The organism is Nocardioides zeae, from assembly GCF_030818655.1.
Lineage (GTDB): Bacteria > Actinomycetota > Actinomycetes > Propionibacteriales > Nocardioidaceae > Nocardioides > Nocardioides zeae_A.
This window is the reverse complement of the sequence record NZ_JAUTAN010000001.1, coordinates 2,855,164-2,912,834: the sequence shown is the minus strand read 5'-3', so window position 1 is coordinate 2,912,834 and position 57,671 is coordinate 2,855,164. Positions and strand designations below refer to the sequence as shown.

The window sequence follows — 57,671 nt, the reverse complement described above, 5'->3', positions numbered from 1 at the left end:
TGGATGACATCGAGGCGTTCGGAAAGGCCGCGATCGTCGGGACCGCCGGCGAGATCGAGCACGCGGGCGCGCTCATCCACACCCCGTACTTCGGCAACCTCATGAGGGAGTTTCTTGAAGGGGAGTCGATCATCTGCTTCGCGGATACACGTGCTGAGGCAGGTGAGGAACTGAGCGTTCCGCTCTGGCACAAGGTGCACGCTGCTACCCGAAGTCACTACCAGACCATCAGTGCGAGGGTGGGCGATGCCCCTCGCTCCGACGAGATCGTGGTCATCGCTGCGGCGTCAACCGGTCCGCGCCCGCACCCGCGCATCGGTGACCGCACGACCGACCCCACCGTTAGCTCCCACACCCTGGAGGAAGCAGTCTCATGAACATCCGCAAAATCGTCACCGTCGTCGAGGAGATCCACGCCGAGGGTGGACGCCCGGTGACGCCGGCGGCGCGGGTTGCCATTGTCGCCGCGGTCATCGAGAACCCGTGGGCGGACCAGGGCTTCGTCGAGGACCTGATGCCCGGCATCGACGCCAACGCGTCCGATCTGGGCGCCCTGCTGGCCCCGGCTGTACTCGAGGCGCTCGGCGAGCCGGCCGAGGCCTACGGCAAGGCCGCGATCGTGGGCCTCGACGGGGAGATCGAGCACGGCTCCGCGCTCATCCACACGCTCAAGTTCGGTGACCACTTCCGCAAGGCCGCTAACGCGACCACCCTGCTTCCTGCCGTGGAGAAGCGCGGTCCGGCTGGCATCGTCTTCGACATCCCGCTCAAGCACATCACCGACGCGACCATCCGCTCGCACCACCAGTCGATCGAGGTCCGGGTCGCCGACGCTCCGCACCCGAACGAGATCGTCATCGGTCTCGCTGCGGCGACGCAGGGTCGCCCCCAGCAGCGCCTCGCATCTCTCTCCACCGAGCAGTGACGTCATGGGCAAGCCGTCCGTCGTCCTTCTCCACGGAGTAGGCCTCGACCACACGGTCTGGCAGCCGGTCGGCGGTCTACTGCGGGACCGCTTCGAGATCATCGCGCTGGACCTGCCGGGTCACGGTGCGAACCCGCCGGTCCCGGCGGGCGCGACGCTAGCCGACCTGGCCGACGGCGTGGCCGGTCGCATCCCGGGCGGCTCCCACCTGGTCGGGTTCTCGCTCGGTGCGCTGATCGCGCAGCACCTAGCCCTGCGCCGGCCGGAGCTGGTCGCCTCGCTGACCCTCGTCAGTTCCGTGTGTCAGCGAACTGTGCGAGAGCGCGATGCCGTCCTCAGTCGGCTCGACGTGGCGGCGGCCGACTTCAAGGCATCCACGGAGGCGTCGCTCGTCCGCTGGTTCGACGGCACCGATGTTGACGCAGACTTCGTGCGGCGTACGAAGGCGACCCTGCTCGCCAACGATGTCGAGTCCTTTCTCAACTGTTACAGGGTCTTCGCGACGGCGGATGCACAGATCGGGACGGAGCTCGGGAGCATTGCCGTCCCCACCGTCGCCGTGACGGGGGAGGAGGATCCCGGGTCCACACCCGACATGACTCACCGCCTCGCGGCCGCCATTCCCGGCTGTGTGCCAATCGTGGTACCAGGTGCCCGGCACATGCTCCCGCTCCAGAGCCCCGACGCGGTCGTCGACTGCATTCTCACCGCAACTGGAGGCATTGCCCATGTCTGAGAAGAAGCTCAACCACGTCATCGGAGGCGAGCACGTCCCGCCCGCGTCCGGCGAGTACTTCGAGAGCACGAACCCCGCCACCCGCGAGGTGCTGTACTCCGCCGCCCGCGGCGAAGCTGCGGACGTCGATCGTGCCGTTCAGTCCGCGCGTGCGACCTTCGAGGACGCGCGGTGGCGCGACCTGAGCCAGACCAAGCGTGGCCATCTGCTTCGACGCTTGGGCGACCTCATCGGGGAGAAGGCCGAGGAGCTCGCCCGCATGGAGACGCTCGACAACGGCAAGCTGCTGCGCGAGATGGCCGGGCAGATGGTCGGGCTGCCGGAGTACTACTACTACTACGCCGGGCTGGCCGACAAGATCCACGGTGACTTCATTCCGACGTCGGACCGCACCGTCCTCAACTACACCATGCGCGAGCCCTTGGGCGTAGTCGGCGCAATCACGCCCTGGAACTCGCCGCTGACGCTGACCACCAGCAAGCTCGCCCCAGCACTCTGCGCCGGCAACACTGTGGTGATTAAGCCGTCGGAGTACACCTCCGCGACCATCCTTCGCCTGGCCGAGCTCGCGCTCGAGGCCGGGCTCCCGCCGGGGGCGGTCAACGTAGTCACCGGCTACGGCGTGGAGGCCGGCCAGCCGCTCGTCGACCACCCGGCCCTGGCCAAGATCTCCTTCACCGGCAGTACGGCGACCGGCGCCCGGATCGCCTCGGCGACGGCAGGCCGGTTCATCGGATCCACGCTCGAGCTGGGCGGCAAGTCACCGAACATCGTGTTCGAGGATGCCAACGTGGCCAACGCGGCCATGGGTGTCGTCGCCGGCATCTTCGCAGCTGCCGGCCAGACCTGCATCGCGGGAAGCCGGGTCTTCGCTCACCGCTCCGTCTACGACGAGCTGCTCGAGCGGGTGACCGAGCGCGCGGCCCGGATCCGGATGGGTGACCCGCTTGACGAGGCCACTGAGATCGGTCCGCTAGCCTTCGCCGACCAGCAGGAGAAGGTCGGTGGGTACGTCGACCTGGGCCGCGCGGAGGGCGCGCGGGTTCTCACCGGCGGCCGGCCTTCCGATGGCGGCGGTCTCGGCGGCTACTTCTACGAGCCCACCGTCCTGGTGGACGTGGACAACTCGATGCGCGTCGTCCGCGAGGAGATCTTCGGCCCCGTCTGCGCGATCATGCCGTTCGACTCCGAGGAGGAGGTCGTCCGCCTTGCGAACGACACCGAGTACGGCCTCGCCGCCGGCGTTTGGACTTCCAACCTGTCTCGTGCGTACCGGATGGCAAGCCGTCTCGAGGCCGGCACGATCTGGTTGAACACCTACCGCGCGATGTCGCCGATGTCGCCGCGTCAGGGCTTCAAGTCCAGCGGCGTCGGCATCGAGCACGGCACCGAGACGATCAAGGAATACACCCGTCTCAAGAGCGTCTGGGTCAACACGAGCGAAGAGCCCGTGGCTGATCCATTCGTGCTGAGGAGCTGAGATGCCCCACGTCGCCATCACTCTTGCCGCAGGCCGGACGTCGGAGCAGGTCCGAGGCCTCCTGCGCGAGGTGCACCAGGCGGTTGCCCGTACAACGGGGGCGCGGGACGAGCACATCCGCGTCGTCGTACACGAAGTTCCCCGCACTCACTGGTCCACGGCGGACACCACGATCGCTGAGATGGACGCCCAGTTATCCGAAAATCTTCCCGTTTCCCCCTCCGCTACGCAGAGCCAGGAGCAGTCATGAGGTTTTCCCTATTCGTCCACATGGAGCGATGGGACGAGTCCGTCACGCACCGGGAGCTCTTCGAGAACCTGACCGAGCTGACCCAGATGGCCGAGGCTGGTGGATTCGGCACGGTGTGGATCGGTGAGCACCACTCGATGGAGTACACCGTCTCCCCGAACCCGATGCCGCTGCTCGCCTACCTGGCGGGTCAGACGTCCACAATCCGCCTCGGTGCAGGCACGATCATCGCGCCGTTCTGGCACCCCCTCCGTGCCGCCGGCGAGTGCGCGCTGCTCGACGTTATCAGCAACGGTCGCGCCGAGATCGGCTTGGCGCGTGGCGCCTACCAGTACGAGTTCGACCGGGTGGCCAGCGGGCTGCCCGCGACCGACGGAGGAAAGCACCTGCGCGAGCTGGTCCCAGCCGTCCGCGAGCTGTGGCGCGGCGATTACGCCCACGACGGCGATACCTGGCAGTTCCCCACCTCCACGAGCGTTCCGAAACCGTTGCAGCAGCCGAACCCGCCGATGTGGATCGCGGCCCGCGACCCCGAGTCCCACAAGTTTGCCGTCGCAGAGGGATGCAACGTCATGGTCACCCCGCTGATGAAGGGCGACGAGGAGGTCGAGGACCTCATGCGCAAATTCAACGATGCCTGCGCCGCGAACCCCCACTCCGATCGCCCCGAGATCATGGTCCTTCGCCACACCCACGTTCACAGCGAGGACGACCCGGACGGATGGCGCCCCGCGGCCGAGGCAATCAACCGCTTCTACCGCACCTTCGACGCGTGGTTTGGCAACAAGACCACCCCGCTCAACGGCTTCCTCGAACCCAGCCCCGAGTCCAAGTTCGCCGAGCGTCCGGAGTTCACGCCGGAGTCGCTCCGCAACACCGCGATGATCGGTACGCCGGACGAGGTCATCGCCCGGATCCGTGGGTACGAGGCGCTCGGCTACGACGAGTACAGCTTCTGGATCGACAACAGCATGAGCCACGAGGAAAAGCGGCGTTCGCTGGAGCTCTTTATCGAGCACGTGTTGCCTGCTTTCCAGTGACCGAGAGTTGCGGGATGGTCGATCACGTCGATGCGGCGCTGGCCTTGCCCGCAGCGTGCTGCCGCACCCCTCGGCCCGTCGGCGAGTGGATGTTCGCAATACCGGCTCGGGAAAGCGCGCTGGGAGAGCGTCGCTGCGGAGTTGCTGCGGACGGCGAGAGGGCAGGCACAGCGCCGGCCGTTGGGGCGGCATCGCGTTGGTCCACGCCACGTCCGACAGCGAGCACCACCTGGCCCTGAACGACGTGTTGGAGGCTCGGTTCGACGCCGAGTGCGGCCTCGCCCCTATGTTGAGGCTGCACGTGTCCGATGACGGGATCGACGACCTACGCAGCGGCGAGGTCACGGCCTCCGAGGCGGCCGCTGCGGCTAGGGCGCGGATGGCTGCGGAGTTCGCGTTTACGGGGAAGCCGCAACCGCGGCCAGGGCGCAGCAGCTACGCCTCTGAGCTCGACGCGAAGCCCGCGGAGCAGGCTGGGGTCGACTTCGAGATGACGTCGATCCAATCAGCTCTAGATGTGCGGCTCGAGTCGCAGACTGGTCGGGCGGGGGAGGGTGAGTGGGTTGTCGCGGCGGTCGAGTCGTTCGTCGATGACCCTGTGTCGTTGAGGCCGGCTGCTGCGGCGCGCTTGCTGTTGGACCTCGACGAGCCGGACATCCGCGATGGTGCTCTGCTGGCCATCACTCGCGCTGACGCTCATCGTCACGTCGCGTTATGGGAGGACCTGTCGCGCCGGGCCCCCGGGGCCCGGCGTGCTGGGCCGCTCGCGCTTCTGGAAATGAGCCACTGGGTGGCCGGAGACGAAGTTGCGGCGTGGACCGCAATCGAGACGGTCGAAGCAATGGGGCGGCGTCATCCACTGGCAGACCTCGCTGGCGATCTCTTGTCATCCGCAACGCCACCGATGAAATGGGATGCCGTCCAGTCAGCGTTGTCATGAGCCGCACCTCACTCGACCAGGACAGCCCCCGCCGACCCGGTCGACCCGCAGGCTATGCGGGGAAGTATCTCGCGACACGTCAGCACGACGGCCCGACACCGTGACATGTATCGGATGCACCCTCGTCGCAAGGTTTCGGAGGAAGAGCACATGAGCACCAGCAGTGGACAGAACAGGCCGCGATTCGGCAGCGGCGGTCTTCCCGGGGGTGGGGCTGCCGGGCAGCTTGAAGCTGAGGGTGGACGTCGTATTCCTAACCCTCGGCGCATGGCCAAATGAGGCGATCGGCGGCCGAGGAGAGGGGTTGTTTCCGTGACTAATTCGTCCCCGGCCGGCGGCACCTCATCGCGGTCGAGGAAGCGGGCGGCCCTCCTCGAAGCGGCTCGTCGACGGCGTCGCGAGCTCGACCCGGAGGCCGTGGCCCGGGAGCAACGCATCGACGAGGCGATTGTCGACCTTGAAGACGCGTGGCATGCCCGGCGTGATGCGCTCGAGCGTGTGGGCCAGGCGGAGGAGTCGGTGTCTGAAGCGCTGCGGCACCTCCAGCAGGAGAAACTGTCCGTCGCCAGCGTCGCGCGCATCACTTCGCTCGACTCAGGTGACCTCCGACGTCTCCGGGGGCCATCTCCGACGGGTGCGCGCGAGCGGACCTAGCGACCCGTTTGTCACCCGCAAGCGGCGGACGAGCCGTTGGCCACTCAGCCGAGCAAGCGAGTCTTCGCCTCGGCGTACTCGGCGGCTGTTAGTGCGTCACTGCGATGTAACGCGGCGAGCCTCTCTAGGTCGGCTACGAGGCCTGGCCCCGAGGAGCCGGGTGAAGGCGACGCCGACGCCTGGGGAGAGGCCGGGCGGTGCTCGCCGAGCCACCGGTTGAGCCTGTCGGCCGCGCCGTAGTTGGTCGAGCACTCGGCGATAACCCCACCCTGACCGAGCACACTGAGCGTCGCCCGCGTGAACGAGCCGCGAGCCTCCGTGAAACCCACGACGGCGTCGAGCGGGACTCGGAACGCGAAACTGAAGCGACCCGGCTCGACCAGGCCGATCGTCCCGTCCGGGTGCACGTGGAGTACTCCTACGAGGCCCAGCTTGTGCTTGGTCATTCACTTCTCCTCGCCGACGTCCGAGTCCAGAGTCCTGAACTTCGTCTATCGATATGCCGGCAGTTGGTCCTTGCTTCGCGCATCCGAGTCGTCGTGCATGGCACCCACAGACGCAACTCCACGCGACACTGCGCTCAGTCAGCCCGCACCGTGCGGGCGCCAGGCAGGCCTGCTGGACGATCTACAGAGCGCGCCGACCGGGTCAGCACCGGCCGTGCTCGCAGGGAACGCGATCAGTCCTGCAAGGTCCAGGTGCCGCAGCGGTTCGTCGAGAAGGCCGCGTCTCCGGGGGAGATCGACACGATGGCGGGTCCAGTGACGTTGTCGTTCGCGATCAGGTCGTCGAACTCTCCCGACAGTCCCGAGAGGCGCTCCCAGTAGCAGTAGTCGCCGCCTTCGGAGCGGTACGTGCCGGGCTGGATATCGTCGCCGACCACGTAGATCCCGTCGCCGTCGAACGTGTTGGCAGCGATCCGATCCTCCACGAGCCCCACCGCGCTCTCCCGCTCGGTGACGGCGTCCTCGGCTGCAGTCAGCGCGGCCTCCCTCTCGACCAGCTCCGCCTCCGCCGCCTCGACGGCGGTCTCGCGTGCCGGTACGTCGCCCGCGATGGTTTCCAGATCCTCCTCGGCATCCGCCAGGTCCTCCTGCGTGCTGGCGAGGTCTTCCTCCGTCTGGTCCAGCTTCTCGGCAAGGGCGGCGTACTCGTCGCTGTCTCGCACGTCCTCAGGTTCGACGGTCGCCGAGCCGCTGCCGGCGGCGGTACCCACGACGAGCATGACGAAGGCGGGGATGCCGGCGACCGCGGCAAGCTGCTTTCCCGACAGCATGAAGCGCGGCCGGACGACCATCCACGGGATCTGGTTCTTGATCGGATGACCCTCGCGCAGCGCTGGCTCAGAGGTTTGTTGTGGCTGCTGGTGGTGGTCCCCCGGAACGGGCGACCACGGCGGCGTCGTCGACATACGGGCAATCTAGGGCTCCGCAGTCCGGTGCGTGGGTGGTTCGCTGTGATCTCACCTCGTCGAACTCGCTGCGTCGCCCCCTTGGCGACCGCGCGCCACCTCCGACAGCGGGAGATCCAGCCAACGTTCATCCAACGTTTTGGGCAGCGATCCAACGCTTACCCAACGATTTCGGGATGACCTCGGGTGACGCGTGACGCGTGACGAGGCACGATGAGCAGCGAGCAGACCGCTGACCTGCAAATACATGCGCTGGAGTGACCGTGCGTGACCCGATGATGGTCTCCGGTGAGTCCTCCGGAAACCACTCCGCTGGTTCACGGTTCGAGTCCCTGGTGGCCTACCGGAAGTGGTCCCGACCTGCGAAGACGCTGCGGCGCCGCCGCACGTCTGAGCGACGACCCCCACCAGCTGTGCGGTCGAGGTCGGCCCGACGGGTTCCAGCCCGGCACGCAGAGAAGGACGACCGGACAGATCAGGAGTAGAAGGCCGCAATGGCCTTCGCGACCCCCTCCGGGTTCTCCAGCGTGGGGAAGTGGGTCTGACCGGGGAGATGGACCGGCGTGAACCACGTGTTCTCGCGGGAGAAGTCCTCCTGGAAGACCCGGTAGTCGTCCGCCAACGGTTGCGAGTAGATGTGCGCGACCTGGAGTCGGTCGGCGAGCACCGACATCCGCTGCAGGGGATCGCCCCAGTGGCCGTAGGCCTTCTCGATCTCGCGACAGGCCCGCATCCACATCTCGACACCGAACCAGGTCATCTCCCGGTCGACGTGGTCGAGGACGTCGACGACGTCGGTCCCCTCGGTCCACTCGGTGAAGAGGCTCTGCCGAGCAGCGACGACGGTCTCGGGCTCGCAGCCCTCGCGGATCTGGGTGTGAAATCCGGGGAAGGGCTGCATCAGCCAGTCGATCACGACGGTCTTGCCCAGGGCGCGGTCGGCCAGACGGTCCTGGACCTCGATGTTGACCCAGCAACCGTGGGAGGTGGAGACGAACCTGACCTGCTCGAGACCGAGCAGGTCGAGGAAGCCGATCACGTCGGATGCCAGGTCGTCGGCGGTGAAGTCGCCGACGTCGGTGAGCTGGGCGTCGTGACCGCGGAAGTTGAGCGCGTACACGTGGAAGTCCCGGGCGAGGATCGGTGCGAGGTGACGAAAGAGCCTGTGGTCCTGGGCCCAGCCGTGCAGCAGCACGAGCGGCGGCTTCCCCGCCGAGCCGTGGTCGACGTACTCGCAGGGGAAACCGTTGACGGTGATGGTGTGGATCATGGCGGTGCCTTCCGGGAAGGCCGCCGGACCGCTGGGGAGCGGGCCGAGCGGCACGGTGGGGTGGCAGACCCTCTCCCGGACGGGAGGTGTGGCATTCCGTGTCGACGGTTGATAGCAGGCTATGTGAATGCGTGCGACGAGTCAACGGTCTCGTCGAGACCCACGACGAGTGGTTCAGCGATCGGCGATCTGGTCCTCGATGATGTCGACGAGCGTCGCGAGCATGCTCACCACCTCGCTCCGCTGCTCCGCCGGGAACCTGAGGAGGGCATCCCTCTGCCAGAAGCGCAGCAGTTCTCGCTTCTGCTGCCACAGCTCCCGCCCCTCGTCCGTCAGCTCCACGAGGACGGCGCGCTCGTCGTGAGGGCTCGGGAGGCGACGAATGATCGCGTCGCGCTGCAGCGTGTTGAGCATCCGGGTGACGGTCGGCTGGGCTAGTCCAGCGTGAGTGGCGATCTCGCCCACCTGGAGCGGGCCACGGTGGGCGACGGACTCCAGCATCGCGACCTGCGCCTCGCTGATCGCCGAGCCGCCAGCGCGACGACCCACGGCTCCCCTCCCGCGCTTGAGAACGCGGTAGATCCCGTTGCAGGCCTCTGCCCAGGCATCCTCCATCTCGGGATCGATCTGATCGTCCACGGGGCGACAGTATCAGCGGCTCGGAGCGGTGGAATTCCGCGTCGGACCGGCATTTCGCAGACGTTTCGGCCCTCGGCCCTGTGTAAATTGCCAATTAGATCGCTTGCTATGCAAACCGCGTTGAACGTACGGTCACGCCCTGTCGATCCGGACCGGTGACGCGTCCGGCGGAGGGGCCACGTGGACGGCAGACCCACGGCTCTTCCTGGTGAGAAATCAAGCCGGTTGCCCAGCGCGAAGCGACGGCACCGGCCCCCGATCCGGCCCGCGAAGGAGCCCCATGTCTGCCACGCCCAGTCCCGCACCACCCATCGGCCGTCACGCCGAAGTCGTCGGCGGCGGCATCGGCGGCCTCACCGCCGCCGCAGCGCTTGCCCGGCGCGGCTGGTCGGTGCGGCTCCATGAGCGCAACGAGGCCGTCCGGGCCCTCGGCTCAGGCATCTACCTGTGGAGCAACGGGCTCGCCGTCCTCGATGAGCTCGGTGTCCTGGACCGGGCGACCAGCGACGCCCACTACGGCCCCTCGATCCAGACACGCACCGGCCGGGGCGACCTCCTCGTCCACGTGCCGGTGAACGGCGAGGGTCAGGTCAAGGTGCTCACGATCATGCGGGAGCGGCTCATCTCGGCGCTGCTCCACGCTGCCACGTCGGCCGGCGTCGAGGTCGTGTGCGACTCGACCGCGACCGGTGTGACCCCGAGCGGCAGGCTCACCTTCGCCGACGGGTCCACGAGCGAGGCGGACCTCGTCGTCATCGCGGACGGCGTCGGCTCGCGCCTGCGCGACTCGCTGGGTCTGCTCCGCAGACGTCGACCGCTCGGGCAGCGCTGCGCCCGGGTCGTGGTCCCCCGCCAGCCCGGCCTCGTCCCGGACGCAGACGCAGACTCCTACATCGAGTGGATGTCCGGGCGACGGTTCCTGCTCTACACCCCGAGCAGCAAGACCGACGCCTACATCGCGCTCGTCTGCCCGCGAGGAGACGACGCAGCGATCGGCGACCCGGTCCCGATCGAGGAGTGGACGAAGACCTTCCCGCAGGCGAGGAACCTGATCGAGCAGCTCGGTCCGGCTCCTCGATGGGACGAGTTCGAGCAGGTCGAGCTCACGTCGTGGTCCGCTGGAAAGGTCGCCGTGCTCGGCGACGCGGCGCACGCCCAGCCGCCCTACCTCGGCCAGGGTGGCGGCTGCGCCATGATGTCCGCGCTCGGACTCGCGGTCGCGGTGTCCGGGGACGAGGACCTGGCCGGCCAGCTGGCGGCGTGGGAGCAGACCGAGCGCCCCCTGATCAGCCACACCCAGCGGTTCTCCTTCCGCGTAGGTCGGCTCAACGACCTCCCCTCGTTCCCCCGAGCCCTGCTCCTGCGGGCGCTCGGTCGCTCCCGCGCCTTCGCCCACGCCCGCCTGCGGGCAGCCAACGCCGTGCCGACCGGAACCCGGGCGGCGGTGAGATCGTGATGCTCGGAGAGCCCGCTGTCGATCCCTATCTCGACGTCCAGTACAACGCCCGAGCCTCGGTGACCGACTTCGAGGCCCGCATGCGGCTCTACCGGCGGCTGAGCGACGAGGCCTACGCCGCGGTGCCGCACGTGGAGGCTTGGTACGGCGAGGGCGACGGCGAGCTGCTCGACGTCTTCGTCCAGCCTGCACGCAGCGCCGCACCGGTCTTCGTCTTCATTCACGGGGGATACTGGCGGGCGCTGTCCAAGGAGGACTCGGCCTTCGTCTCGCCGATGCTCCATGCTGCTGGTGCCGTCGTGGTCACCCTCGACTATGCGCTCGCGCCAGCCGTCAGCCTCTCCCACATCGTCGACCAGGTCCGCCGTGCGATCGCCTGGATCCATCGCAACATCGACCACTTCGGCGGCGACCCCCAGCGGATCGTCGTCAGCGGAAGCTCCGCAGGGGGGCATCTGACTGGCATGGTCCTCGCGGCCGGCTGGCACACGGAGTACGGCGTGCGGGCCGAGGCCATCATCGGGGCACTCCCACTCAGCGGCCTCTTCGACGTCCGGCCGCTGCTGCACACCCACATCAACGGCTGGATGGGTCTCGATCTCGCGGCAGCGACGGAGAACAGCCCCTCCCTCCACCTGCCGGAACGGGCCACCACACCGATCGTGGCCTGCTACGGCGCGCTCGAGACAGCCGAGTTCGCCGCCCAGACGCGTGGCTTCGTCGACGCCTGGGCGGGCCGCGGAGGACCGGCCACCCTCCACGCAGTGAGGGACCGGGACCACTTCTCGGTCGTCATCGAACTCACGGACGCCGACAGCCTGGTCGGTCGAGCCGCACTCCACCTGCTGGGTCTCGGGCCGCACGCGCGTCACTGAACAACCGGCACCGTCGCCGGATCTCGGACACCACCACCCACCTCATCCCACCGGGAGTGTTTCGGATGCTGAAGAAGTCCACCAAGATCAGGGCGCTGACCATCGTCTCGGCAGCCAGCCTCGTCGGCTCGCTCGCCGCGTGCGGTTCGTCGACGACCTCGGGCGGCGGCTCGACCGACGCCGACGTCCTCACGACCGCGGAGGAGCAGGTCGCCGCGCTCTACGAGGGCACCGAGGGCACCCCGCCCACCGACGGTCCGGCGGCTGTGAGCGGCAAGAAGGTCTGGGTCATCTCCTGCGGACAGGCGGCCGTCGGCTGTTCGGTGCCGACCAACGCGGCGGTCGACGCCGCCAACGAGATCGGCTGGGACACCACGCTCTACGACGGTGCGTTCGGCGCCAACGACGGCTACAACAACGGCATCCGCCAAGCGGTCGCTGCGGGCACCGACGGCATCATCCTGATCGACGTGGCCTGCGGCTCGGTCGAGCAGTCGCTCACGGAGGCCCAGACCGCCGGCATCCAGGTGATGTCCTACGAGGGCCACCCGTGCGAGGACGACGCGACCCTGACCAACGAGCTGCAGTACAGCTCCGACATCACCAGCGGCGAGGCGTTCGCCACCTCGATCGGTGAGGCCAACGCGTGGTACCTGATCGACCAGCTCGGCGGTGAGGGCACGGTGCTGGACTTCCAGTTCGTCGACAACCAGTACGCCATGGCCCTCGACGCCGGCTTCCAGCGCGTGATGGAGACGGCCCCCGGCATCAGTGTGGAGACGGCCACGATCAACCTCTCCGACTACAGCAACCCCTCGACGTTCCAGCAGAAGACCTCCGCAGCCCTGCTCGGTGCGCCCACGGCGACCGGCATCAATGCACCCTTCGCCTCCTTCATCCTCGGTGGTGTCGGCCAGGCGGTCACCTCGTCGGGACGCGAGATCGCGACCATCACCGGTGACGGCTACGAGGCCAACATGGCGCAGATCGCCAGCGGCAGGGGCCAGACAGCGGCGATGGCCTACGACTCGACGTGGATCGGTTGGGCTCTCGTCGACAGCCTCAACCGTCTCCTCGCGGGCCAGCAGCCCGTCCCCGCGGGAATCGGCCTGAAGCTCGTCGACAAGGACCACAACCTGCCGTCGAGCGGGGACTACGCGACGTCCGTATACTTCAAGACCGCCTACGAAGCGATCTGGGAGGGCTGACGCTCCCATGAGCGCGACCCACCTCGCCATCGCTGCCGGCGCACAGCTGGCGCTGCAGGTAGAAGGCCTGTCCAAGTCCTACCAGGGCAACCCCGCCCTGTCGGGGTTCGACCTCGCCGTCGGGCGCGCGAGCATCCATGCGCTCCTCGGTGAGAACGGCTCGGGCAAGTCCACCTTGATCAAGCTGCTCTCCGGGACCACGCCTGCCGATTCCGGCCGGATCGCTCTGGCTGACGGCTGGCAGAGCGCTTCGAAGTGGAACCCTCGAAAAGCCCGGGACGCCGGCATCCGAGTCGTCCACCAGGACCCCGGGATCTTCGCCGACATGACGGTGGCCGACAACCTGGCAGCCGGCCACGGGTACCCGACCGGACCGGGATGGAGCGTCAAGGACCGGGCTTGGCGCGCCCACACCGAGAAGGTCCTCGCACGCTTCAGCGTGCAGGCGACCCCGGAGGCGATCGTGGGCCGCCTGCGGCCCTCGACCCAGACACTGGTCGCCATCGCTCGCGCGCTGCAGGACCTCGAGAGCGGCACCTCGGGCGTGCTCATCCTCGACGAGCCCACCGCGTCCTTGCCGGCCGGAGAGGTCGACGTCATCTTCGACAGCCTGCTTCGACTCCGGGAGCAGGGCCAGGCCGTCCTCTTCGTCAGTCATCGCCTGGGCGAGGTCCGTGCACTCTGTGACGAGGTCACCGTGCTCCGCGACGGCCGCCACGTCCAGACCTGCCCGACCGAGGGGCGCAGCGAGGTCGACCTGGCCGAGATGATGATCGGGCACCCTCTCGCCACCGTCGTGCACGCGGCGCCACCGCCGTCGAGCGGCACGCCGCTCCTCGAGGTGTCCGGTCTGAGTTCAGGCCCCGTGAACGGGCTCGACCTCCGCGTCCGAGAGAGCGAGATCGTCGGTGTCGCTGGCCTGCTCGCCTCCGGCCGCACCAGCCTGCTGCGCACGCTCTTCGGCGACATGCAGCCGAGCGCCGGCTCCATCCGTCTCCGTGGAACCGAGCTCCGACTCCGGCACCCGTCCGACGCGGTCGCCGCCAAGATCGCCTACGTCCCGGAGGAACGCAGGCGCGATGCTCTCTTCGGTGACCTCACCCTGGCGTCGAACATGTCGGCCCCCATGGTGCGGCACTACTCCCGGAACGGTGTCCTTCGCACCAGAGCCGAGAACGTCGACGCCCGTGACCTGCTGTCCCGGTTCCGGGTCAAGGCCGCCGGGGAGCTGGTGACGCCCTCGACCCTGTCCGGCGGCAACGCCCAGAAGACCGTCCTCGCCCGCTGGCTGCGGTCGGACCCGACCTTGCTCCTGCTCGACAACCCCTCGCAAGGCGTCGACATCGGTGCGCGTGAGGACATCCACGAGCTGATCAGGGCCGCCGTTCGCCCAGCGAGCGCAGCCGCGGTCGTCGTCAGCGACGACTTCGAGGAGCTCGCCGTGCTGTGCGACCGCGTGGTCGTGATGCACAACGGCACCATCACCCAAGAGATCGACACCTCCGCCATGACCACTGAGGGGATCACCCGCGCGGTGTACGGGCAGCGAAAGGCAACGGCGTGACATCGACCACGAACCTCGAGACATCTACTCCTGCTGAGGTCACCGACGTGCCACCGGTCGCGCCGCAGCGCCGCGGCGGTCGTGCGCGGGTGCGCCGTCTGGCCGAGCGCTACGGCCTCCTGGGCGTCCTCGCGCTCGTCGTCGTCGTCTTCAGCGTGCTGCCGGCGACCGGAACGATCTTCGCCAGCTCAGCGAACATCCAGAACCTCCTGGGTGGCCAGGTGGTGCTGGTCCTCGTCGCAACGGCCTTCACCCTGCCGCTGGTGGTCGGCAAGCTCGACCTGAGCACGGCGTCGATCGCGGGCATCGCGTCGGTGGCAACGGCCGCGTCGATGAGCAGGGCCGACGCGCCGGTCGTTCTCGCGGTCGCCATCGGGCTCGTCGTCGGCCTCGCCCTCGGTGCTGTCAACGGCTACCTGATCGCCGTGCAGAAGCTCGACTCGATCGTCGTCACCCTCGCGATGATGACGATCATCGCTGGCGTCGTCTCCTGGTACACGGGCGGCATCGCGATCAACACCGGGATCCCGGAGGGCTTCTCGGGTTTCGGCACGCAGCGCTGGCTCGGCGTCCCGGTGATCTTCTACCTGATGACCGTGGTCGTGCTCGCCGTGCTCTTCGTCGTCGAGAAGACACCGTGGGGCCGGTTCGTCCGGATGATCGGCAGCAACGAGTCTGCCGCGCGCCTGGTGGGGCTGCCGACCGAGCGGCTGACGTTCTCGGCGTTCCTCTTCTCCGGTCTCATCGCCGGGATCGCCGGCGTCCTGCTGACTGTCCGCACCGGTGGCGCCAACCCCGGCGACGGCCCCGGCTACCTGCTGTCCGGCCTTGCCGCGGTCTACATCGGTGCGACGACGATCCAGCCGGGACGGTTCAACATCCTGGGCACCGTGCTCGGCGTCTTCCTCGTCGCCACGACGGTGACCGGTCTGACGCTGGCCGGGGTCGCGCCGTTCGTGCAGCAGCTCTTCAACGGTGGCGCCCTCCTCGTCGCGGTGATCCTGTCCCAGACCCTGGCGCGAGCCAGGCCCCGACCCCGTCCACGACGCCAGCGCAGACGCGGACCTGTTCGTCTCGCTCGGGCCTCCTTGCCCGAGGGCGCGCGCCGGTGACGGCCTCCGGAGGTCGACGATCGGACCGAGCTGCGTATCGCGCTCTGCACGAGCCCAGGCCTGGCTGAGCCCGCCCTCGACACCCGCCGCCCGGCGCGCCGTACTCGCTTATCGGGGGACCCGTGCTGCCGAACCCGCACATGCCGGGCTCGCGGCGCACGAGCACCACCACCCACCCGCGGTCGTGACGATCCCCATGGTGGGACACCGACGGGGCGAGAGGGTGAGGTGCATCGACGAGCTGGCGTGCGTGGCTCGGTGCTCGGGCGGTCGGCGGCGGTCCGTCAGCCGCGCAGCGTCGCCGAGGGTGCGACGCCGTAGCGCGCTCGGTAGGCGGCCGCGAACCTCCCGAGGTGCGTGAAGCCCCACCGGTGGGCCGCATCCGCGACGGTGGCGGAGTGTCCCGCGAGGAGGTCGGCGTGCACGCGCGCCAACCGGATCCTGCTCAGCGCCTGGGTGGGCGTCATGCCCAGGTAGGTGCGGAAACCGTCCTGCAGGCGGCGGATCCCGACCCCCGCGACGGCGGCGAGCTCGGCCGCGCTCCAGTCGGCTGCTGGGTCGGCTTCCATGGCATCGAGGACCTGCGTCACGATCCGTGGTCTCACCGGCCCTCGCCCGGAGTCGGGGAAACATGCCAGGACGAAAGCCGCGGTCAGTGCCGAACCGAGCCGTCGGTTCACCACCGAGTCGGCGAGGAGCGTCGGTTGGCGCAGCATCTCTCCGCCGATCGAGGTCAGCAGGGCCACCCAGGCTCGGCCGGCGTCGCGCCGGAGATCGACCTGCGCCGGCATCTGGGTCACGGACAGGCCCACGAGGCTGGGGATCTCCTGCGCCAGGTGGTCGGCATCGACACGCATGCCGACGATGGCGCAGTCCGCGGACCAGCGGGTCATCGAGGTGGTGACGTCAGGCGGACAGACGGTGGCCTGACCGTCGAGCGACAGCACGTGCCGCCCTCCGACGGACGCCTCGAGGACGCCGCTGCGGGGCACGTTCACCGCCCAGGCACCGGGGTGGTCGGACTCGACGCTGACCTCCGACCCCCAGCCGATCCGCGCGAGGCGCACGGGCCCGAGGTCGACGGAGCGGAGGGTGCCACCCACGGGCGGGCGGTCGGACCTGACCGTCAGGTGATGGGGGAAGTAGGCGTGCTCCACCGCCGCGGAGAACTCGTCCCAGGTCGGGGTCGGACGCTCACGCGCAGCGGCTGCGTCCTCGCACATCGGCGCCTCCTCCGGTCCTGCGTTCCTCGTGATGACGGTCACAGTACGGCGACAGCGGGCGCAGCGACACGGGGTGGGAGGGGTCGCGTCGTCGTCCGGCCAACTCGATGCGCAATCAGGACAGGCGCTGCGTGCAGGGGATCGCCTCTGCCGGCAGGCGTTCCTAGTGTCCCCGGTCACGCGGCGTCGCGCCGCGTCCACCCCGACCGATCGGAGGGACTGATGGAGCCTTCAGCCTTGCGCGCTGTCTTCGGACGATTCGCCACCGGCGTCACCGTGATCACGTGCACCAGTGTCGACGGGCGCCCCCACGGAGCCACCGTCACCGCGTTCACCCCCATCTCGCTGGCGCCACCCCTCGTGCAGGTCGCGCTGACCCGCACGTCGAAGGCCTGCCTCTACCTGCAGGACGCATCCTTCGCGGTCAACGTGCTCGCCGCCGACCAGGTCGACGTGGCCATGCAGTTCGCCGGCCGCCCCGGCCAGGATCCGGTGCGCTGGCAGGACGGCCCGGTCGCACCCGTCCTGGCCCACACCGCCGCGACGATCTCCTGCCGCCCCTGGCGTGTCGACGACGGAGGCGACCACCTGTTGTTCCTCGGTGAGGTCGTCGACGTCGCCGTCACCGACGCGCGCCCGCTGCTGTTCCACGGCAGCGCCTTCCACGAGCTCGGTCGGCGCAGCGCCGACGCCGCCTGGACCGGCTGCGCCGACGACCCGCACCGCGGGTGGTTCGACGCCACGAGCTCTTTCAGCCCGCTTCCTGCGTCCGCTTATCGCACCACGACGTGCGCCCCTGCGTGACCCCTGAGACACCCCACCGATACGCACGAGGAGACCAGATGACCGCGACCCTGCCCGAGCAGAACCCCACCGCCGAGACCGACGGTCCGCCCACGGCGAACCCCGCCGCCGACGCGCCTGCCAACAACCGGGCGAACTTCGCCTCGCGGCCGATGACGGGCGACGAGTACATCGAGTCGCTCCGGGACGGCCGCGAGATCTACCTGCACGGCGAGCGGGTGGACGACGTCACGACGCACCCGGCCTTCCGCAACCCGATCCGGATGACGGCGCGGTTGTACGACGCGCTGCACACGGGGCCGCACGTCGACGAGCTGACCGTCCCCACCGACACCGGCAACGGCGGCGTCACCATGCCCTTCTTCCGCACGCCGACGTCGTCGGCGGACCTGCTCAAGGAGCGCAACGCCATCGCCAGGTGGGCACGGATGAGCTATGGGTGGATGGGACGTTCGCCCGACTACAAGGCCAGCTTCCTCGGCACGCTGCACGCGAACAATGAGCTGTACGCGCCGTTCCAGGCGAACGCGGAGCGCTGGTACCGCGAGTCGCAGGAGAAGGTCCTCTACTGGAACCACGCCATCATCAACCCGCCGGTCGACCGCAACCTGCCGCCCGACGAGGTCGGCGACGTCTACATGAAGGTGGAGAAGGAGACCGACGCGGGACTCGTGGTCTCCGGTGCGAAGGTGGTCGCGACCGGCTCGGCCATCACGAACTACAACTTCATCGCGCACTACGGCCTGCCGATCCGCAAGAAGCAGTTCGCGCTCATCTGCACGGTCCCGATGGACGCCCCCGGGATCAAGCTGATCTGTCGCTCGTCGTACACCGAGCAGGCAGCCAGGAACGGCTCCCCGTTCGACTACCCGCTCTCCAGCCGCATGGACGAGAACGACACCATCTTCATCTTCGACAAGGTGCTGGTGCCGTGGGAGAACGTCTTCATGTACGGCGACGTGGACCGCATCAACGCCTTCTTCCCGCAGTCCGGCTTCCTGCCCCGGTTCACGTTCCAGGGCTGCACCCGTCTGGCGGTCAAGCTCGACTTCATCGCCGGGCTGCTGCTCAAGGCGCTGGACGCGACGGGGTCCGGCGGCTTCCGCGGCGTGCAGACCCGGGTCGGTGAGGTCATCGGGTGGCGCAACCTGTTCTGGTCGCTGACGGAGTCCATGGCGCGTGATCCCGAGCCGTGGGTGGGGGACGCGGTGATCCCCAAGCTGGAGTACGGACTGACCTACCGCATGTTCATGATCCACGGCTACCCGCGGGTCAAGGAGATCATCGAGCAGGACGTCGCCTCGGGCCTGATCTACCTGCCCTCCGGTGCCGCGGACTTCAAGAGCCCGGAGGTGCGGCCCTACCTCGACAAGTACGTCCGGGGTTCCGACGGCATCACCGCCGTCGACCGCGTCAAGGTCATGAAGGCCCTGTGGGACTCCATCGGCTCCGAGTTCGGCGGTCGCCACGAGCTGTACGAGCGCAACTACTCGGGCAACCACGAGAACGTGAAGGCCGAGCTGCTCTTCGCGGCCCAGAACCGCGGGGGGACCGATGCGATGCGGGGGTTGGCCGACGAGTTCCTCGCCGAGTACGACCTGGACGGTTGGACCGTCCCCGACCTGTTCTGACCGACGGGCGGGGGCGGTGCTGCGCCGCCCCCGCCCGGTGCTCGTGGCCACGGGAGAGTGCGGAGGCGCTGTCGGTCCCGCCAGCGCCGACCGGCTCGACCGCCTTTGCAAATGAGGATCGTTATCATTTAATGTGCGGGCGTCGTCTCGGATCGGTCCGTCCCAGGGAGCCCCATGCCTCGCACTCGACGCCTCGGCGTCTCCGCCCTCGCCCTCCTCGCCGTGACGGCCACCGGCTGCAGCGCCGGGTCGGACGGGGAGAGGTCCGGGCCCGAGGACCCCACCCGCTTGCGGGTCGGCGCGCTCGGCAACACCACCGACAACCTGAACCCGCTGACGACCAACGGCTTCGCCGACTACATCGGGGTCTCGCACCTGTACGAGTCGCTCGTGGAGCTGCGCGACGGCGAGCCCGTGCTGCGTCTCGCCGAGTCGATCGTCCCGGACGCCACGGCCGAGAGCTGGACCATCACGCTGCGCGACGACGTCACCTTCAGCGACGGCAGTGCCATCGAGGCGACCGACGTGGCCTACAGCCTTCGGCTCACCGCGGACCCGACGCAGAGCCCGAACTACGCCTCCTTCTTCGGTGATGTCGACGTCGACGGCATCGAGGTGGTCGACGAGCGCACGCTCGTCGTGCCGTTCACCCGGCCCCGCGGCGACTTCGTCTCGACGATCCTGTCCTTCGTGTCGTACGTCTACCCCGACGGCGCGACGCAGTGGGAGGACGCCCCGGTGACGTCGGGGCCCTACACGCTCGTGAGCTACGACGCGGGCGAGCGGATCGTGATGGAGGCACGGGAGGACTACTTCGACGGGACGCCCGAGGTGACGACGCTCGAGGTGGTCGTGATCGACGATCCCCAGGCACGCTTGAACGCGCTGAAGAGCGGGGAGATCGACGTTGCCACCCGCGTGGACCCCGTCGCCGCCCAGGCCGAGGCCGACAACGACGCGATCGAGATCCAGCAGGGCGGCGAGGCCGACTCGCTCGCGCTCGGGTTCGAGATGAACGTGAACGAGGCTCCGTTCGACGACCCGGACGTGCGCACGGCGATGAAGCTGGCGATCGATCGGCAGGAGCTGGTCGACGTCGTCTTCCTCGGAGAGGGATTCGTCGGCAACGACCTGGTCGGTCTCGGCCTGCCGGGCTACGACGCGTCCCTGCCGCAGCGCGAGCACGATCCCCAGCGCGCCGAGGAGCTGTTCGCCGCTGCCGGCGTCGACGCCGTCGACGTCCGGGTCGCGGAGACGACCCCGGGGCTCCAGCGGGCCACCGAGCTGCTCGCCGAGCAGCTGGCGGACGTCGGGGTGGAGCTCCGGGTGGAGACCACCGACCCCGCGTCGTTCTACGCCGACTACGAGGTGCTCCTCTCGACGCCGTTCCAGACGGCGTACTACGTCAACCGCGACGCGGGCGCCTACCTCGGATCGTTCACCGGGTCGAACGGCTTCTTCAACGTCAGCGGGTTCGCGCCGGAGGGCTACGACGAGTCCCTCCGCAACGCTCAGGCGCTCGTGGACGACGACGAGCGCGACGCCGCGTTCGCCGCGGTCCAGCAGCTCGTGTGGAACGACGGCGGCACGATCATCTGGGGCTACCAGGCGGTGCTCAACGCCCAGGCGGCCGGCCTCGAGGGCGTCTACCTGACCCAGGCCGTCCCGCAGTTCGACGCCGCGTCGTTCTGAGCACCCGTCGGCGCGGTCAGCACACGAGAGGGGACGGGCCCGCATGAGCGACTCCCGCGCACCCACCGCCAGCTCCGTCGCGCTCGTCACCGCGGACGTACGGCGCGCAGCTCGACCGCACGTCCACGTCCTGGCCCCGGCGTGCTCGGTCACCTCGGCGACGACGGTGGGTCCGACCGTCGGGGGTCTCGCCGACGAGGTGCAGGGATCGGCGGAGCAGGAGGGTGGCCCGCCGTACCAGCGGGTGCTGGACGAGCTGGCCGCCGCAGCCGGTCTGCGGGGTGACCTCGTTGACGGCACGTCGATCGACGTCGCCCGCGCTGCCTGACCCCGCCCGCGCGCGCGGACGACCAGCGTCCCGTGCGACCGCGGTGGTGCGAGGGTGCGGGGCGCGAGCTGCCCGCCGGATCCTCGGTTCGCTGGGCACGGCCCTCGGTGCCGCCGCCCTCGTGTGGGTGCTCGCCGACCTGCTCCCGGGTGATCCCGCGACAGCTGTGCTCGGTCCGCAGGCATCGCCCGAGCGCGTCGCCCAGCTGCGGGCGGACCGGGGCCTGGACCGCCCCGTGCTGGTCCAGCTCGGGGACTGGCTCGCGGGACTGCCGCGCGGCGACCTGGGCAACAGCCTGATCTCGGGCGACCCGGTCACGCCCCTGGTCGTGGACCGCGCCGTCAACTCGGCTGCGCTGCTCACGGCCACCATCGCGCTGGTCGTGCTCGTGGCCGTGCCGCTCGGGGTCCTCGCCGGGCTGCGTGCGGACCGCCCGGCAGGAGCGCTGCTCTCGGCCGGGGCGGTCGTCGCGGTCGCCCTGCCGGACTTCGTCGTCGCCACGCTCCTCGTCCTCTGGCTCGCCGTCGACCAGGGGTTGCTCCCGGCGGTCGCGCTCCTGCCTCCTGGCACCTCGGCGTGGCAACGGCCGGAGGCTCTGGTCGTGCCCACCCTCGCCCTCTCGCTGGGGGTCGGTGGCTGGGTCGTGCGCCACCTGCGCGCCGTGGTCGCCGAGCAGGACGCGGCGCCGCACGTGGCCGCCGCTCGTCTCGCCGGGCTGCCCGAGCGGCTCGTCCTGCTGCGTCACCTGCTCCCCGGCGCCGTCGCTCCGGTCCTCCAGCTGCTGGGCTGGACGGCGGCGCTCCTGCTCGGAGGCGCGGTCGTCGTCGAGCGCGTCGTGGGTCTGCCAGGACTCGGCAGCCTGCTCGTGGAGGCGACGGTCAACCGGGACCTGGTCGTGGTGACCGCCGTCGCGGGTGTGATGGCACTCGCCGCAGCTCTGGCGCTCCTCGCGGCGGACCTCCTCGCGGACGCGCTGGACCCGCGCCGACGTCGTACCCCGTCGGGCGGCGACGAGGCAGCGGCACGGGAGCGTGCGTCGTGACGTCCCGTCGAGTCCGTCGCTGGGCCGGGGCCGGGCTCCTGACCATGGCCCTGGCCCTGCTGCTGGCCCCCCGCCTCGCCTCCCGGCCCGCCGGTGAACGCGTGGGTGCTCCGTTCCAAGCCCCCGGGCCCGGGCTGCCCCTCGGCACCGACCACCTCGGCCGCGACGTCTGGTCGCAGGTGCTGCACGACGCCGGCGCCACGATCGGCGTGCCGCTCCTGGCCACGGCGGTGCTGGTCGGGGTCGCGACCGTCGCCGGCCTGCTCCTCGGATCGGTGCCGGACCGGGTGGCTCGACCGGTGGCGGCACTGCTGGACGTCCTCGTGGTCGTGCCGCCGCTGGTGCTCGTCCTCGTCGTGGTGGCGGGCGCCGGCGGGGGGGCCGTGGGTGTCGTGCTCGCCGTCGTGGTCTCCGGGGTGGGGATCCTGACGCGGGTCGTCGCGGCCGCGACGCGGCAGGTCTCGGTCGCCGGCCACGTGGAGGTCGCGCGAGGGTACGGTGCGTCCGCCGCGCGGGTGCTGGTCGACGAGGTGCTGCCGCGCATCGCGCGCACGGTGATCGCCGAGTCGGGCCTGCGGCTCGTCGCGGCCGTCCAGGTCGTCGCCGCCCTGGGCTTCCTCGGTGTCGCGTCGGGGACGGGACGCTCGTGGGCCACCGCCATCCGTGACGGAGCGGTCGGCATGTCCCTCAACGGATGGGCCGTGGCCGGTCCGTGCCTCGCGCTCGCCGTCGTCCTCGTCGCGCTCACCGTGCTGGTCGACCTGCTCCGGGACGGTGCGGGGTGATCGGTCTGACCGGCGTCAGCGTCCGCGCCGGCGACGGGCGTCTGCTCCTGCACGAGGTCGACCTGGTCGTGCGGGCCGGCGAGCGCCACGCGCTCGTCGGCCCCTCGGGAGCCGGCAAGACCACGCTCGTGCTCGCCGCGATCGGGGCGCTCCCGCCGGGCCTGACGGCGACGGGCCGCCGCACGCTCGACGGGACCGATCTCGCGGGGCTCGGCGACAGCGCCCGTCGACGGTTGCGACGACGCGCGGTCGCGGTCTTGGACCAGGACCCCGGAGCAGCGCTCACCCCGACCCGCAGCGTGGCGGCGTCGGTGCGCGAGCTCGCCGAGCGGCCGGGGGACGTCGACGTCGAGGCTGCCCTGGGCGAGGTCGGCCTGCCCGCGGCGCTGGCGCACCGACGACGGCTGACGTCCCACCTGTCCGGAGGGCAGCAGCGCCGGGTCGCGCTGGCACGCGCTCTCGCCGCGTCGCCTCGGCTGCTCGTCGTCGACGAGCCGACCGCGGGCCTCGACCCGACGACGCGTGCCACGGTCGTCGACCTCCTCGACGAGGTGGCCGCCCGGCGCGGCACGACGCTGCTCGTGGTGAGCCACGACGAGGCCGCCGTGCGGCGGCTCGGCTGTCGCGTGCACCGGTTGGAGCACGGTCGCCTGTCGACCGCGCCCGTCCTCCGCGTGCAGCGCACACCCCCGGTCTCGGTCTCGGTCTCGCGGCCGGTCGTTGGCCCCGCCGCGGCGGAGCGGGTGCGGCTGCGGGCGCGCGGCCTGGTCGTCGCACGGCCCGGTCGCGCTCCCGTCCTCGACGGCGTCGACCTCGACGTGCCCGGGGGTGCCCTCTGTGCCGTGGTGGGGAGCAGCGGTGCCGGCAAGTCGAGCCTCGCTCGCGCCATCGTGGGCCTGGACCCCGTGCGTGCCGGCTCCCTGGAGCTGGACGGCGCGCGCCTCGCGCCGGGCGTCCGGAACCGTCCACCGTCGGTGCGCCGAGCCCTCCAGCTGGTGCACCAGGACGGCGTCGGTGCCCTGCCGCCCCACCTGGAGGTCGGTACGGCGATCGCACGCGCGATCGTGCGGGGAGGACCGCGGACGGGACCGCGGCGACGCATCGGATCGGCGGCCGTGAAGCAGGAGGTCGCGGGACTGCTGGCCCGTCTCGGACTACCGGCTGACTGCGCGTCGCGCCGCCCCGACCAGCTCTCGGGCGGTCAGCGGCAGCGGGTCGGGCTGGCGCGGGCGCTGGCGTGCGACCCCCACGTGCTGCTGTGCGACGAGACGACCGCCAACCTCGACCCGGACAGCCGCGAGCTCGTGCTCGCGCTCCTGCGGCGCCTCGTCGCTTCCGGTGTGGCCGTGGTGCTGCTCACCCACGAGCCGGACGTGGTCTCGGCGTGCAGCCTGGTCTGGTCGGTCGAGGCCGGTCAGCTGGTGCGCACGCGGTGACCGCGACGCCGGTGGGCAGCGGGGCCGGAGGGTGCGGCCCTGACGACGACGCTCGTGGGGACGCGCCCGTCGCGCCAACGCCACGGCACGGGGACCGTGGTGGGTCCTCCGCGCCCTGGAGTGCGGGCTCCTCGCCCACCAGCACCCCGACGGACAGGTCGTGCTCGGAGGACGCCACCGCGACGGTCGGCGGCAGGCCGGGGAACAGCATGTGTAATGATAACCATTCTCAATGAGGGGGGGTGTCGAGTGAGGTACGACGAGGTGGCCGCCGCGGCGCTCGCGGCGTGGGAGAAGGGCGTCCGCGCCGATGTCGATCTGGACCGGGCCCGCGACGAGGCGGCGCTCGGATCGCTCGCTCGCGCCGTCGCCGCCCTCGCGACCGACGGCAGGTTCGACCCCCGGGTGCTGCTCGACGAGGGCGCGGTGGCCGAGCGGCACCTCCCCGTGCTGGTGCGCTGGCGGGGCGAGCTCGTCGATCGCGGATGGCTCGGGGAAGCGCCCGAGGACGACAGCCGTGCGCTGCGCTGGCTCCGGCCGGTGCCGACGGGCGCGGAGGTCGAGGCTGCCTGGGACCGTGCCGAGTCCGCCGCTCCCCGGATCGGCGAGGGACGTGCGCTCACCGGTTTCTTCCGTGCCTGCGCCCGTCACTGGCGAGCACTGCTGGCCGACGAGGTGCAGGTGCAGGCACTGCTCTTCGAGGACGAGTCCGTCACCGACGAGATCTACGCGACCAACGAGGCCAGCCGCTACACCAATGCCGCCGCCGCGAGGGCCGCGCTCGACCTGACGACCGCCGCGGCCACGGACGGTCGCCGTCCGGCCGTCTGGGAGATCGGAGGCGGCACCGGAGCCACCACGGAGCCGGTCCTGGACGCGGTGCGCGAGGTCGACCTGACCTATCACTTCACCGACGTGGGCCCGTGGTTCCTCGACGAGGCGCTGGTGCGCTGGGGCGGTCGGGCCGGGCTCAGCGTCGGCGTCGCCGACATCAACGATCCTGGCATGGCCGCCGCGCTCCCGCGCCCGCCGGGCGGCTACGACGTCGTGCTGGCGGGGAACGTCCTGCACAACGCCGTCGACCCGGTGGCGACCCTGACGGCGGTCCGAGCCCTGACCGCCGTCGACGGGACGCTGCTCATGATCGAGACGGTGCGCGAGCACGCCCCGTTGCTGCTGTCGATGCGCTTCCTCATGTCCCCTGCCCCCGGTCGTCCCGGGCCGCAGGACGACCGAGCCCGCACGGGTCGCATCTTCCTCGACCTCCCGGGCTGGGAGACGGCGCTCGTCACCACCGGGTGGCGGCTCGAGGCCACGATCCCCATGCCGGATGTCGTGGAGTCGAACGCGGTGGCGCGCTACGGACAGCACCTCCTCGTGGCCCGTGCCGCCGTCGACGGGGCGGTGGCGGCGTGATCGGCCCCGAGCAGCAGGTCGCCGTCGTCGCGATGTCCTGCCGCTACCCGGGTGCCCCCGATCCGGAGGGGTTCTGGCGGCTGCTCCGCGCCGGCCGCGACGGGCTGACGCACCTGGACGACGACCGGCTGGCGGCGGCCGGGGTGCCGCTGGCCGAGCGTCGACGGAGCGGGTACGTGCCCGTGGCGGGGTTGCTCGACGACCCCACCGGCGTCGATGCCCGGGCCCTCGGGCTGTCCGAGTCCGAGGCCGAGCTCATGGACCCCCAGCAACGGCTGTTCCTGGAGTGCGCGGTCGAGGCGCTGGAGGAGTGCGGCCATGCCGGCGGCTCCCGTCGCGGGACGGTGGGCGTCTTCGCCGGCCAGTCGTTCCCGGCCTACCTCGTCGACAACCTGGGTGACCGCTTCCACCCTCGCGGCGGCGCTGATCCCGTGCGCAGCCTGCACCTGCACGGACTCAACGTCGCCGACTACCTCCCCCAGCGGGTCGCGTGGCTCCTGGGTCTGACCGGTCCCACCCTGGCCGTCGGTGCGACCTGCGCGACCTCGCTCGTCGCCGTCCACCACGCCGTCGCCTCGCTGCTCGCGCAGGAGTGCGACACGGCGCTCGCGGGGGGCGTCACCCTCCGGCTGCCGCAGGAGCAGGGGTACGTCGCCGTGCCCGACGGTCCCTTCTCCCCGCACGGCCAGACCCGCGCGTACGCAGCCGGCGCCGCCGGCACGGTGTTCACCCAGGGCGCGGGCGTCGTGGTGCTGCGACGGCTCGAGGACGCCCTCGCGGACGGTGACCGCGTGCTGGCGGTCGTCCTGGGCAGCGCGACCGGCAACGACGGACACGACCGGGTGGGCTTCACGGCCCCCTCGGTCGCCGGCCAGGTCCGCGTGCTGCGCGAGGCCCTGGCTGTCGCGGACGTGGACCCGGGCCAGGTGGGCCTGCTGGAGGGACACGGGACGGGCACGGCCCTCGGCGACCCGATCGAGGTGGCTGCGTTGCGCGAGGTCTTCGGCGACGCGGACGGGCCGTGGTGCGCCCTGCGCTCTGTCAAGGCGTCGATCGGCCACACCGACGCGGCCGCCGGCGTGGCCGGGTTCATCGCTGCGGTGCTCGCCCTGGTCCACGACGAGATCCCCCCGGCCCGGTACGCCGACGAGCCCGCCCCGGCGGTGGGCCTCGACGGATCTGCGTTCCACCTCCCGGCCCAGGTGCAACCGTGGCCGGAGGGCCGCCGCGTCGCCGGAGTCAGCGCGTTCGGCGTCGGCGGCGTGAACGCCCACGTCGTGCTGGCACGCGCTCCGCAGCCGCCCGCCACCGCGCACGCGGAGACCGGCCCACGCGGCGAGCCGGTGCTCCTGGTCCAGGCCGCCGACCCGGTCGCACTGGACCTGCGCGTCGCCCAGGTCCGCGATCGTGCCGCGGCGGCGGACCTCGCCGGACGACGCGACCTCGCCGGCACGCTGGCCCACGGCGTCCGCCCGCATCCGTTCCGGGCCGCCCTGGTCGGCGAGCGCCTCGTCGCGCCGCCCGTCGCAGCGGCCGTGACGGCAGGCGCGCCCCGACTCGTCGTCGGCTTCCCCGGCGGCGGCGCCCAGTTCGCCGGGATGGCCTCGGGCCTCCACGCGGAGCACCCCGTGTTCGCGGAGGCCCTCGACCGGGTCTCGGATCGGCTGCGTGGCCTGACGGGAGACGACCCACGGGCGATCGCGCTGGACGCGAGCGCGACCGCGGACCGTCCGGGCACCGGGCTGCCCGCCCTCTTCGCGGTCGAGATCGCGCTGGCACGTGCCCTGCACTGGCACGGGGTCCGCGCCGACGTCGTGCTCGGCCACAGCGTCGGCGAGTACGCGGCCGCCGTCGTGGCCGGCCTGCTGGACGAGGCGGAGGCCTGTGCGCTCGTCGCGGAGAGGTCGCGCCTGATGGCGTCCCTGCCGCCCGGAGGCATGGTGTCGGTGGCCTGCGCGCCGCGTGACCTCGACGCGGTGCTCCGGACCCACCCGGACGTCGACGTGGCGGCGGTCAACGGGCCGCGCCTGTGCGTCCTCGCCGGCGCTCGCCGCGCCGTCGACGAGATCGCCGACACCCTGCGGACGGCCGGCCTCGACGTACGGCGGGTGGGGGTCGAGGTCGCCGCTCACTCGCGGCAGGTGGAGCCGGTGGTGGAGGACCTCGCACGAGCCGTGCGCGGCTTCCCCGCTCGGACGCCGACGGTGCCGTTCGTGACCACCACCACCGCCCGCCGGGTCGAGGGTCCGCTCGAGCCCGAGCACTGGCCGCGCCACCTGCGCGCGAGCGTGCGCTTCGCCGACGCACTCGTCGAGGCCTCCTCGCCCGGCGCCCGTGACTGCGTGCTGCTGCAGCTCGGGCCGGGTGGCAGCGTCCTCGCCGCGGGGGCGGCACTCCCGTTCCGCGACCGGATCGGGCTCGTCGCCGGCGCCGACGAGCTCGGCGTCGCCAGCGCAGGCGGGGAGGCGTGGCGGGCCGGTCTCGCGCGGCTCTGGGCACGCGGTGTGTCCCTCGACCTCGATCGTCTCGCGCCCCGCCGCCGTGCGCATCCCGTCCCCGCCTACCCGTGGCAGCGGCGCCCGCTCGCGGCTCCGCACCGGCTCGCAGCCGACGGTGTCGTCGGGACCGGCACGCCTCCCACGGGCGAGGTGCCGTCGGCCGAGCGACCTCTGCAGCGACCCGCCTGGACCACCCACCCACCGCTCGCGCCGGTCGCGGCCCCGCAGTCGGGGACGACGGCACAGGTGCTCGTGCTGGGCGACCCCCGCCGTGCCGCACGGATCCTGGAGGTCCTCCAGCACGCGGGGCTCCCGGCGTACGGCGGGGGACCCGAGCCCAACGGCCATCGTGCCCACCTGGTGGTGGTCGTGCAGGGCGGGACGGTGACCGAGGAGCTCGGCCGCTGGCAGGGCCTCGCTGCGGGCCTGCGGGGCACGGAGGGAGACGCGCCCCTCGTGCTGCAGGTGACGCGTGGTGCCGAGCCGGTCCTCGGGCACGAGGTGGTCGACCCGTCCGCGACGGCCGCGACCGGGCTGCCCCGAGTGCTGGCCCAGGAGGTGGAGGGGCTGCGGTGGCGCACCCTGGACCTCGCCCCCGGGGGTGAGGACAGGGCCCCGGGCGCGGACCCGCACGAGGACTCCGCGGTGGCCGCCGAGGTGCGTGCGCTGCTCGGTCCCGTGTCGCAGCAGCCGCCGCTCGCGCGGCACGTCGCACTGCGGGGGCGCCGGCGGTGGCTGCGCAGCTGGGTGGCGTGGTCTCCCCCGTCGGGGACCCGGGGTCCGGTGGGAGACGAGCAGACAGCGGACGGGTCGCGTCGATGGCTCGTGACCGGCGGCTTCGGCAGCCTCGGGCTCGCCCTCGCCGAGCGCCTCGTCTCCGAGGGCACGCCCGGCTGCCGGATCGCGCTGCTCGGGCGCAGCCTCCCCGCGGGCACCGGTCCGCGTGCCGCGCGGTGGCGGCGGCTGGTCGCAACGGGTGTGCGCGGGTACGCCGTCGACGTCGCGGACGCCGAGGCCCTGGCGCGGGTGGTGCGCGACGAGACGGCCAGGTCGGCGCCGGACGTCGTCGTGCACGCTCCGGTGGTCGTCGACCTCGCTCCTCTCGCCGACCTCGACGGGACCGCCGTGTCGGCGGCCCTCGACCCGAAGGTCCGAGGAGCCGAGAACCTGCGCGTCGCTCTCGCGCAGGCTGCCGACGCGCGCCCCGCCGACCGCCCGGCTCCGACGGTGCTGCTGATGTCCTCGGCGGCCGGGACGGTCGGTGGCTTCGGCCTGGGGGCGTACGTCGCCGCGGGCCGCTACCTCGACGGCCTCGCCGCCCGCGAGGGGTGGCTGGCCGTCGACTGGGACCGGCTCCGTCTCGGCACCGAGGCGGAGGCGGGGTCGGCGTCCGAGATCAGCATGCGCAACGCCCTCGACCTCGACGACGCCGTCAGCCAGCTGCTCCTGCTCGCGGGCGCCCGCTCCCACGGGCTGGAGGGCTACCTGGCCGCGTCCCCGTCGGAGCTGGACAGCCGCTCGCGCCACCTCGCACGGCGGACGGCACGACACCTGGCGACCGCCGGGACACCGGCGGCGGGCCCCGACGTCCTCGGGGCCGACGAGCACGTGGTGGCCCAGGTGTGGAGCTCGGTGCTCGGTCGCCCCGTCGAGCACCCCGACGACGACTTCTTCGCGCTCGGTGGGCACTCGCTGCTCGCCACCCGCGTGCTGGCCGTGCTGCGGGACGAGCACGGCGTCGAGCTGCGGCTGCGTGACCTGCTGACGTCCCCGACCGTGCGCCGGTGCGCGGAGCTCCTCGCCGCGGCCCGGTCGACGTCGGCCGGGCCGGCCGCGCCGTCCGGTCCCCGGGCGACCGAGCACGTGCTCACCGGCTTCGGGCTGACCAGGGTGCAGCACGCCTACTGGCTGGGCCGCCACCAGGGCGTGGACCCGTCGGCCCACGCCCCGGGCAGCAAGGGCGTCGGATGCCACTTCTTCCTCGAGTACGACGCGCCCGATCTCGATGTCGAGCGCTACGCGCGGGCGTGGCGCCACGTGGTGGCGCGCCACCCGATGCTGCGCACCGTCGTGGACCGTGACGGCACCCATCGCCTGCTCGACCCGGAGCCGACGCACGTCCTGCCGGTGCGCGACCTCCGGCAGTGGACGGCGCTCGAGGCGGAACGAGAGCTGGCAGAGCTGCGCGAACGGCTCTCGACCCGGGTGGCCGACCCGGCTCGTTGGCCGCTCGTGCACCCCGAGGTCGTGCTGCTGCCCGGCGGCGGCGCGAGGGTGCTCCTGTCCGTCGACGTCCTCGTGTGCGACTCGGCCAGCTGGATGATCGTCGACCGCGAGGTGCGACGGCTCTACGAGGAGCCGGATGCCGTGCTGCCCGAGCTCGAGGTCACGTTCGGTGACTGCGTGCTCGCTCTCGAGGAGCGGGCCGGGTCCGACGAGCACCGACGCGCGGCCGCGTGGTGGCGCGAGCGGGTGCCCGCGCTGCCGCCCGCTCCCGACGTACGCGCGGTCGACGCGCCGGCTGCTGCCGAGCCGCGGTTCGAACGGCTCTCCGCCCGGGTGGCGGCCGGACGGTGGGCCGCGCTGGTGGCCGAGGCGACCCGGCGGCGCCTGACGCCCACGGCGCTCGTGCTGACGACCTACGTCGACACGCTGCGACGGTGGTCGGGACAGGACGCGTGCTCGGTGACCCTCACGGTCTTCGACCGACCCGACCTGCCGGGGGTCGACGCGGTCGTGGGGGAGTTCTCCTCCCTGCTCGTGCACGAGGCCCCGGTGGTCGTGGGGCCCGACACCGACAGGTGGGCGCGCGTCGCGGCGGCGCAGGAGCGGATCGCCGAGGACCTCGACCACCGCGCCTACGGCGGGCTCGAGGTGCTGGCGGCCTGGAGCCGGCACCGGGGACGTCCGGTCAACGTGCCGGTCGTGCTCACGTCCATGCTGGGTCTCGACCGCTGGTCGGGCCAGCACGAGCACCGCCACGACTGGCTGGGGACCTACGTCGGCGGGGTCAGCCAGACCCCCCAGGTGTGGCTCGACCACCAGGCTTTCGAGGACGGCGGCGACCTCGTGCTGCAGTGGGACGTCTGCACCCCGGTCGTGCACCTCGACGAGGCCCGCACCTGGTTCGCGGCCTACGTGGCGTCGTACGACGTGGCCGAGCCGTCGGCCGAGCCGGCGGCTGCGGAGATCGAGACGCAGGTCGTCGGCGTGTGGGCCGAGCTGCTGGGCGTCGCCGCGGCCGACGTGGGCGACAGCACGTTCCTGGCGCTCGGCGGCGACTCCCTGCTCGCGGTCCGCATGGCCGCCCAGGTGCGGCGACTCACCGGCGTGGCGCTGCCGTTGCACGAGGTGCGTGCCGACGTGACCGTCGCCGACGTCGTGGGTCTCGTGGCTGCGGGCAGGGAGTCCGGGCAGGAGACCGTCCTCGTGCGGCGCCCGGACGCCTCGGCGCCGTTCGACCTGCTCCCGCTGCAGCAGGCGTACTTCGTCGGGCAGAGCGGTGGGTGGGACATCTCGTACGCCACGGCGCACGTCAGCACCGACGTCGCCCTCACCGGCGTGCGCGCCGACGGCCTCGCACCGGCGCTGCGCCGCGCCGTCGACGCCGTCACGGCACGACACCCCATGCTCCGTGCTCGGGTGCTCGACGACGGGACGCAGCAGCTGCGGGCCCCGGACGACCCGCGGGGCGAGGTGCCGGTCGTCCTCCACGACCTGCGGGAGGACCCGGACCCCGGGGCGGCGCTGCGGCACCTGCGCGAGGGATGGGCGACGGCGGGGCCCGACCCGCGGACGGGGAGCGGGATGCGCGTCGCCGTGGTCCTGCTCCCGCACGGTCGGGGCCGCCTGCACCTCGCGAGCAGCCTCCTCGTCGTCGATGGCTGGTCGTCGAGCATCGTGCACCGCGACCTCATGGCGCACCTCGCGGACCCCAACGCGGTGCTGCCTCCGCTCGGGCTGGACTTCGGTGACTACGTCGCCACGATGACGGCGCCCGAGGCTCGCCGGCAGGCCGCCGCGGACCTCGCCTGGTGGCAGGAGCGCCTGCCGCAGCTGCCGCCCGCCCCGCGCCTGCCGCGTCGCACGGACGTCGACACCGCGGCGGCGGCCCCGACCATGACCATGCGCGAGGCGCGCGTCGACGCCCAGCGGTGGGAGCGCTTCCGCTCGGCGTGCGCCCGCCACGGTCTGACGCCCGCGACGGTGCTGCTGGCGTGCTACGGGATCGCGCTGCGCGAGGTCACGGCGCAGCCGGAGCTGCTGCTGGCCACCCTGCAGCACAACCGCGTGGCCGTCCACGAGGACGTCGAGGCAGTGGTCGGGGCGTTCTCCCGCACCGCGCTGGTTCCGCTGTCGGTCGACGGGTCCAGCCTCCTCGAGGTCGCGCGCGCCGCGGAGGAGTCCTCCCGCGTCCACGCCGAGCACCACCGGGTGAGCGCGGTGGAGGTCGGGCGGATGGCCACCCGGGGTCGTGGCGTCACGGGCTCCCTGGCGCCCGTGGTCTTCCAGTCGACGCTGGGGATGGACGCGGCGCTCGGAGGGGACCTGCCGACCGACGGGGGACCTCTCGGCCGTCTGGAGCCGAGCGACTACCACCAGGACCTGCGGACGCCCCAGGTCCAGATGGAGCTGCGCGTCTTCGAGCTGGCGGGATCGCTCGTGCTCTCCGCCGCGTCGGTGGACGCCCTGTTCGCGGACGGCCTGGCCGCCCACCTGCTCGAGTCCGTGCACCGGCGCGTGCTGGCCCTCGCCGACGACCCCTCCGTCGTCGGCGCGCAGCTCGAGGTGCCCGACCCCCAGCGCTGGGTCGGCGACGACGTGGTGCTCGGCGAGCCGGACCCGGGGGTGAGCGCGGACGCGGGAGACGGCCCGGTCTCCCCCGGGGAGGCCGTGGCACCTGCCGACCTCGTCGCCCGCATCGCGTCGGCCTGGCAGGACGTGCTGGAGCTGCCCGAGCTCCCCGCTCCCGAGGACGACTTCTTCGCCGCCGGCGGGGACTCGCTGCTCGCCGTACGCCTGCTCGCCCGCCTACGCCGCGACGTCGGCGTCGTCGTGGAGCCGCGTGCCTTCCTCCACTCATCCACCCTCGACGCTCTCGTGTCCCTCGCTGCGACGGCCACGTCCGCCGCGGAGCCGGCGCTCGGGGCCCTCGGCGGACCGGGCCGGGATCCGCGGGCGGGCGGGCTCGTGGCACTGGAGCGGCTGCGCCCGTCGCTCGTCGAGCTGCGGGCGGGGACGGGACGGCCGGTCTTCCTCCTGCACCCCTCGGGCGGCGACGTGCTCTGCTACGTCGATCTCGCCCGCCGTCTGGAGACCGCGCGGCCCGTCCTGGCGCTCAGCGACCCGGCCCTCGACGGTGCGGAGCCGTTCGGCTCGATCGCCGAGATGGCCGAGACCTACCGCCTGCTGCTGCGCGACCACCAGCCCCGTGGGCCGTGGACGCTGGGAGGCTGGTCGATGGGAGGGACGGTCGCCCACGAGGTCGCGCGCCGGATGCAGGTCGCGGGTGAGGACGTGGACCTGCTGCTGATGATCGACTCCAACAGTCCCGAGCGCATCGTCGCGCGTGCCGGGCTCGACCGCGCCGCCACCCACGAGCTGCAGCTCCTGCGGCAGGTGCGCTCGGCGGAGGCGTTCCTCGGCCTGGATCTCGGATCCCACGCCGACGGTCGCGCCCTGGCGGAGGCGCTGGTCGAGGCCGGGGGAGCGCCGACGGTGCAGTCCCTGCTCGACCGCACGCACGTCTTCGCGGCACATCTCGACGCCCTCTCCGGGCACGTCGCCGGCACGCTCCCCGCCGCGGTCCGGACGGTGCTCGTGCGGGCGACGCAGCCGTCGCCGCGCAACAGCGGAGAGGGGATGGGCGTCGACGACGCTCCGGAGCACGACCTGGGGTGGACGCCGTGGGTGCCCGGTGGTCTCGAGGTCGTCGACGTCGAGGCGCACCACTACTCCATCGTGCGGGGTCCGGCGGTCGTCGAGGTGGCGCGTGCGCTGTCGCAGGCGCTCGCCGGATGGTCGGTCTGAGCTCGGCCCGGGCGGGGCGGTGTCCCCCAGGACCGGCCCCGCCCGGGGCCTGTGGGACGGGTCAGCCCAGGAAGAGGTGCTGCTCGATGAAGACGGCCGACCGCTGTCCGTCGGCGACGGCGGCGGCGACGAACGCCATCGGTGCGGCTGCGCCCCGCTCCAGCGCGGCGTCCCCCGCGGCCCAGACGAGGGGGACGTCGCTGGCCATCTGCGCGTCGACGAGCACCTCGCCTCCCGGTGCGGTGCCGCAGCCGAGGGCGGCGACGAGATCGGCCGCGGCGGTCGACGGCCGGTGGAAGACGACCTCGGCCGGTAGCGAACGCTCGCCGTCGAGGTCGACCGAGGGCGCACCCCGGGGCCCGGACAGTCCCAGCACCGGCGCCTCCTCGACCTGCACCCCGGCCGCGCGCACGCGTTCGGCGAGCTCGGCCGGTAGCTCCGACCCGCCGGTGGCGAGCACCACGTCCCTGGTGAACCGGTCGGCGACGTACGCGGCCAGCATCGCGTCGGCGGGGGTGCGGCTGACGACCACGACGCGCCGGCCGGCGGCCTCGTGGCCGTGGCAGTAGGCGCAGTGCACGACGTCGCCGCCCCACCGCTCGGCGAGACCCGGCAGGTGGTCCAGGACATCGCGGACGCCCGAGGCGACGAGCAGGGCCCGGGCCCGCACGGTCGTGGGCCCGCCGTCGCGCGTGACCACGGTCGCGGTGACGACGCCGCTCCCGACGGTCGCCGTGTCCACGCGGCCGGCCTCGAGCGTCACCCCGGGGTGGGCGGTCGCCTCGGCGTGGGCGGCGGACCGGAAGTCGGCGGGAGCCGCTCCGTCGCGGGTGAGGTACATGTGCATCGACGCGGCCCGGGCGTTGCGCGGCCGGTCGTCGTCGACGACGAGCACGCGACGCTGCTGGCGGCCCAGGACGAGTGCCGCGGTCGCGCCGGCAGGCCCCGCACCGACGATGAGGACGTCGACGTCCGCAGGCGTGGCGGGTGGGGTGGGAAGGGCGGTCACGGCGAGGCCTCCTGGTCGGCGGGCGGGTCGGTCGGGTGGGTCGGTCGGCCGGCCGAGCCGGCGTCGACGAGGCGTCGAAAGGGTCCGCTGGAGCTCAGCAGGGCCTCGGGTGCTCCTCGCTGCACGACGCGACCTTCGTCGACCACGACGACCTGGTCGGCGAGGAGTGCCTCGTCGAGCCGGTGTGCGACCACGACGACGGTCGCACGGCCGCGCAGGCCCTCGAGGGTGGCGACGACGCGCCTGCGGGCGGCGGGATCGAGGCTGGAGGTGGGCTCGTCGAGCAGCAGCAGCGGGGCGCGCCGCACCAGCGCGCGGGCCAGACCGATGCGTTGCGCCTCGCCGCCGGACACCAGCGCGGCGTTCTCCCCGACCGGCGACTGCAGCCCCAGGTCCAGGGCCCCGACGGTCTCGGCGAGGCCGGCGGCATCCAGCGCGGCGCGGACCTCCGCCTCGCTCGCCGTCGGGCGGCCGAGGCGGACGTTCGCGAGGAGCGTGTCGTCGAGCACCGCGCTCTCCTGCGTCGCGAGCCCCAGGCCGCGGCGTACCTCCTCGCTGCCGAGGTCGCGCAGGTCGACCCCGTCGTGGAGCACGGCGCCCCGCGTCGGGTCGTCAGCGCGCGCGAGCAGACGCAGGAGCGTGCTCTTGCCGGCCCCCGAGGTGCCGACCAGGACCGTGAGCGTCCCCGGGGCGAGGTCGAGGTCCACCCCGCGCAGTGCCGGTGTGCCGTCCCGGTGGCGGTAGTCCAACGCCCGCACGGTCACCGCGGTGCCTCGGGGGTCGACGCCCGGCCGCGGGGCGGGCGTCACCGGCTCCGGGAGCACCGCGGTGCCGAACAGCTCCTGCAGGCGGGCGAGCGCTCCCCGGGCGCTGCGCGTGGCCGCCCCGAGCTCGGCAGCGGAACGCAACGCACCGGCGTACGCCGCCAGGAGCGCGACCGCCGTCGCGACGCCGGCCGCCGACGGCCCCCCGGGGCTCCCCGCGCGGAGGACGAGCACCGTGACGAGGGCCACGAGGACGATCTGGACGGCCGCGCCGAAGGCCGACAACCCAGGCACGACCGAGCGGACGAGGGTGGCGCTGCGCGCGTGCACCTCCCGCAGGGCCGCCCGGGTGAGGTCGTCGGCGGCCTCCGGGTGCGGTGTCAGGCGCACCACGCGCTGGAGGCCGACGTGGTCGAGCAGGCGGGCCGTCGCGTCGGCGCGGGCCCGGGACAGTGCCGCGTCGCCTGCAGCGACCCAGCGCACCGACCAGCGGGCGACCGCCACGAGTGCCGGGAGCGCGAGGAGGGCCGCGAGGCCCAGCAGCGGATCGATCACCGCCAGGGCGGCGGCGAGCGCCGCCGGGGTCGCCGTGCTGCGCAGCGCGGGCAGCATCAGGTGGCCGGGGTAGGCCATCACGTCCATCACCTGGCTCCCGGCGGCACGGCTCACCTCGCCGGCCCGAGATGCGTCGAACCAGGTCGAGGGCAGGCGGAGCAGATGGGACGCCACGCGCTCGTGCAGGTCGAACGACAGCCCGTAGCCGCTCGCCCGCCCCACGACGGTGGCTGCCGTGAGGCACACGGCCCAGGCCGCACCGAGCGCCAGGGTGAGGCCCGCGCCCGTGGGGACGTCCCCCTCGAGCACCTGGGCGAGCGGGACCACCAGGCTGAGCAGCGAGGCCGCCTCGAACAGGGAGGCGAGCAGGCCCAGCAACGCGGCACCCAGCAGGCGTCGTCGGGCCGTGCGGCCGACCAGTGGCGCCAGGGCGCGGATCATGCCGGACCGCCCGGGGCTGCGGTCGCCGGGGCTGCGGCCAGGAGAGCGGCGAACTGACCGCCCCGCGCGCGCAGCTCGGCGGGCGCGCCCTCCTCGACGACACGGCCGCGCGTCAGGACGACGACGTGGTCCGCGGCGAGGGCGACACCGAGCCGATGGTCGGACCGCACGACGGTGCACCGACCGCGCAACGACGCGACGCAGGCGTCGAGGCGGGCAGCGGTGGCGCGGTCGACCCACGAGGTGGGTTCGTCCAGCAGCAGGAACCGCGGTCGTGCCGCGAGCGCGCGGGCGAGGGCGAGCCGCTGCCGCTCGCCGCCCGAGAGGGCGACGCCGTCCCCCAGGACCGTGTGGATGCCCTGGGGCAGACGATCCACCCGCGACGCCAGGCCCGCGGAGGCCAGCGCGGCGTGGCATGCGTCCACGGAGAGGTCGGGACGGCCGAGCCGGACGTTGTCGAGGACACTCGCGCGCAGGGTCCCCGGCGACTGGACCACCGCGGCGACGTGGCGGGTCCAGCCGGTTCCGGCCGGCCGGGGCGCCCCGGCGACCAGCACCTCGCCCTCGTGCGCGGGCACCAACCCCGCGAGGCACTCCAGCGCGGTCGACTTGCCGGAGCCGCTCGCACCCACGACCACGGTCACGAGGCCGACCGGGACGTCGAAGCTCGCGGCATCGAGCACTCGGCGACCGTCCCGCAGGACCGTCAGTCCACGCGCCTCGACGCGGGGCGCCTCGCGACCGTTCCAGGCGCTGGCCGGTGACGACGGCCGGGCCGGGCTCGCGGGCACGGGTGCGGGCACGTCCACGAGCGTCTCGAGACGTCGGGCGGCTGCGGTGCCGAGAGCCAGGTCCTGGGTCGCGAAGGCCAGGGACCACAGGGGCGAGGTGACCGCAGGTGTCACCGCCACGACCACCAGGACGGCCGTGACACCGTCCACACCCGCGACGCCGCCGACCAGGAGGGCGACGGCGACCACCGCGACCACCCCCGCGCCGGAGAGCAACACCTGCTGGGCGGCCATGGTCGGGGTCATCGCCGCCGCCCAGGAGCGCACGAAGGCGGACCAGGTGCGGGCCGCGTCGAGGAAGGGTCGACGCACCTGACCGGGCACGGCGGTCGTGGCGTGGGGTTCCACGTCGTAGACGCGCAGCGACGGCGCCACGCGGACCAGCTCGACGGCGGCCCGGTCGACCTCGGCGCTGGCGGCGGCGTACCGCTCCATCTGCTCGACCGAGCGACGGGTCTGGCGCCGCTGGAGCAGGACGGCGACGAGCGCGGGTGCGAGCGCGGCGACGGCCAGGGGCGGTGACGTCTGCAGGAGCACCACCGTTCCGACCACGAGCAGCACGACCGACCCGGTGGCGTCGGCGAGGGCGTGCCCGACGAGGTGGTGGAGGGCGTCGACGTCGTCGCCCACCGACCGCTTGAGGCCCACGGCGCCCTCGCGGTCGAGCTCCTCCAACGGGCGGGTGGCGCAGGTGGCGAGCACCCGTTCGCGCAGCTCGAGCTGCAGCCGGTTGTCGGCGACGTGCAGCAGCCAGGACGCCGCTCCGTGCCCCACCACGTGCACCGTCGCGCCGACGAGGGCGACCACGGCGGTGCCGGGCGAGGGGGGATCGCCGAGGAGCGCGGCTCGGGCCGCCGCGACGGCTGCGAGCACGGGGACCAGCAGCGCGGCCGCCGCGAGCGCCTCGACGAGCAGCGCCGTCGCGACGAGCGCCCGTACGGGTCGGAGGAGGCGCTGGACGGTGGCCGCGGACGTGGTCATCACGCCACATGATATTCATAACCATTCTCAATTGGGCAGGGGGAGGACGCCATGGACGCGAGGACGATCCCCGACCGGGTCGGTGCCGACGACGCGACGCCGGCGGACGGAACGCTGGTCGCCACCGTGCTGGCCGAGCAGCTCGGCAGACCCGTCGAGGCGGACGAGCACCAGGTACCCCTCGCAGCGCTCGGCGTCGACTCGCTGGTCACCCTGCGCTGGCGCGGCGCGCTGGAGCGGATGACGGGCGTCGCGCTGCCCCTCGTGGCGATGACGGGCGAGCGCACCCTCGACGAGGTGACGGCGGCCTGGCACGCGGCATCCGCCGCGACGTCGACCCCGGCGTCCCCGCCCTCAGGTGGCACCTCGACGGCGGAGGACCAACGGGTGGGGGCCGCGACCGTGCACCCCGGGCTCACCGAGGTGCAGGCCGCCTACTGGGCCGGCCGTGCCGACGGTCAGCCCCTCGGCGGCGTCGGGACCTGGTGGTACCACGAGTACGTGCGGGGGCCGGCGGAGCGCGACGGCCGTGACCTCGACGACGACCTCGACAGGCTGGAGCGTGGCTGGCGGCGAGTCGTCGCCCGGCACGCCATGCTCCGCACCGTCGTCGGGCGCGATGCCGCACCCCGCGTGGTGACCCACGACGTCCGCGACCTGCGGCTGCGTCGGATCGACCTGCGCGAGGTGCCCCCGGGCGCCGAGCTCGACCGGCGGCTGGCCGCGCTGCGGGACGACCTGTCCCACCAGGTGCGCGTCCCCGAGTCCTGGCCCCTCTGCGAGGTCGTGCTGGTCCTGCTGCCGGGCGACGTGGTCCGCGTGTGCGTGGGCCTGGACGCGCTCGTCGTCGACTTCGCCGGCTGGGGAGTGGTGCTGCGTGACTGGGGCACCGTGGTCGCCGATCCCCGGGCGCGCCTCCCCGAGCCGCCGACCACGTTCGCGGCGCTTCTCGAGCAGCGCGACGCCGATGTCGTGCGCCGGCAGGCAGCCGTCCGCGCGCGTGAGTGGTGGGCGGCGCAGGACCTGCCGGCAGGCCCGTCGCTCGCGCGCAGCGAGCCGGCGCCGGGACCTCCCCGGTTCCGTCGGCTGCGCCACGTCGTGGAGGCGTCGACGTGGGCCGCGGTCCGGGCCGAGGCGGCAGCCCGGGGTGTCTCCACCACCAGCCTCGTGCTGACGGCCTTCGCCCTGCTGCTCCAACGGCGTTCGACCGGAGGACGTGACCTCGGTCTGACCCTGACGGTCTACGACCGGCCCGACGCGCCCGGGGCCGACGAGGTCGTGGGGGACTTCTCGGGCACCGCCCTGCTGCCGGTCCGCGGCGCGGACGGGGTCGACGCCCACGGCCCCGCGCCGTTCGTCGAGCAGGCCCGGTCGCTGAACCGGGTGCTCTGGGACGTCCTCGACCACCGTGCCCATCCGGGCGTCGCCGTGGTGCGTGAGCGCACGGAGCCGGGAGCGGAGCCACGCTGGCCGGTCGTGTTCACCTCGGGCCTCGGCCAGGACTCGGCCGAGCAGGACCGCTGGCTCGGGGACCGGGTCTTCGGCGTCTCGCAGACCCCGCAGGTGCTCCTGGACCACCTCGTGTGGGAGGAGCACGGTGCTCTGGTGCTGGTCCACGACGTCGTCGAGGGCGCCTATCCCGACGGACTCGTCGAGGGCCTCGCCGCCGCGGAGCACGCGTTCGTCGCCAGCCTCGCCGATCCTGGCCGCTGGGACGAGCGCGGTGTCGTGTGGGACCCCTCGGGTCTGGCCGTCGACCCCGTGCCGCCGGGTCCACCGGGGGCGGGTCCGTTGCTGCACGATCCCTGGCGCGCCTGGCTGGCCGGACCGCCCGTGCACCGGCGGGCCCCCGCCGTGCTCGGTGGAGCAGGCTCCCTCGACCACGGCACGTTGCACCGCCGGGCGGAGGCGGTGGCGCTCGCGCTCGCCGACACGGGCGTCGCGCCCGGCGACCTCGTCATGGTCGCCCTTCCACGCGGGCACGCGCAGGTGGTCACCGTGCTCGGGATCGCGCTCGCGGGAGCGGGCTACGTGCCGGTCGACCCCGGTTGGCCGGCACGGCGCCTCGAGGCCGCGGCCCGCAAGAGCGCCTTGCGGCACGCCGTCGTGCTCGCCGGGCAGGAGCTCCACCTGCCGGCCGGTGTCCACGGCCTCGTGGTCGACGCCGGCGGTGAGCCGACGACGAGGCCGTCTGCCACCAGCACAGCGACCGACCCGCGGGTGGACGACCTGGCGTACGTCATCTTCACCTCGGGGTCGACGGGTGAGCCCAAGGGGGTGGCGATCGAGCACCGTCAGGCACGGACCACGATCGACGACGTCAACGACCGCTTCGGCATCGGCCCCGACGACCGGGTGCTCGGCGTGTCGGCCCTGTCCTTCGACCTGTCGGTGCACGACCTGTTCGGCGTCCTCGGTGCCGGGGGAGCGGTCGTCCTGCCGGATGCCGAGCGCGCTCGCGACCCGCAGCACTGGCTCGACCTGATGGCCCGCCACGACGTGACGGTGTGGAACTCCGCCCCGCCGCTGATGGAGATGCTGGTCGAGTACGCCGAGTTCGACCCCGACGCGGCTCGCGCGGCGCTGGGCGGGCTCCGCGTGTGCCTGCTGTCGGGCGACTGGATCCCCGTGACCCTGCCCGACCGCCTGCGCGCCCTCGCCCCCCAGGTGGAGGTGCACAGCCTGGGCGGCGCCACCGAGGCGTCGATCTGGTCCGTCACGCATCCCGTGAGGGAGGTCGACCCGCGCTGGCCCAGCATCCCCTACGGCCGGCCGCTGCGCGGGCAGTCGTTCCTCGTGCTCGACGAGGAGGGCTCGCCGACGTCGGTCGGGATCGCGGGCGAGCTGGCGATCGGCGGCGCCGGGGTCGCGCGGGGCTACGTCGGGGACCCGACCATCACGGCCGACCGCTTCGTCGTGCACCCGGCGCTCGGCACGAGGCTCTACCGCACGGGCGACCTCGGCCGGTGGCGCACCGACGGGACGTTGGAGTTCCTCGGCCGCGCCGATCGCCAGGTGAAGATCGGTGGCCACCGGATCGAGCTCGGTGAGGTCGAGGTGGCCATCCTGCGTCATCCCGACGTGCGTCAGGCCGTCGTGTCGTCGATGCCCGGGCCGGACGGGCGCGGGCGTCTCGTCGCCCACGTCGCCCGCCACGGCGGCCGCACCGACGACGGGCCGCGCTTCACGGCCGCGCTCCTCGAGGCGCTCGGCGACGAGGTGCCCACCTACATGGTGCCCGCCCGGGTGGTGGTCCTCCCGTCGCTGCCGATGAGCGCCAACGGCAAGATCGACGTCGCGTCGCTCACGAACCCCTTCGACCGCCAGGGCGCGGTGGTCCCGCCAGCGGCCGAACCGGAGACCGAGCCCGTGGCGTCGCACCAGGCGCCCCACGCCGGACCGCACGCAGGACCGGTTGCAGCGCTGCTCGCGGACCTGCTGGGACCGGACGCCGACCTCGACGTCCCCGCGACGGCTGCGGGTCTGACGAGCCTCCAGCTCGTCAGGATCGCCAACGCCGTGGAGGACTCCGGCCGACCTCGCCCCGCGCTGGCCGAGCTGCTCGGTGCGCCGTCCCTGACGGCCCTCGCCCTCCGCCTCGACACCGTGGCCGATGTCGCCCGGGGCGTCGACCCCGACGCGGGGGACAGCGGGTCGCCCGACGGTCCGTGCGGGGGGTCCCGGCCGGAGCCCGTGGTCACCGCCCTCGCGTCCCCGGCCCACCAGGTCGAGCCGCCCGCGGCGGCCGTGGTGCCGGCACGCGAGCGCAGCGGCGCCGCCGATGTCGTGGCGCGGCTCCGCGCGCTCGCTGATGCGTTGGAGGCCGCGGCGGACGCCGCCCTCGACCTGGGCCTCGACCTCGACCTGGGCCTGGGCCCGGGCCTGGGCCTGGGCCCGGAGCTGCGGGCGCCCGCCGGATCCGCGAATGCAGGACGAGCGCCGGCCACCAGCGGCCGCGCCGAGGCCGCGGCGGTCGACGCCGACGACGATGCGCCGCTGACGGAGATGCAGCTCGCCTACCTCGTGGGACGCGCCCCCGAGCCGGACGGGCGACGCGTCGCGCCTCACTACTACACCGAGGCGCTGGTCGAGGACCTCGACGTCGGGCGCCTGCAGGACGCGTGGCGCACCGTCGTCGCCCGGCACCCGATGCTGCGAGCCGTGATCACCTCCACGACGACGCAGCGGGTGCTGCCCGATGCCGCGCACGAGGTCGAGGTCGCCGACCACCGGGTGCTGAGCCCCGCGGAGCGGCAACGCGAGCGGGAACGGATCCGCGCCGAGCGCTCGCACCGACTCCTGGCGACCGACTCCGCACCGATGGCCCGGCTCCTGGCCGTGCGCCTGGGCGACACCACCTGGCGACTGCACCTCGATCTCGACCTGCTGTTCTGCGATGCCCGCAGCGCGTGCACGTGGGTCTCCGAGATGGCGGCGGAGTACGCCCGCCCGGGCTCCCTGCCCGCTCGCCCCGCCCCTGACTTCCTCGCCTGGGCCCGCCGGACGGTCGAACCGTCGACGACCGCCCTCGCCTGGGCGGACTCGATGATCGCCCGGCTGCCGCCGGCGCCGGTCGTCCCGCGCGTCCTCGACCCGTCGGGCCCGGCCGCCGTGGTGCGCCGCCGGACTGGTTGGGAACCCGCACGCTGGGCGCGCGTGCGTCGGGCCGCCCAGCAGAGCGGCGTCACCGTCACCGCTCTGCTGCTGGACGCTCTCGGTGACGCCCTCACCGACGACGACGCACCCCGCGCCACCGTCGTCCTGACCGTCGACAGCCGTCCGGCCGAGCACGACGGCGTGGTCGGCGACTACACCTCGACCCTGCTGCTGGAGATCGGTCGCCGCCGGCCGGGCAGCGCCAACCGCGTCCAGGAACGGCTGGTGGAGGCGCTCGACCACGGGACCGGCTCCGGCGGCGTCCACGGCAACGCCCTCATCCGCCGGCTGCGGGCCTCGGGACGCTCGGCGACCCTGCCGGTCGCGGTCTCCGCTGCCCTCGAGCCGGGTGACGTCGACCCGTCGCAGCTGCTGGACCTGCTCGGACGCACGGAGTACGCGGTGAGCCAGACGCCCCAGGTCCTCGTGGACGTCCAGCTGTTCGACGTCGACGGTCGCCTGGAGGTGGTCCTGGACGCCGACGAGTCTCGTGTCGACCCGACCTGGGTCGACACGGTCTTCGGTCACTTCACCCAGGCGGTCGCCCGCCTCGTCGACGACACCGTGGCCGACGCGAGCGCCTCCGTGCTGCGGCGTGCGGTCGACCGGACCCGCGTGGAGGGCGACCTCGCAGCCGCGTTCGCGGAGCTCGGTGTGCTCGACCCCGGTGATCGGCGCAGCTGGTTCGACCTGGGAGCCACGTCGCTCACCCTGGTGACGGCGCACCGGCGGCTGCGGGAGCGAGGCCACGCCCTGGACGTCGTGGACCTGTTCGCCCATCCCTCACCCGCGGCCACGATGGCTCACCTGGTCGGTGTCGCTGCGACCCACCCGGCGCCGATCGACCGGACGGTCGAACCGTCGGCCGGCCCCTCCGCCGCTCCGTCCCGTGACCCCGGACCGGCCGAGACGGCGCGCTCCGGTCGGCTCCGCAGGCGACGCGACGCTCGCCACCTGCCTCCCCAGCGGTAGCGACGTCGGAGCGCGTTCACAGCGATCGCGAGATGCCGGCGGCGGCGGTGCGCAGCGAGGCCAGCAGCCGCGGTCGGTCCCGCTTGAGCGAGGGCACGACCACGCCGAGCGCGGCCACCACGGGGGCGTCGGGGGTGCTGCCGCGGCGTACCGGCACCGCCAGCGAGCACGCTCCCGGCGAGACCTCCTCGACAGTCGTCGCGTAGCCGTCGCGACGGGCCGCCGCCAGCTGGTGGAGCAGGGTGCCGGGCTGCACGACGGTGTAGGCCGTCAGCCGTCGCAGGGGCGCGCCGACGACCTCCTCGACGACCGCGGGCGGCGCGTGGGCCAGCAGCACCTTGCCGACGCCGGTCGCGTGGGCCGGCAGCCGGCTGCCCACCGTGGAGATGATGGGCACCGACGCCCGTCCGGAGAGCCGCTCGACGTAGAGCACCTCGGTGCCCTCCCGCACGGCGAGGTGCACGGTGGCGAGCGTGGCGGCGTAGATGTCGTGGAGGAACGGTGCGGCCGCGGCCCGCAGGTCGGTCTGGACGGCGGCCAGGAGGCCGAGGTCCCACACGCGCCGGCCCACGGCGTAGGTCCCGTCGCCGCGACGCTCCAGCAGGCCGCCGGCGACCAGCTCCGCAGCGAGCCGGTGCGCCGTCGGGGGCGCGAGGCCCGCGCGTTCGGCGAGGTGGGTCAGCGACAGCCGACGGTGGTGCTCGTCGAAGGCGCCGAGCAGGGCGACGATCCGTTGGGTCACCGTCGTGCCGGGTGTCCGCGTGTTGCCCGCCATCTCCGACCGCTTTCCGCTGGGTGGAATCTCCCGGGCGCCGAGCGTACGCCGTCCGCCGTAGCGTCCGCGGCGTGACCACCGAGACCCAGGCGGACCTCTCCGCCGAGATGGCGACGATCGCGCAGGACTACACCGCGTCCGTCGCCGCCGGTGCGCCCGTCGAGACCCGCCCCCGGCTCGACTACCCGCCCTACCGCAGCAGCATCCTGCGGCACCCGACGAAGTCGTTGCACCACGCCGATCCCGAGGAGGTCGAGCTCTGGGCGCCGGCCTTCGGCCCGACGGACGTCGACCCCCTCGAGGCTGACCTCACCATCCAGCACGGCGGCGAGCCCATCGGGGAGCGGATGGTCGTCACGGGCCGGGTGCTCGACGGCGAGGGGCGCCCCGTGCGCCACCAGCTCGTCGAGCTGTGGCAGGCCAACGCGGCCGGCCGCTACGTGCACAAGCGCGACCAGCACCCCGCGCCCGTCGACCCCCACTTCACCGGTGCCGGTCGCTGCCTCACCGACGGTGACGGCTGGTACCGCTTCACCACGATCAAGCCCGGCCCCTACCCGTGGCGGAACCACCGCAACGCCTGGCGGCCCGCGCACCTCCACTTCAGCCTGTTCGGCACGGAGTTCACCCAGCGCCTCGTCACGCAGATGTACTTCCCGGGCGACCCGCTCTTCGACCTCGACCCGATCTACCAGTCCATCGTCGACCCCGCGGCGCGCGACCGGCTCGTCGCGACCTACGACCACACCGTGACCACGCACGAGTGGGCGACGGGCTACCGGTGGGACATCGTGCTCACCGGCTCCCACCGCACCGTGCGCGAGTCCGACGTCGAGCACCTCTGAGAGGACGACCATGACCTCCGCCGCCCCGACGCCCGGCCAGACCGTCGGACCCTTCTTCCACTACGCGCTGCCGTACGCCGGCGACCGCGACCTCGTGCCCCCCGGGGCCCCGGGCGCGATCCGCCTGCACGGCCGCGTGACCGACGGCGCCGGTGCGCCGGTGCCGGACGCCCTGCTGGAGATCTGGCAGGCCGACCCGAGCGGCGCGGTCCCGCGGGCCGAGGGCAGCCTGCGCCGCGACGGCTTCACCTTCACCGGCTTCGGTCGCGCCTCGACGGACCGCCGCGGCGCCTACTCCTTCTCGACGCTCACCCCGGGGCCGACCCGGCCGGGGGCGGCGCCGTTCTTCGCCGTGACGGTCTTCGCGCGCGGACAGCTGGACCGGCTCCTCACCCGGGCGTACCTCCCCGCCGGCTCGCCCGGTGTCGACGAGCAGACGCTGGACGCCGACCGCCTGCTGGCCTCGCTGCCCGCCGAGCGGCGCTCGACGCTGGTCGCGACGGCCGACGGTCGGGGATACGTCTTCGACGTGCGCCTGCAGGGGGACGACGAGACGGTCTTCCTCGCCTTCGACGGCCGCGGTGCGTCGGCCGGGGGAGACTGACCGGGTGCCCGACCTGTTGTGGCCCGGCGACGAGCGCGCCGGCGACCTCCTCGACGACACCCGCCTGCTGGGGTCGATGGTGCGGATCGAGCAGGCCTGGCTGGACGGTCTCGTGGCAGCGGGCGTCGCGCCCGCCGCCGCGAAGGCGGACCTCCCTGCGGTGGACGCCGCCGACGCGGCCGGTCTCGCGCTGGGTGCCGAGGGGGGAGGCAACCCCGTGGTCGGGCTGGTCCGGTTGCTGCGGGAGCGGCTCCGCGCCGCAGGAGCCGCGGACGCGGCGACCTGGCTGCACCGCGGGCTGACCAGCCAGGACGTCGTCGACACCGCCCTGGTCCTGGCGCTGGTCGACGCCCTCGACCGCGTCGACGCGGCCCTCGGCCGCGCGGCCGACGCGCTCGCCGACCTGGCGCGCGAGCACGCCACGACGGTGATGGTGGGGCGCACGCTCACGCAGCACGCGGTGCCCACCACCTTCGGGCTGAAGGCGGCCGGCTGGCTCCGGGGCATCCTCGGAGCCGCCGACGAGGTACGCCGCGCCCGTGCCCTCCTGCCCGTGCAGGCCGGTGGGGCCGCGGGCACGTTGTCGGCCCTCGGCGAGCTGGTGTCCCTCGCGGCGGCCGGCAGCGCCGGCGCGGCGGCCGACCCCCTCGCGATCACCGACGCCCTGGCCGACGCGCTCGGGCTCGCCCGCTCCGTGCCCTGGCACAGCGATCGCACCCCCATCACCCGCGCCGGGGATGCGCTGGGCACGGCGACCCAGGCCTGCGGCCGGATCGCCGCCGACGTGCTCACCCTGACGCGGCCCGAGATCGCGGAGCTCGGTGAACCTGCCGACGAGGGTCGCGGCGGCTCGTCGACGATGCCCCAGAAGCAGAACCCCGTGCTGTCGGTGCTCGTGCGCCGTGCCGCGATCACCACGCCGGGCCTCGTCGCGACCCTGCACGCCGCCGCGGCGCTCGCCGACGACGAGCGGCCCACCGGCTCGTGGCACGCCGAGTGGGCCACGCTGCGCGACCTCGGGCGCCGCAGCGTCGTGGCCGTCGACCAGACCGCCGAGCTCGTGGCCGGGCTGCGGGTCCACGCGGACGCCATGGCCGAGCAGGCGGCGCACGCCGCGGCCACCGGGGGTCTCCTGGCCGAGCGCGACGCCGTGCGCGCGGTCGCCGGCGCTGCCGCGACCGAGGACCTCGATCCGTCGACGTACCTCGGTGTGGCGGACGAGATCGTCCGGCGGGTCGTCGAGCGGGCCGACCGCCTCCGCGACGAGACCAGGAGACACCCGTGAGCGTCCCCGACATCCGCACCGTCGACCTCGGCGGCCGCGGTCCCGTGCTGCTGCTCGGTCCCTCGCTCGGGACGACGGCGACCGCCTTGTGGGAGACGACGGCCGTGGGCCTCACGATCGACCACCGCGTCCTCGCCTGGGACCTGCCGGGCCACGGGGCCAGCCCCGCGCCGTCGGAGCCGTTCGACCTGGGCGAGCTGGCAGCGGGTGTGCTGACGGCGCTCGACGCCGCGCTCGCCCCCGAGGGGCGGAGCGGCGAGCGCGTGCTCTACGCGGGCGTGTCCGTCGGGGGCGCCGTCGGCCTCCAGCTCCTGCTCGACGCGCCCGAGCGGGTCGCCGCTGCCGCCCTGCTCTGCACCGGAGCGCGCATCGGCGAGGCTGCCGGCTGGCACGACCGAGCCGCCCTCGTGCGGGCGTCCGGCACGGCGGGCGTCGTCGACGGGTCGCGGCGGCGCTGGTTCGCCCCGGGGTTCGTCGACCGCGACCCCGCACGGGCCGGGCTGCTCCTCGACGCACTCGTGGCGACCGATGCGGTGGGCTACGCGCAGACCTGCTCCGCCCTCGCCGCCTTCGACGTGCGCGACCGCCTCGCCGCGATCACGACGCCGGTCCTGGCGGTCGCCGGGGCCGCCGACGAGGCCACCCCGCCCGCCGACCTCGCGACGATCGCCGACGGGGTCCGCGACGGGCGTCTCCTGGTCCTCGACGACGTCGCCCACCTGGCGCCGGCCGAGGCCCCCGGCCGGGTGGCCGCCGCCCTGGTGCCGTTCCTCCGGGCGCACCACGGCACGACCGGCGCCCCGACAGACCGGCGGGGGGTGCCGTCGTCGGCGACGGTCGAGGAGCAGCGCGCCGCCGGGCTGACGGTGCGGCGGGCCGTGCTCGGGGATGCGCACGTCGACCGGGCCTCCGCCGCGGCGACGGGGTTCACGGAGGGGTTCCAGGACTTCATCACGCAGTACGCGTGGGGCGGGATCTGGACCCGTCCCGGCCTCGCCCGGCACGCCCGGTCGCTGATCACCCTGACCGCGCTCGTCGCCCGCGGCCACCACGAGGAGCTGGCGATGCACGTGCGCGCCGCCATCGGCAACGGCGTCACCGTGGACGAGCTCGAGGAGCTCTTCCTGCAGACGGCGATCTACTGCGGCGTACCGGATGCCAACACCGCGTTCCGCATCGCGCAGCGGACCCTGACCGAGATGGGGATCGACCTCGGGTGAACCGCGGCCCTACCCCCGGCCGTCGAGGCCGGGGTCGGGTGCGCCCGCCCGCTCGGCCTCCCGTCGCTCGAGCAGCTCGACGTAGACCGCCCGCACGCCGATGGCCCGCTCGAGCTCGCCGAGCACCCCGGAGAAGAACTGGCCGCGGAAGGTGTCGTCGGTGACGGCGACGACGGTGAAGTAGAGCCCGGAGAACGCGGCGAGGAACACCGAGACGGCGAGCAGCTCCGCGCTCAGCCCGGGCAGGCCGGGCACGGAGGTCACCGGGTCGGCCGTCCACGCCTCGGCCACCTCCGGGCGCATGGTCAGCACGCCGAACAGCACGAAGAAGGCGAAGACGGTCGCGGCCACGACGAGCACCTGCACGCCCTGCACGACCAGGAGCACGAGCAGCAGGTTCCAGCGCTCGAACCGCGTCAGCTCCGTGTGCCGCGTCGGCGGCGGCCCGTCGTCCTCCACGAGCCGCTGCGCGTCGGCCTCGAGCGGGGTGCCCCGGCACGCCTGGAGGAGCAGCGCCTCGTCGACGTGGTCGTCAACCCGGTCGACCTCCTCGGGCAGGCGGACGAGCAGGAACGCGACCGCCATCGCCCCGAAGAGCAGCACCGTCAGCCACAGGAAGCCGGTGGGCAGGCTCGCCGCCATCTGCCACACCTCGGCGTTGATGAAGAGGAACGTGACGAACACGAGCAGCAGCGGCAGGGCGCGGGTCACGGTCGGCAGCAGCTGACGCAGGCTCCCGAACGTCCGCCCCACGGCCCAGGTCACCATGGGCCGCGCCCCGAGGGCGACCACGGCGTACGTCGCCACGGCCGCCCCCGCGGCCGTGAGCACGGTCGCCGGGGCGAGGGCGTTGTCGGAGCCGAGCCACGCCAGCGCGACGCCCACCAGCGCGGCGGCGGCGACGACGAGCACCAAGCGCGGCACGACGCGTGCGGGCCGCAGCGCCCTGCGCGCCCGGGCGCGTCCCGACGCGACGAAGTACGGCAGGCCGTGGGCCGCGAACCAGCGCTCGGTGGCGTCGAGGCGAGCGGACTCGGGAGGGCGCGGATGCATCGGACCAGCCTGCCACCCCGCGTCGGCTCGTCAGCCCGCTCGTGGCCCCAACGCCCCGGAAAGCGACGCGCTGAGGCCACGACCCCTGCGGATGGACGGCGACTCGACCGCGGGGGCGAACTATTGGCCATCGGGTAGGGCGCCCTGCCGTCCCGCCCATGACCGACGACGGCACGGCAGCGCCCCGAGCGACCCATCTCTGCGAGCTCACCGGGCGCACCGCCCTCGTGACGGGCGGTGGCCGGGGGATCGGGCGCATGTGCATCGAGGGACTGCTGCGGGCGGGGGTGCGGGTGCTCATCGCCTCGCGCCGTCTGGACGACTGCCGCTGGACGGCGGACGAGCTCCGGCACCTCGGCGAGGTCGTCCCGCTGCAGGCCGACCTCGCGACGTACCCGGAGACGGGCTGGGACAAGGTGCTCGCCGTCAACCTGAGCGGGCCCTTCTTCCTCGTGCAGGCGCTCCTGCCGGAGAGCACCTACGCCTGCTCGGCGAGCTGGGCGACCGGGGGGGGTGTCACGGAGAAGTGTCCATGGAGAACTTGACGGTCGCGGGGGAGCCGACCGCCGAGGCGCGTGCCGCCCTCGACGCGCTGGGCGTGACCTACGTGCCGGTGGTGGCCGAGGTCTGACCGACCGTCGTCCGGCGCATCACCCGCTCGCCCTCAGAGCGGACGGGGGTGTCCGACCTCACCGCAGCACGACCACCACCTCGCCCCCCTCCGCCCGCTCGCCGTCGGCGACCCGGACTGCGTCGATCGTGCCGTCGCGCGGTGCCGTCAGGGGAGCGTCCAGCTTCATCGCCTCGACCGTGGCGAGGGTCGAGCCCGCGGTGACCTCGTCGCCGACGGAGACGTGCACCGTCACCGTGCCGGCGAACGGAGCCCGAAGCGACGTCCCCGGCTTCGTCGCTTCCCCGGCGGTAGCGACGTGCCGCCGGCTGGGCAGCCACGCTTCCAGCAGCGGCCCATTGCCTGCGCGGGCCGTCCCCACGGCGGACGCCTCCTCGACCAGGCGGCCCGGGAGGCCGATGTCCCACGCGGTGCGCGCCATGCGGCGTGTCGCCCCCGCTGCCCGCCAGCCGCCCTGCGCGACCGATGCTGCCAACGCTCGGGCACGCGGGCGCGGATCGTTGTCGACGAGCTCGGTGACCAGGCCCCAATCGAGGGCCTCCGTCCCTTCGAGCACCTTGCCGCCGATCAGCATCGCCGCGGTCCGTTGGCTGCCGACCGCACGCGGGAGCAGCCAGCTGGCTCCACCGTCCGGGGTGAGGCCGATGCGGCTCCAGGCCGGGATGAACCGGGTGGCCGGCGTCGCCACCACGAGATCGGCGAGGAGGACGAGGGAGAAGCCGGCGCCCGCCGCCGCACCCTGCACGGCAGCGACGACCACGCGGTCCGCCTCGTGGAGGGCCAGCACCGCTTCGTGCACTGTGGTCGCGACCTCGGAGCACCAGGACGGCGGCTCCTCCGCCATGGCTCGCACGTCGCCGCCCACGCAGAAGTGGTCGCCCGCGGCCTCGACGAGCACGACGCGCACCTCGGGATCGGCCACGAGGGAGCGCGCAGCCGACGACAGCTCGCGGGCGCTCGCGAGATCGATGGCGTTGCCCACCGCGGGACGGGACAGCTCGAGGACGCCGATCCCGTCCTCGACAACGACTTGGATGTGATTCATGATTCACTAGCATCGTTCACGGCGCCGAGTTCGGCAACGAGTTCGCCCAAACGGCTAGCGGAGTGAATGGAGATTCGCTTAGTGTGGCGCCCGTCACCCCGAGGAGGAACCATGGACCAGCTCGCCCCCGAGTTCGACGTCGTCTCCCTGTTCGACCGCCGTGCCGACCAGCGCTGGAACCGCGTGAGCGTCGCCGACATCGTGGAGCGCCTGACCTGGAGCGTCCCGGAGAAGGAGGCGCTGGTGGGCGCCGAGGGCGCCTACGGCGACCCGGCCTTCGCCCGGTTGACCTTCCGGGCGCTCGACATGCTCATGAACCGCGTCGGCCACGCCCTGCGGGCCGCCGGGCTCGAGCGCGGCGACCGCGTGCTGATGATCTGCGAGAACAGCGTCGAGGGCTACGCCTTCAAGCTGGGCGCCGCCAAGGTCGGCGTCGTGGTGGCACCGCTCAACCCCAACCTGGCCCCCGACGTCGTGGCCCACCTCGTCGAGCGCCTCGAGCCGCGTCTCCTCGTGGCGGACGCCGAGCTGTGGCCCAAGGTGGCCCCGGCCTTCCCCGACGGTCATGCGCCGGACGTGACGATCGAGGTCGGCGGCGGCCGCGTCGGCGACAGCCGGACGTTCAGCGAGCTCGTCGCCGACCAGCCGACCGACGAGCCCGTCGCCCGTGTCCACGGTGACGACATCTGGGAGATCCTCTTCACGTCGGGCACGACGGCGATGCCCAAGGGCGTCATGGAGTCGCACACGACGGTGACGCTGGCGGCGCACGGCTTCGCGCTGAGCCTGACGCGCGGCCTGCGGTTCGAGTCCGACGTCAAGGTCGCGACCTTCCTGCCGATGATGTACCACGTCGGCCACTACGTCTTCGCCCTCGCCGCGATGGTCGCCGGCGGGTCCGTCGTGCTCGGGCGCAGGCCGGACCCGGCGAGCATCGCCGCCGCTGTCGAGGGCGAGCGGGCCACCGCCCTGTGGGGTGGGGCGCCCGCGATGCTCAAGGCCCTGCTCGCGGAGGTCGACGAGCGTCCCCGCGACCTCTCGAGCCTGACCGTCGCGGTCTACGGCTGGGCGGCCCTCCCGCCGACCGTGCTCAAGGGCCTCCGGCACCACGCCCCCGACCTCCAGGTGGTGGAGATCTTCGGGCAGACCGAGTCGATCGCGTGCCACCGGTTCTGGCCGGACATGCACCCCGACGTCTACGAGGCCACCGCCCCCCAGCAGAACTACGTCGGGCTGCCCAGCCCGCTGCTCGCCTCGCGCGTCGTCGACATCGAGGGCCAGCCGCTCGACGGGCTCCCGGGGGTGGCCGGTGAGGCGGTCTACCGGTCGCCGGTCATCGCGGCGGGCTACTACAAGGACGAGGCCGCCACCCGCGAGGCGTTCCGGGACGGCTGGTTCCACTCCGGCGACAGCTGTCTCTACGACAACCAGGGCCTGCGCGTCATGGTCGACCGCTACAAGGACCTGGTGAAGTCGGGCGGCGAGAACGTCTCGACGATCCGCGTCGAGGCCGTGGTCGCCCTCCACCCGGCCGTCGCCAAGGTGGCCGTCGTCGGTCTCCACGACGAGCGGTGGGGCGAGGCCGTCACCGCGGTGGTCGTCCCGGTGGACGACTCCGGGACCTCGCCGACCCTGGAGGCGGAGATCATCGCGTTCGCCCGGGAGCGCCTGGCCGGGTTCGAGACGCCCAAGCGCATCGTCTTCCAGAGCGCCCTGCCGGAGACCGTGGGCGGCAAGGTCATGAAGTACAAGCTGCGCCAGGCCCTACAGGCCTGAGCGCGCTCTCCCTCTCCCATCTCCCCGTGGCGCAGGTCGCCACCGCCCGACCCGAGGACAACCCATGAACTTCGAAGAGAGCTACGAGCACGCCAGCCTCCGCAAGACCGTCGCCCAGGTGTGCGCGGGCTTCGGTGACGACTACCTCCGGCGCGTCATCGCCGAGGACGGCCGCACGCACGAGCTGTGGTCCGCCCTCGGCGAGGCGGGGCTCCTCGGCGTCAACCTCCCGGAGGAGTACGGCGGGGGCGGCGCCGGCATCGCGGAGCTCGCCATCGTCGTGGAGGAGGCAGCGGCCTCGGGCAACCCGCTGCTCCTGCTCCTCGTCTCGGCCGCCATCTCCGGCGAGGTGCTGAAGGACGTCGGCACGGACGAGCAGAAGGCGCGGTGGCTGCCCGCGATGGCCGACGGCTCCGACAAGATGGTCTTCGCGATCACGGAGCCCGACGCGGGCTCCAACAGCCACCAGATCAGCACCAAGGCCGTGCGGGACGGCGACGACTGGGTGCTCTCGGGCACCAAGTACTACATCTCCGGCGTCGACGAGGCCTCCAACCTCCTCGTCGTGGCGCGCACCGGGACGAGCCCGTCGGGTCGGGGCGAGATGACGCTGTTCGTCGTCCCGACCGACGACGAGCGGCTCCACCGGGCCCTCATCCCCGTCGAGGTGCGGGCGCCCGAGAAGCAGTACACGCTCACCTTCGACGGCGTCCGGGTCGGCGACGACCGACGGGTCGGCGAGGTGGGGCGCGGCATGGACGTCGTCTTCCGGGGGCTCAACCCCGAGCGCATCACGGGCGCGGCCATCGAGACGGGCATCGCGCGGTACGCGCTGGGCAAGGCCGCGGCGTACGCGCGCGAGCGCACGGTGTGGGGCGGCACGCCCATCGGTGCCCACCAGGGGGTGGCCCACCCGCTGGCCGCCGCCGCGATCGACGTCGAGCTGGCGCGCCTCATGACGTCGCGGGGCCGCGTGGCTGCACGACAACGGCCTGCCGGCGGGGGAGTCGTCGAACATGGCGAAGTACGCCGCGGCGGACGCGGCCCTCAAGGCGCTCGACGCCGCGATCCAGGCCCACGGCGGCAACGGCCTCGCCACGGAGTACGGCCTCGCCCACCTGTGGGGGACGGCGCGCCTCCTCAAGGTCGCCCCCGTCAGTCGCGAGATGGTGCTGAACTTCGTCGCGACCCACACCCTCGGTCTGCCCCGGTCCTACTGACGTGGGCGTCGCGCCCCGGCCGCTGACGGTCGTGACGAGCGGCCCGGAGCAGCTCTTCGGCGTCTCGCCCGTCGCGCAGGAGGGAGCCGAGCTCGTCGCGACCATGCCGCTCGGCCCGGGCACGCGCGTGGGCGGCCGCCCCCAGGCCGCCGCGCTCGGGGTGCTCGTCGACGACGTGCTCGGCTACGCGGTCAACACCCTCGCCGCGGGCTGGTCGGTGAGCACCGAGGTGTCGATGGACCTGCTCACCCCGCTGCCCGCCGACGGGTGGGCGGAGTGCCGGGCGCGGGTCGTGCACGCGGACGCGACGGGAGCCGTCACCGAGGGCGTGGTGACCGTGGGCGGGGACGTCGTGGCGCGGGCGGTGCTGCGGGGCCGGTTCCGTGACCACGAGCCCGATCCCGCGGTGCTCGCCGCGGGGCGCACCGTCGACCTCGGTCCGGTCGACCGCACCGACCTCGACACCGTGCTGGGCGGCGGGGTCGCCCAGCGGGCCCGCGGCCTCACGGTGCGGACGTCGTCGCGCTTCGCCAACCCCCTGGGCAACCTCCACGGGGGCATGCACGTCTGCTTCCACGAGCGCGCGGCGGCACTGGCCGCCCCGACGCTGCCGTCGACGGCCTCGGTGCGGGTGCAGCTCGTCCGCGGCGTACCGACCGGGGTCGACCTCGAGCTCGTCCCGCGCGTGCTGCACGCCGGCCGCACCCTCGCCGTCGTCGGCGTCGAGGCGCGGGACGGCGACGGCCGGCTCTGCAGCGCGGCCACCGTGGTGCGCCACCACGGGACCTGACGTCGCGGGTCCGCACCGGCAGCGCCGTACGGCGTTGCTAGGGTCCGGGTCCGGAAGTGGTCGGCACCGCGGAGCGAGGGGGTGGGTCTGGTGGCGCAACGCACCCGCGACCCGGACCGTCGGGAGAAGATCCTCGAGGCAGCTGCCGGCCTCCTCGCCGACAACGGCTACCACGCCGTGTCCATGGCCGAGATCGGCGAGCGCGCCGGCATCGTCGGCTCGGGCATCTACCGCCACTTCGGCTCCAAGGCCGCGATCCTCGTCGAGCTCTTCGAGCGCGTCATCGACGACCTGCTCGAGCAGGGGCGGGCAGCGGTGGAGGGCACCACCGACCTGGCGGCGGCCCTCGACGAGCTGGTGCGCGGCCAGGTCGGCTTCGTCGTGCACAAGCGGCACCTCGCGCAGATCTACCACAACGAGATCTCCAACCTCCCGCGCGAGGACCAGGTGCGCCTGCGCCGCAAGCAGCGCCTGTACCTCGAGGAGTGGGTGCACGTGCTGGCCGAGCTCGAGCAGACGAGCGAGCCGGTCACCCGCACGCGGGTGAACGTCGCCATCGGAGCCATCCAGGCGGTGCTCTTCCACCAGGTCGTCCTGCCGGACGACGAGCTGACCGCGATGCTGACGAAGTCGGCGCACGCGATCCTGACACTCGCCTGACCGCCCGGGACCGGGTGTCCCGCGCGGCGTCGCGCTCGACCGCATTAGTGAACGGTCGTTAACCTCCCTGCCTCGTCGGGCGGCTCGGTCGGTCACGGCGCGCCCGCCCTGGCGTCCTTGCATGAGGCAACTGCGCTAGTCCACCCACCTCTAGTGAATGACAAATCACGAAATCCTTGTGAATCCAGGTTCACTCGTGCCACGCTGTGCGCCACGTCACACAGATGGAGGAGCGGCATGGAACGGTGGGTTGGTGGACGCGTCGTCAGGACGCGTCGGTGCTGGGTCGGGGGTGTGGCGGCGATGTCGGTCGTCGCCCTCGCCGGTTGCGGATCGGCGGGCCCGGCGGCCTCGGGTCCGCAGGGCGGCGACGGTCTGCCCGACACGGTGCGGCTGATGGTGAGCGCCCCGCTCACCGGGCCGGCGGCGTTCGCGGGCACGGAGGCCGAGAAGGGCTACGAGCTGGCCGTCGAGGAGATCAACGAGTCCGGCTTCCTCGGCGAGGGCGTGACCCTGGAGATCGACGTCAAGGACACCCAGGCCTCCGTGCAGAAGGCCGCGAGCGACTTCACGGCGGCGGTCTCGGACCCCGAGGTGTCGGCGGTCCTCGGTTCGCTGAGCAGCGGTGAGGCCGTGGCGCAGTCGCCGATCGCCGAGAACCAGAAGATGCCGACGGTCTACATCCAGGCCGGCTCGCCCGGTGTCGTCCTCGGCGACTACACCTACCGGTTCCCGACGCCGATGAGCGAGTACTACGACGTCCTCTCGACCTACGTCGAGGAGGAGGGCTGGGACTCGGTGGGCGTCGTCTACGCCCCGTGGATCCCCACGCTGAAGGACGTCGGCGAGGTCGCCCTGCCGGCCATGGCCGAGGAGCTCGGCATGGAGGTCACGGCGTCCGTCGCGACGCAGCAGACGACGCAGGACTTCAGCGCGCCGATCGAGCAGGTGCTCGCGAGCGACCCCGACGTGGTCTCGATCCTCCAGATCGGCCCGGCGAACGCCACCGCGATGCAGCAGCTGCGGCAGGCCGGCTACGACGGCCCCGTCCTCGGCAACTCGTCGGCGGGCGCGGGCACGCTCGCCCCGGCGGGAGCGGCCGGTGCCGGCATGGTCTGGCCGGTCGACTTCGCCCCTGGCGCGGACGACCCGG

44 protein-coding genes (2 of these 44 only partly in view) are annotated in these 57,671 nt (G+C 73.1%); 32 read left to right on the top strand and 12 right to left on the bottom strand.

Annotation, left to right across the window (positions count from 1 at the left end; translation table 11 throughout):
* The 7 genes from QE405_RS13785 to QE405_RS13760 all read left to right on the top strand — a co-directional run.
* On the top strand, positions 1-377 hold the 3' portion of the coding sequence (locus QE405_RS13785; protein ID WP_307201652.1) for an amino acid synthesis family protein. The gene continues 250 nt to the left of window position 1, outside the view; only the last 377 of its 627 coding nucleotides appear in the window; its start codon lies beyond the left edge, outside the window; its stop codon occupies positions 375-377.
* The gene (locus QE405_RS13780) at positions 374-925 is read left to right on the top strand and encodes an amino acid synthesis family protein (protein WP_307201651.1); all 552 of its coding nucleotides are present in this window, start codon (positions 374-376) and stop codon (positions 923-925) included. The genes QE405_RS13785 and QE405_RS13780 overlap by 4 nt, the downstream gene beginning before the upstream one ends.
* Positions 926-929: 4 nt before the next feature.
* Complete coding sequence (locus tag QE405_RS13775; protein WP_307201649.1) at positions 930-1,661, top strand: alpha/beta fold hydrolase; 732 nt, start codon at positions 930-932, stop codon at positions 1,659-1,661.
* Entirely contained in the window at positions 1,654-3,141 is a 1,488-nt protein-coding gene (locus QE405_RS13770) for an aldehyde dehydrogenase (protein WP_307201647.1), read from the top strand. Before QE405_RS13775 ends, QE405_RS13770 begins: the two co-directional genes overlap by 8 nt.
* Before the next feature lies 1 nt (position 3,142).
* Positions 3,143-3,391, top strand: coding sequence for a 2-hydroxymuconate tautomerase (locus QE405_RS20965; protein WP_373459465.1), 249 nt, complete (start codon positions 3,143-3,145; stop codon positions 3,389-3,391).
* Positions 3,388-4,431 (top strand): LLM class flavin-dependent oxidoreductase, encoded by a 1,044-nt coding sequence (locus tag QE405_RS13765; protein ID WP_307201645.1) that lies wholly within the window; start codon positions 3,388-3,390, stop codon positions 4,429-4,431. Before QE405_RS20965 ends, QE405_RS13765 begins: the two co-directional genes overlap by 4 nt.
* Positions 4,432-4,732: 301 nt before the next feature.
* Positions 4,733-5,371, top strand: coding sequence for a DUF4192 family protein (locus QE405_RS13760; RefSeq protein ID WP_307201644.1), 639 nt, complete (start codon positions 4,733-4,735; stop codon positions 5,369-5,371).
* 342 nt (positions 5,372-5,713) lie between these two features.
* Here QE405_RS13760 and QE405_RS13755 read toward each other — a convergent pair whose 3' ends face one another.
* From QE405_RS13755 to QE405_RS13735, 5 genes are all read right to left on the bottom strand, one after another.
* Positions 5,714-5,911, bottom strand: a complete 198-nt coding sequence (locus tag QE405_RS13755) for a hypothetical protein (protein WP_307201642.1) — start codon at positions 5,909-5,911, stop codon at positions 5,714-5,716.
* A gap of 158 nt (positions 5,912-6,069) precedes the next feature.
* Positions 6,070-6,471, bottom strand: coding sequence for an SHOCT domain-containing protein (locus QE405_RS13750; RefSeq protein WP_307201640.1), 402 nt, complete (start codon positions 6,469-6,471; stop codon positions 6,070-6,072).
* 233 nt (positions 6,472-6,704) lie between these two features.
* Positions 6,705-7,436, bottom strand: coding sequence for a hypothetical protein (locus QE405_RS13745; protein ID WP_307201637.1), 732 nt, complete (start codon positions 7,434-7,436; stop codon positions 6,705-6,707).
* Between the two features lie 475 nt (positions 7,437-7,911).
* Positions 7,912-8,706 carry an alpha/beta fold hydrolase gene (locus QE405_RS13740; protein WP_307201635.1) on the bottom strand — a complete coding sequence of 265 codons (795 nt, stop codon included), beginning with the start codon at positions 8,704-8,706 and terminating at the stop codon, positions 7,912-7,914.
* A gap of 174 nt (positions 8,707-8,880) precedes the next feature.
* Entirely contained in the window at positions 8,881-9,345 is a 465-nt protein-coding gene (locus QE405_RS13735; RefSeq protein ID WP_307201633.1) for a MarR family winged helix-turn-helix transcriptional regulator, read from the bottom strand.
* A 280-nt stretch (positions 9,346-9,625) separates the two neighbouring features.
* On the opposite strand from QE405_RS13735, the gene QE405_RS13730 reads away from it, so the two are divergent.
* From QE405_RS13730 to QE405_RS13710, 5 genes are all read left to right on the top strand, one after another.
* Complete coding sequence (locus QE405_RS13730; RefSeq protein WP_307201631.1) at positions 9,626-10,801, top strand: FAD-dependent oxidoreductase; 1,176 nt, start codon at positions 9,626-9,628, stop codon at positions 10,799-10,801.
* A complete protein-coding gene (locus tag QE405_RS13725) occupies positions 10,801-11,676 on the top strand; it encodes an alpha/beta hydrolase (RefSeq protein WP_307205871.1) in 876 nt (291 codons plus the stop codon). The genes QE405_RS13730 and QE405_RS13725 overlap by 1 nt, the downstream gene beginning before the upstream one ends.
* A gap of 65 nt (positions 11,677-11,741) precedes the next feature.
* Positions 11,742-12,884, top strand: coding sequence for a sugar ABC transporter substrate-binding protein (locus tag QE405_RS13720; protein ID WP_307201629.1), 1,143 nt, complete (start codon positions 11,742-11,744; stop codon positions 12,882-12,884).
* Between the two features lie 7 nt (positions 12,885-12,891).
* Positions 12,892-14,448 carry a sugar ABC transporter ATP-binding protein gene (locus tag QE405_RS13715; RefSeq protein ID WP_307201627.1) on the top strand — a complete coding sequence of 519 codons (1,557 nt, stop codon included), beginning with the start codon at positions 12,892-12,894 and terminating at the stop codon, positions 14,446-14,448.
* Positions 14,445-15,560, top strand: coding sequence for an ABC transporter permease (locus QE405_RS13710; protein ID WP_307201625.1), 1,116 nt, complete (start codon positions 14,445-14,447; stop codon positions 15,558-15,560). Before QE405_RS13715 ends, QE405_RS13710 begins: the two co-directional genes overlap by 4 nt.
* A gap of 284 nt (positions 15,561-15,844) precedes the next feature.
* Here QE405_RS13710 and QE405_RS13705 read toward each other — a convergent pair whose 3' ends face one another.
* Entirely contained in the window at positions 15,845-16,783 is a 939-nt protein-coding gene (locus tag QE405_RS13705; protein WP_307201623.1) for an AraC family transcriptional regulator, read from the bottom strand.
* Between the two features lie 237 nt (positions 16,784-17,020).
* Between QE405_RS13705 and QE405_RS13700 the strand changes: the two genes are divergently transcribed.
* The 9 genes from QE405_RS13700 to QE405_RS13660 all read left to right on the top strand — a co-directional run bounded on the left by QE405_RS13700 (position 17,021) and on the right by QE405_RS13660 (position 34,445).
* A complete protein-coding gene (locus QE405_RS13700) occupies positions 17,021-17,587 on the top strand; it encodes a flavin reductase family protein (protein WP_307201621.1) in 567 nt (188 codons plus the stop codon).
* A gap of 38 nt (positions 17,588-17,625) precedes the next feature.
* Positions 17,626-19,218 carry a 4-hydroxyphenylacetate 3-hydroxylase family protein gene (locus tag QE405_RS13695; protein ID WP_307201619.1) on the top strand — a complete coding sequence of 531 codons (1,593 nt, stop codon included), beginning with the start codon at positions 17,626-17,628 and terminating at the stop codon, positions 19,216-19,218.
* 174 nt (positions 19,219-19,392) lie between these two features.
* Positions 19,393-20,910, top strand: coding sequence for an ABC transporter substrate-binding protein (locus QE405_RS13690; protein WP_307201616.1), 1,518 nt, complete (start codon positions 19,393-19,395; stop codon positions 20,908-20,910).
* 43 nt (positions 20,911-20,953) lie between these two features.
* A complete protein-coding gene (locus tag QE405_RS13685; protein ID WP_307201614.1) occupies positions 20,954-21,238 on the top strand; it encodes a hypothetical protein in 285 nt (94 codons plus the stop codon).
* A 43-nt stretch (positions 21,239-21,281) separates the two neighbouring features.
* Positions 21,282-22,280 carry an ABC transporter permease gene (locus QE405_RS13680; RefSeq protein WP_307201612.1) on the top strand — a complete coding sequence of 333 codons (999 nt, stop codon included), beginning with the start codon at positions 21,282-21,284 and terminating at the stop codon, positions 22,278-22,280.
* The gene (locus QE405_RS13675) at positions 22,277-23,065 is read left to right on the top strand and encodes an ABC transporter permease subunit (RefSeq protein ID WP_307201610.1); all 789 of its coding nucleotides are present in this window, start codon (positions 22,277-22,279) and stop codon (positions 23,063-23,065) included. Before QE405_RS13680 ends, QE405_RS13675 begins: the two co-directional genes overlap by 4 nt.
* Positions 23,062-24,501 carry an ATP-binding cassette domain-containing protein gene (locus QE405_RS13670; protein WP_307201608.1) on the top strand — a complete coding sequence of 480 codons (1,440 nt, stop codon included), beginning with the start codon at positions 23,062-23,064 and terminating at the stop codon, positions 24,499-24,501. Before QE405_RS13675 ends, QE405_RS13670 begins: the two co-directional genes overlap by 4 nt.
* A gap of 249 nt (positions 24,502-24,750) precedes the next feature.
* A complete protein-coding gene (locus QE405_RS13665; RefSeq protein ID WP_307201606.1) occupies positions 24,751-25,917 on the top strand; it encodes a class I SAM-dependent methyltransferase in 1,167 nt (388 codons plus the stop codon).
* A complete protein-coding gene (locus tag QE405_RS13660) occupies positions 25,914-34,445 on the top strand; it encodes a polyketide synthase (RefSeq protein ID WP_307201604.1) in 8,532 nt (2,843 codons plus the stop codon). Before QE405_RS13665 ends, QE405_RS13660 begins: the two co-directional genes overlap by 4 nt.
* A gap of 61 nt (positions 34,446-34,506) precedes the next feature.
* Here the strand turns inward: QE405_RS13660 and QE405_RS13655 are convergent, their stop codons facing one another.
* The 3 genes from QE405_RS13655 to QE405_RS13645 are packed head-to-tail and all read right to left on the bottom strand — an operon-like array spanning position 34,507 to position 38,986.
* A complete protein-coding gene (locus tag QE405_RS13655) occupies positions 34,507-35,454 on the bottom strand; it encodes an NAD(P)/FAD-dependent oxidoreductase (RefSeq protein ID WP_307201601.1) in 948 nt (315 codons plus the stop codon).
* Positions 35,451-37,214, bottom strand: coding sequence for an ATP-binding cassette domain-containing protein (locus tag QE405_RS13650; RefSeq protein ID WP_307201599.1), 1,764 nt, complete (start codon positions 37,212-37,214; stop codon positions 35,451-35,453). Before QE405_RS13650 ends, QE405_RS13655 begins: the two co-directional genes overlap by 4 nt.
* Positions 37,211-38,986 carry an ATP-binding cassette domain-containing protein gene (locus QE405_RS13645; RefSeq protein ID WP_307201597.1) on the bottom strand — a complete coding sequence of 592 codons (1,776 nt, stop codon included), beginning with the start codon at positions 38,984-38,986 and terminating at the stop codon, positions 37,211-37,213. The genes QE405_RS13650 and QE405_RS13645 overlap by 4 nt, the downstream gene beginning before the upstream one ends.
* 51 nt (positions 38,987-39,037) lie before the next feature.
* Here QE405_RS13645 and QE405_RS13640 point away from each other — a divergent pair, with 51 nt between their 5' ends.
* Positions 39,038-44,614: a non-ribosomal peptide synthetase gene (locus tag QE405_RS13640; RefSeq protein WP_307201595.1), complete on the top strand. Its 5,577-nt coding sequence runs from the start codon at positions 39,038-39,040 to the stop codon at positions 44,612-44,614.
* Positions 44,615-44,630: 16 nt separating this feature from the next.
* On the opposite strand, the gene QE405_RS13635 is transcribed toward QE405_RS13640, so the two are convergent.
* Complete coding sequence (locus QE405_RS13635) at positions 44,631-45,389, bottom strand: IclR family transcriptional regulator (RefSeq protein ID WP_307201593.1); 759 nt, start codon at positions 45,387-45,389, stop codon at positions 44,631-44,633.
* Between the two features lie 71 nt (positions 45,390-45,460).
* On the opposite strand from QE405_RS13635, the gene pcaH reads away from it, so the two are divergent.
* From pcaH to pcaDC, 4 genes are read left to right on the top strand one after another with little or no spacing between them, the layout of a single operon-like run.
* Positions 45,461-46,234, top strand: coding sequence for a protocatechuate 3,4-dioxygenase subunit beta (pcaH, locus tag QE405_RS13630; protein WP_307201591.1), 774 nt, complete (start codon positions 45,461-45,463; stop codon positions 46,232-46,234).
* Between the two features lie 10 nt (positions 46,235-46,244).
* Positions 46,245-46,838: a protocatechuate 3,4-dioxygenase subunit alpha gene (gene pcaG / locus QE405_RS13625; protein WP_307201590.1), complete on the top strand. Its 594-nt coding sequence runs from the start codon at positions 46,245-46,247 to the stop codon at positions 46,836-46,838.
* A gap of 4 nt (positions 46,839-46,842) precedes the next feature.
* Positions 46,843-48,123 carry a lyase family protein gene (locus QE405_RS13620; RefSeq protein WP_307201588.1) on the top strand — a complete coding sequence of 427 codons (1,281 nt, stop codon included), beginning with the start codon at positions 46,843-46,845 and terminating at the stop codon, positions 48,121-48,123.
* The gene (gene pcaDC, locus QE405_RS21090) at positions 48,120-49,343 is read left to right on the top strand and encodes a bifunctional 3-oxoadipate enol-lactonase/4-carboxymuconolactone decarboxylase PcaDC (RefSeq protein ID WP_307201586.1); all 1,224 of its coding nucleotides are present in this window, start codon (positions 48,120-48,122) and stop codon (positions 49,341-49,343) included. The genes QE405_RS13620 and pcaDC overlap by 4 nt, the downstream gene beginning before the upstream one ends.
* 9 nt (positions 49,344-49,352) lie before the next feature.
* Here the strand turns inward: pcaDC and QE405_RS13610 are convergent, their stop codons facing one another.
* Positions 49,353-50,396, bottom strand: a complete 1,044-nt coding sequence (locus tag QE405_RS13610; RefSeq protein ID WP_307201584.1) for a hypothetical protein — start codon at positions 50,394-50,396, stop codon at positions 49,353-49,355.
* Between the two features lie 158 nt (positions 50,397-50,554).
* On the opposite strand from QE405_RS13610, the gene QE405_RS13605 reads away from it, so the two are divergent.
* Positions 50,555-50,941, top strand: coding sequence for an SDR family NAD(P)-dependent oxidoreductase (locus QE405_RS13605; RefSeq protein WP_307201581.1), 387 nt, complete (start codon positions 50,555-50,557; stop codon positions 50,939-50,941).
* Positions 50,942-51,085: 144 nt separating this feature from the next.
* On the opposite strand, the gene QE405_RS13600 is transcribed toward QE405_RS13605, so the two are convergent.
* The gene (locus tag QE405_RS13600) at positions 51,086-52,072 is read right to left on the bottom strand and encodes an enoyl-CoA hydratase-related protein (RefSeq protein WP_307201580.1); all 987 of its coding nucleotides are present in this window, start codon (positions 52,070-52,072) and stop codon (positions 51,086-51,088) included.
* A gap of 111 nt (positions 52,073-52,183) precedes the next feature.
* On the opposite strand from QE405_RS13600, the gene QE405_RS13595 reads away from it, so the two are divergent.
* The 5 genes from QE405_RS13595 to QE405_RS13570 form a co-directional block, all read left to right on the top strand.
* Positions 52,184-53,848 (top strand): AMP-binding protein, encoded by a 1,665-nt coding sequence (locus QE405_RS13595; protein ID WP_307201578.1) that lies wholly within the window; start codon positions 52,184-52,186, stop codon positions 53,846-53,848.
* 64 nt (positions 53,849-53,912) lie between these two features.
* Positions 53,913-55,094 (top strand): acyl-CoA dehydrogenase family protein, encoded by a 1,182-nt coding sequence (locus QE405_RS13590; RefSeq protein WP_444939686.1) that lies wholly within the window; start codon positions 53,913-53,915, stop codon positions 55,092-55,094.
* Positions 55,070-55,858: a PaaI family thioesterase gene (locus QE405_RS13580; RefSeq protein ID WP_163774301.1), complete on the top strand. Its 789-nt coding sequence runs from the start codon at positions 55,070-55,072 to the stop codon at positions 55,856-55,858. The genes QE405_RS13590 and QE405_RS13580 overlap by 25 nt, the downstream gene beginning before the upstream one ends.
* A 90-nt stretch (positions 55,859-55,948) precedes the next feature.
* A complete protein-coding gene (locus QE405_RS13575; protein ID WP_163774317.1) occupies positions 55,949-56,518 on the top strand; it encodes a TetR/AcrR family transcriptional regulator in 570 nt (189 codons plus the stop codon).
* A 303-nt stretch (positions 56,519-56,821) separates the two neighbouring features.
* Positions 56,822-57,671: the 5' portion of an ABC transporter substrate-binding protein gene (locus QE405_RS13570; RefSeq protein ID WP_163774318.1), read on the top strand. It continues 290 nt past the right edge of the window; only the first 850 of its 1,140 coding nucleotides appear in the window; the start codon lies at positions 56,822-56,824; its stop codon lies off the right edge, out of view.

What these genes read in the sequence shown, in the direction of transcription:
- QE405_RS13720 (WP_307201629.1), top strand. Translation starts at nt 11,742, where the DNA reads ATGCTGAAGAAGTCCACCAAGATCAGGGCGCTGACCATCGTCTCGGCA.
- QE405_RS13725 (WP_307205871.1), top strand. Translation starts at nt 10,801, where the DNA reads ATGCTCGGAGAGCCCGCTGTCGATCCCTATCTCGACGTCCAGTACAAC.
- pcaG (WP_307201590.1), top strand. Translation starts at nt 46,245, where the DNA reads ATGACCTCCGCCGCCCCGACGCCCGGCCAGACCGTCGGACCCTTCTTC.
- QE405_RS13635 (WP_307201593.1), bottom strand. Translation starts at nt 45,389, where the DNA reads ATGGCGGGCAACACGCGGACACCCGGCACGACGGTGACCCAACGGATC.
- QE405_RS13750 (WP_307201640.1), bottom strand. Translation starts at nt 6,471, where the DNA reads ATGACCAAGCACAAGCTGGGCCTCGTAGGAGTACTCCACGTGCACCCG.
- QE405_RS13705 (WP_307201623.1), bottom strand. Translation starts at nt 16,783, where the DNA reads ATGTGCGAGGACGCAGCCGCTGCGCGTGAGCGTCCGACCCCGACCTGG.
- QE405_RS13770 (WP_307201647.1), top strand. Translation starts at nt 1,654, where the DNA reads ATGTCTGAGAAGAAGCTCAACCACGTCATCGGAGGCGAGCACGTCCCG.
- QE405_RS13595 (WP_307201578.1), top strand. Translation starts at nt 52,184, where the DNA reads ATGGACCAGCTCGCCCCCGAGTTCGACGTCGTCTCCCTGTTCGACCGC.
- QE405_RS13695 (WP_307201619.1), top strand. Translation starts at nt 17,626, where the DNA reads ATGACCGCGACCCTGCCCGAGCAGAACCCCACCGCCGAGACCGACGGT.
- QE405_RS13600 (WP_307201580.1), bottom strand. Translation starts at nt 52,072, where the DNA reads ATGAATCACATCCAAGTCGTTGTCGAGGACGGGATCGGCGTCCTCGAG.
- QE405_RS13730 (WP_307201631.1), top strand. Translation starts at nt 9,626, where the DNA reads ATGTCTGCCACGCCCAGTCCCGCACCACCCATCGGCCGTCACGCCGAA.
- QE405_RS13685 (WP_307201614.1), top strand. Translation starts at nt 20,954, where the DNA reads ATGAGCGACTCCCGCGCACCCACCGCCAGCTCCGTCGCGCTCGTCACC.
- QE405_RS13780 (WP_307201651.1), top strand. Translation starts at nt 374, where the DNA reads ATGAACATCCGCAAAATCGTCACCGTCGTCGAGGAGATCCACGCCGAG.
- QE405_RS13775 (WP_307201649.1), top strand. Translation starts at nt 930, where the DNA reads ATGGGCAAGCCGTCCGTCGTCCTTCTCCACGGAGTAGGCCTCGACCAC.
- QE405_RS13740 (WP_307201635.1), bottom strand. Translation starts at nt 8,706, where the DNA reads ATGATCCACACCATCACCGTCAACGGTTTCCCCTGCGAGTACGTCGAC.
- QE405_RS13590 (WP_444939686.1), top strand. Translation starts at nt 53,913, where the DNA reads ATGAACTTCGAAGAGAGCTACGAGCACGCCAGCCTCCGCAAGACCGTC.
- QE405_RS13745 (WP_307201637.1), bottom strand. Translation starts at nt 7,436, where the DNA reads ATGTCGACGACGCCGCCGTGGTCGCCCGTTCCGGGGGACCACCACCAG.
- QE405_RS20965 (WP_373459465.1), top strand. Translation starts at nt 3,143, where the DNA reads ATGCCCCACGTCGCCATCACTCTTGCCGCAGGCCGGACGTCGGAGCAG.
- QE405_RS13765 (WP_307201645.1), top strand. Translation starts at nt 3,388, where the DNA reads ATGAGGTTTTCCCTATTCGTCCACATGGAGCGATGGGACGAGTCCGTC.
- QE405_RS13610 (WP_307201584.1), bottom strand. Translation starts at nt 50,396, where the DNA reads ATGCATCCGCGCCCTCCCGAGTCCGCTCGCCTCGACGCCACCGAGCGC.
- QE405_RS13650 (WP_307201599.1), bottom strand. Translation starts at nt 37,214, where the DNA reads ATGATCCGCGCCCTGGCGCCACTGGTCGGCCGCACGGCCCGACGACGC.
- QE405_RS13640 (WP_307201595.1), top strand. Translation starts at nt 39,038, where the DNA reads ATGGACGCGAGGACGATCCCCGACCGGGTCGGTGCCGACGACGCGACG.
- QE405_RS13605 (WP_307201581.1), top strand. Translation starts at nt 50,555, where the DNA reads ATGACCGACGACGGCACGGCAGCGCCCCGAGCGACCCATCTCTGCGAG.
- QE405_RS13715 (WP_307201627.1), top strand. Translation starts at nt 12,892, where the DNA reads ATGAGCGCGACCCACCTCGCCATCGCTGCCGGCGCACAGCTGGCGCTG.
- QE405_RS13690 (WP_307201616.1), top strand. Translation starts at nt 19,393, where the DNA reads ATGCCTCGCACTCGACGCCTCGGCGTCTCCGCCCTCGCCCTCCTCGCC.
- QE405_RS13645 (WP_307201597.1), bottom strand. Translation starts at nt 38,986, where the DNA reads ATGACCACGTCCGCGGCCACCGTCCAGCGCCTCCTCCGACCCGTACGG.